The 41432-nt window shown below is 49.3% G+C and carries 34 protein-coding genes (1 of these 34 only partly in view); 17 read left to right on the top strand and 17 right to left on the bottom strand.

The annotated features are described in order from the left end of the window. Window positions 1-1103: 1103 nt before the first annotated feature. From LZU85_RS17410 to LZU85_RS17390, 5 genes are all read left to right on the top strand, one after another. Window positions 1104-2819 carry a dipeptide ABC transporter ATP-binding protein gene (locus tag LZU85_RS17410; protein ID WP_013570899.1) on the top strand — a complete coding sequence of 572 codons (1716 nt, stop codon included), beginning with the start codon at window positions 1104-1106 and terminating at the stop codon, window positions 2817-2819. A gap of 75 nt (window positions 2820-2894) precedes the next feature. Continuing rightward, the gene (locus tag LZU85_RS17405; RefSeq protein WP_237287945.1) at window positions 2895-4451 is read left to right on the top strand and encodes an ABC transporter substrate-binding protein; all 1557 of its coding nucleotides are present in this window, start codon (window positions 2895-2897) and stop codon (window positions 4449-4451) included. A gap of 151 nt (window positions 4452-4602) precedes the next feature. Next, window positions 4603-5580 (top strand): ABC transporter permease, encoded by a 978-nt coding sequence (locus LZU85_RS17400; protein ID WP_011079105.1) that lies wholly within the window; start codon window positions 4603-4605, stop codon window positions 5578-5580. A 2-nt stretch (window positions 5581-5582) separates the two neighbouring features. Beyond that, the gene (locus tag LZU85_RS17395; RefSeq protein WP_118893128.1) at window positions 5583-6521 is read left to right on the top strand and encodes an ABC transporter permease; all 939 of its coding nucleotides are present in this window, start codon (window positions 5583-5585) and stop codon (window positions 6519-6521) included. Between the two features lie 186 nt (window positions 6522-6707). Beyond that, window positions 6708-7652: an SPOR domain-containing protein gene (locus LZU85_RS17390; protein ID WP_237287936.1), complete on the top strand. Its 945-nt coding sequence runs from the start codon at window positions 6708-6710 to the stop codon at window positions 7650-7652. Between the two features lie 64 nt (window positions 7653-7716). On the opposite strand, the gene LZU85_RS17385 is transcribed toward LZU85_RS17390, so the two are convergent. Next, on the bottom strand, window positions 7717-10494 hold the full coding sequence (locus tag LZU85_RS17385; RefSeq protein WP_237287934.1) for a hypothetical protein: 2778 nt from the start codon (window positions 10492-10494) through the stop codon (window positions 7717-7719). Window positions 10495-10746: 252 nt separating this feature from the next. Between LZU85_RS17385 and LZU85_RS17380 the strand changes: the two genes are divergently transcribed. Continuing rightward, entirely contained in the window at window positions 10747-11610 is an 864-nt protein-coding gene (locus LZU85_RS17380) for a hypothetical protein (RefSeq protein WP_176299308.1), read from the top strand. A 21-nt stretch (window positions 11611-11631) separates the two neighbouring features. On the opposite strand, the gene LZU85_RS17375 is transcribed toward LZU85_RS17380, so the two are convergent. From LZU85_RS17375 to LZU85_RS17355, 5 genes are all read right to left on the bottom strand, one after another. Beyond that, on the bottom strand, window positions 11632-13200 hold the full coding sequence (locus tag LZU85_RS17375) for a hypothetical protein (RefSeq protein WP_237287933.1): 1569 nt from the start codon (window positions 13198-13200) through the stop codon (window positions 11632-11634). Window positions 13201-13208: 8 nt separating this feature from the next. Continuing rightward, window positions 13209-13781 (bottom strand): sigma-70 family RNA polymerase sigma factor, encoded by a 573-nt coding sequence (locus LZU85_RS17370; RefSeq protein ID WP_017789646.1) that lies wholly within the window; start codon window positions 13779-13781, stop codon window positions 13209-13211. Further along, window positions 13778-15217, bottom strand: coding sequence for a chromosome partitioning protein ParA (locus LZU85_RS17365; RefSeq protein WP_237287931.1), 1440 nt, complete (start codon window positions 15215-15217; stop codon window positions 13778-13780). Before LZU85_RS17365 ends, LZU85_RS17370 begins: the two co-directional genes overlap by 4 nt. Before the next feature lie 17 nt (window positions 15218-15234). Next, complete coding sequence (locus LZU85_RS17360) at window positions 15235-16572, bottom strand: serine/threonine protein kinase (RefSeq protein ID WP_176299305.1); 1338 nt, start codon at window positions 16570-16572, stop codon at window positions 15235-15237. A 149-nt stretch (window positions 16573-16721) separates the two neighbouring features. Further along, a complete protein-coding gene (locus LZU85_RS17355) occupies window positions 16722-17519 on the bottom strand; it encodes a chromosome partitioning protein ParA (RefSeq protein ID WP_237287929.1) in 798 nt (265 codons plus the stop codon). A gap of 100 nt (window positions 17520-17619) precedes the next feature. On the opposite strand from LZU85_RS17355, the gene LZU85_RS17350 reads away from it, so the two are divergent. Both LZU85_RS17350 and LZU85_RS17345 read left to right on the top strand, forming a co-directional pair. Continuing rightward, a complete protein-coding gene (locus LZU85_RS17350; RefSeq protein WP_011079115.1) occupies window positions 17620-18516 on the top strand; it encodes a response regulator in 897 nt (298 codons plus the stop codon). A 75-nt stretch (window positions 18517-18591) separates the two neighbouring features. After that, window positions 18592-19599, top strand: coding sequence for a substrate-binding domain-containing protein (locus LZU85_RS17345; protein WP_237287927.1), 1008 nt, complete (start codon window positions 18592-18594; stop codon window positions 19597-19599). Between the two features lie 50 nt (window positions 19600-19649). Here the strand turns inward: LZU85_RS17345 and edd are convergent, their stop codons facing one another. Then, window positions 19650-21446 (bottom strand): phosphogluconate dehydratase, encoded by a 1797-nt coding sequence (gene edd / locus LZU85_RS17340; protein WP_237287925.1) that lies wholly within the window; start codon window positions 21444-21446, stop codon window positions 19650-19652. After that, window positions 21443-21964, bottom strand: coding sequence for a gluconokinase (locus LZU85_RS17335; RefSeq protein ID WP_017420425.1), 522 nt, complete (start codon window positions 21962-21964; stop codon window positions 21443-21445). The genes edd and LZU85_RS17335 overlap by 4 nt, the downstream gene beginning before the upstream one ends. Window positions 21965-22116: 152 nt before the next feature. On the opposite strand from LZU85_RS17335, the gene LZU85_RS17330 reads away from it, so the two are divergent. Together LZU85_RS17330 and LZU85_RS17325 are read left to right on the top strand one after the other, a co-directional pair. Next, window positions 22117-23493 (top strand): GntP family permease, encoded by a 1377-nt coding sequence (locus tag LZU85_RS17330; protein ID WP_011079119.1) that lies wholly within the window; start codon window positions 22117-22119, stop codon window positions 23491-23493. Between the two features lie 9 nt (window positions 23494-23502). After that, a complete protein-coding gene (locus LZU85_RS17325) occupies window positions 23503-24114 on the top strand; it encodes a bifunctional 4-hydroxy-2-oxoglutarate aldolase/2-dehydro-3-deoxy-phosphogluconate aldolase (protein ID WP_011079120.1) in 612 nt (203 codons plus the stop codon). Window positions 24115-24190: 76 nt separating this feature from the next. On the opposite strand, the gene gorA is transcribed toward LZU85_RS17325, so the two are convergent. Beyond that, a complete protein-coding gene (gene gorA, locus LZU85_RS17320) occupies window positions 24191-25546 on the bottom strand; it encodes a glutathione-disulfide reductase (RefSeq protein WP_039552081.1) in 1356 nt (451 codons plus the stop codon). A gap of 136 nt (window positions 25547-25682) precedes the next feature. Beyond that, a complete protein-coding gene (locus LZU85_RS17315) occupies window positions 25683-26522 on the bottom strand; it encodes a 23S rRNA (adenine(2030)-N(6))-methyltransferase RlmJ (protein ID WP_176299302.1) in 840 nt (279 codons plus the stop codon). A gap of 270 nt (window positions 26523-26792) precedes the next feature. Between LZU85_RS17315 and prlC the strand changes: the two genes are divergently transcribed. Then, window positions 26793-28835: an oligopeptidase A gene (gene prlC, locus LZU85_RS17310; RefSeq protein WP_237287923.1), complete on the top strand. Its 2043-nt coding sequence runs from the start codon at window positions 26793-26795 to the stop codon at window positions 28833-28835. Between the two features lie 81 nt (window positions 28836-28916). On the opposite strand, the gene asnC is transcribed toward prlC, so the two are convergent. Next, window positions 28917-29381: a transcriptional regulator AsnC gene (asnC, locus tag LZU85_RS17305; protein WP_176299300.1), complete on the bottom strand. Its 465-nt coding sequence runs from the start codon at window positions 29379-29381 to the stop codon at window positions 28917-28919. 126 nt (window positions 29382-29507) lie between these two features. Here asnC and LZU85_RS17300 point away from each other — a divergent pair, with 126 nt between their 5' ends. The 3 genes from LZU85_RS17300 (at window position 29508) to LZU85_RS17290 (ending at window position 34182) form a co-directional block, all read left to right on the top strand. Continuing rightward, the gene (locus tag LZU85_RS17300; protein WP_176299299.1) at window positions 29508-32636 is read left to right on the top strand and encodes a bifunctional diguanylate cyclase/phosphodiesterase; all 3129 of its coding nucleotides are present in this window, start codon (window positions 29508-29510) and stop codon (window positions 32634-32636) included. A 109-nt stretch (window positions 32637-32745) separates the two neighbouring features. Next, window positions 32746-33525, top strand: coding sequence for a class I SAM-dependent methyltransferase (locus LZU85_RS17295; RefSeq protein ID WP_225491089.1), 780 nt, complete (start codon window positions 32746-32748; stop codon window positions 33523-33525). A gap of 159 nt (window positions 33526-33684) precedes the next feature. Further along, window positions 33685-34182 carry a hypothetical protein gene (locus LZU85_RS17290; protein WP_072599876.1) on the top strand — a complete coding sequence of 166 codons (498 nt, stop codon included), beginning with the start codon at window positions 33685-33687 and terminating at the stop codon, window positions 34180-34182. 91 nt (window positions 34183-34273) lie between these two features. Here the strand turns inward: LZU85_RS17290 and LZU85_RS17285 are convergent, their stop codons facing one another. Both LZU85_RS17285 and uspA read right to left on the bottom strand, forming a co-directional pair. After that, on the bottom strand, window positions 34274-35164 hold the full coding sequence (locus tag LZU85_RS17285) for a carboxylate/amino acid/amine transporter (RefSeq protein WP_013570918.1): 891 nt from the start codon (window positions 35162-35164) through the stop codon (window positions 34274-34276). Between the two features lie 65 nt (window positions 35165-35229). Next, on the bottom strand, window positions 35230-35655 hold the full coding sequence (gene uspA, locus LZU85_RS17280) for a universal stress protein UspA (RefSeq protein ID WP_026050289.1): 426 nt from the start codon (window positions 35653-35655) through the stop codon (window positions 35230-35232). Between the two features lie 167 nt (window positions 35656-35822). On the opposite strand from uspA, the gene ftnA reads away from it, so the two are divergent. From ftnA to LZU85_RS17265, 3 genes are all read left to right on the top strand, one after another. Further along, complete coding sequence (ftnA, locus tag LZU85_RS17275) at window positions 35823-36350, top strand: non-heme ferritin (protein WP_011079132.1); 528 nt, start codon at window positions 35823-35825, stop codon at window positions 36348-36350. An 86-nt stretch (window positions 36351-36436) separates the two neighbouring features. Next, window positions 36437-36760 (top strand): universal stress protein UspB, encoded by a 324-nt coding sequence (gene uspB / locus LZU85_RS17270; protein ID WP_011079133.1) that lies wholly within the window; start codon window positions 36437-36439, stop codon window positions 36758-36760. Window positions 36761-36862: 102 nt separating this feature from the next. After that, a complete protein-coding gene (locus tag LZU85_RS17265) occupies window positions 36863-38050 on the top strand; it encodes a BaiN/RdsA family NAD(P)/FAD-dependent oxidoreductase (protein WP_237287922.1) in 1188 nt (395 codons plus the stop codon). Between the two features lie 80 nt (window positions 38051-38130). On the opposite strand, the gene LZU85_RS17260 is transcribed toward LZU85_RS17265, so the two are convergent. The 4 genes in view from LZU85_RS17260 to hemC are tightly spaced (at most 14 nt apart) and all read right to left on the bottom strand, a layout consistent with a single transcriptional unit that may run on beyond the window. Further along, a complete protein-coding gene (locus tag LZU85_RS17260; protein WP_237287920.1) occupies window positions 38131-39312 on the bottom strand; it encodes a heme biosynthesis protein HemY in 1182 nt (393 codons plus the stop codon). Further along, entirely contained in the window at window positions 39309-40520 is a 1212-nt protein-coding gene (locus LZU85_RS17255; protein ID WP_225491092.1) for a uroporphyrinogen-III C-methyltransferase, read from the bottom strand. The genes LZU85_RS17260 and LZU85_RS17255 overlap by 4 nt, the downstream gene beginning before the upstream one ends. Window positions 40521-40534: 14 nt before the next feature. Continuing rightward, window positions 40535-41266, bottom strand: coding sequence for a uroporphyrinogen-III synthase (locus tag LZU85_RS17250; protein WP_108694245.1), 732 nt, complete (start codon window positions 41264-41266; stop codon window positions 40535-40537). A gap of 1 nt (window position 41267) precedes the next feature. Then, window positions 41268-41432 carry the end of a hydroxymethylbilane synthase gene (hemC, locus tag LZU85_RS17245; RefSeq protein WP_108694244.1) on the bottom strand. The gene runs 774 nt beyond the window's last position, so the window shows 165 of its 939 coding nt (coding positions 775-939); the start codon falls outside the window, past its right edge; its stop codon occupies window positions 41268-41270.

Below are 41432 nucleotides of genomic sequence, written 5' to 3'. Positions count from 1 at the left end.
GGTGAATAGCGCAGCTTGGTAGCGCATCTGGTTTGGGACCAGAGGGTCGGGGGTTCGAATCCCTCTTCACCGACCACATTCTAAAGCCTCACTAGCAATAGTGGGGCTTTTTTACATCTTGTATTAAATGCTGATGATTTTGTGTGCATACAGGGTCGGGGTCTGGAAGCCCAGCCGCGTCGAATTCCTCTTCACCGACCACATTTTTAAGCCTCACTAGCAATAGTGGGACTTTTTTACATCTTGTATTAAATGCGGATGATTTTGTGTGCATACAGGGTCGGGGTCTGGAAGCCCAGCCGCGTCGAATTCCTCTTCACGCCCACCGTAGAAAGCCTGCTTTTATAGTAGGTTGGCGTCGTGGACTACAGCGTCTGTGCGATCTTCTTCTCTCTACCTTCTCTAAGGTTCTCATTTTCTTGCCTCAACTCACGAGCCTTACTGGGTATGCTGATGCGCTCGCTTTTGTCTCTGATGAGAGATTTTTAACGCTTTCTAAGCGGAGTTGCTGATGAACCTCTCAATCTGAGAGGAAATCTCCCCTTTCTCATAACGTGTGGTTTTTTTGTGTCTATATTTTAGTTTCTTGGCATTTAACACTCTGATTTTCAAACACCAGTGAGTTGCTGATGCTGTGAAGGAAAAACACAGCGGATGGCCAGTGTCTATAATTCCATATTTAGCATTTTATGCTTAATGATTAGTTACACACTAAGCGTATTAACTGGTTTTTCTAAATGGAATAAAGTGTTGTTTTGCATTTGTTAATATTCACATGAAAAAATCTCACGGACGATTATGATGAATGATTGGTCATTTTTGGCGACATTTTCTAGCAAAAATGCCAACTGGCACACAAAAAGTGTTGCGCTGATTTTTGTTAAATATCTATTAACGAATATTTATTCGATATTTTTGCCTTGAAATTAACCGATTGCTGGCCGTTAAACTTTAATTGTTGCTTTTTTGTGTGTTTTTTGCCAAATTGTGTTCCGACCTGATTTTTAGAGTAATATTCTGCAATCAGAAGGGATTCATTGGTTTGTTGAATGATGATCGTGTTTGATTATTCAGCACCACAGACAAGGCAGTAGAGGTCTGAAATGTCACTATTAGAAGTGAAAAATCTTCGTATCGAGTATCCATCGCGCCATGGGGTTCATGCGGCGGTGAAATCGTTGTCGTTTAATATTGAACGAGGCGAAATTGTTGGTGTCGTCGGTGAGTCGGGTGCGGGCAAGTCAACCGTAGGTAATGCGGTGAGCGATTTGTTGAGCCCTCCTGGTCGTATTGCCAGCGGTGATGTGTTCCTTGATGGTGAAAAAATTTCAGGCCTTTCTCCAGAAGCAATGCGTAAAGTGCGTGGCTCTAGAATTGGTTTTATCTTCCAAGATCCCATGACCTCGCTCAATCCTCTCTTTACTGTTGAACAGCAGTTAAAAGAAACCATTCACGCCAATATGAATGTCTCTGACGAAGAGGCTTACACGCGCGCTTTATCATTAATGAAGCAGGTGGGCATCCCTCAACCTGAAAACCGCTTAAAGCAGTATCCTCACCAGTTTTCTGGCGGTATGCGTCAGCGCGTGGTGATTGCGATTGCCCTAGCAGGCGAGCCGGATTTGATCATTGCAGATGAACCCACCACGGCACTCGATGTGTCGATTCAAGACCAAATCCTCAACCTGATCCGCGAGCTATGCATTAAGCACAACGTGGGGTGTATGTTGGTCACGCACGACATGGGCGTGGTATCGAACGTGACTGACCGTGTTGCCGTTATGTACCGAGGTGACTTGGTTGAATTTGGCCCAACGGCCAAAGTGTTGGGTAACCCAGATCATCCTTATACGCGCAGCTTGATTTCTGCGGTACCGCGTTCGGATAGGAAGCTTGATCGCTTCCCTCTGGTCAGCTACATCGAAGAAGCGAGCGAATTGCAGCCTCTTGATATTAAAAATCACTGGCTGGGTCAAAGTGAAGATCAGAGAAAATACACCGGGCCACTGCTTAATGTTGAAAACGTTAACTTGCGTTTCGTCACTAAAGACTCGCTGTTTGAGAGCCGTCGTGAGTACGTGCAGGCATCGAACAATGTCAGCTTCCAAGTGCATGAAGGGGAAACTTTTGGTTTGGTGGGGGAATCGGGTTCGGGTAAATCCACTATCGCACGAGTGATCGCGGGGCTGTATGCGCCTAACTCAGGTAAGGTGACGTTTGAAGGTATTGATCTTACTGCGTTGACGTCAGAAAAAGCGCGCCGTCCTTTACGTCGCCAAATGCAGATGGTCTTCCAAAATCCATACACTTCGATGAACCCGCGTATGAAGATTTTCGACATCATCGCGGAGCCCATTCGTTTCCATAAACTGACCAACAGTGAAGCGGAAACGCGCCAAATCGTGAACGATCTCTTGGAGCACGTTGGCTTAGGGCGAATGGCCGGGGTGAAATATCCACATGAATTTTCGGGTGGCCAGCGTCAGCGTATTTCGATTGCGCGCGCATTGGCGACTCGTCCACGTCTTTTAATTTGTGATGAGCCAACCTCGGCACTGGATGTCTCGGTTCAAGCACAGATTCTGAATTTGCTCAAAGATCTACAAAGCGAACTGAACTTAACCATGCTGTTTATCAGTCATGACCTTCCGGTTATCCGCCAAATGTGTGACCGAGTGGGTGTGATGCAGATGGGGACCTTGCTCGAAGTCGCACCGACTGAGCAACTGTTCCGCTCTCCACAGCATGAGTACAGTAAGCACCTGATTTCCTTGATGCCAGAGTTCACTGGTTTGAGGGAAGAGGTGAAAACGGCATAACCAAGCTTGCTTGGCACAATAACAGACGCAAATACAACAACTAGGGATTCGGATTCCCGCATAAGGAGTTATGCAATGAAAACCATGAAAAGCAAACTGACCGTGGCTTTAATGGCAGCAGGCCTAAGCCTGAGTGCTGCTGCGGCAGACATCAAAGTTGCTTATGATGCAGATCCAGTGTCACTTGACCCGCATGAGCAGTTGTCTGGTGGTACGCTACAAATGTCACACATGGTGTTTGATCCACTAGTTCGTTATACCCAGAAATTGGATTTTGAACCTCGCTTGGCTGAAAAATGGGAACGTGTTAACGACACCACTTACCGCTTCCAGCTACGTAAAGGGGTGAAGTTCCATTCCGGTAACGAACTGACGGCTGATGATGTCGTGTGGACGTTCGCTCGTCTAAAAGATTCTCCAGACTTCAAAGCGATCTTTGAACCGTATGAAAAAATGGTCAAAGTGGACGATTACACGGTTGAGTTGGTGTCCAAAGGGGCTTACCCATTGGTACTACAAACTGCCACTTACATCTTCCCGATGGACAGCAAGTTCTACTCTGGCACGACAGCCGATGGCAAAGACAAAGCGGAAGTGGTGAAGCACGGTAACTCATTTGCTTCGACCAACGTTTCTGGTACCGGCCCGTTCATCGTTACTTCTCGTGAGCAAGGTGTGAAGGTCGAGTTTGAGCGCTTCAAGGATTACTGGGACAAAGAGTCAAAAGGTAACGTTGATAAGCTGACGCTTGTGCCAATCAAAGAAGACGCGACACGTGTGGCTGCGCTCCTTTCTGGTGGTGTTGACATGATTGCGCCGGTTGCGCCTAACGATCACCAACGTGTGAAAGATGCGAAAGGCATCGAGCTTGTGACGCTGCCTGGTACGCGCATCATCACTTTCCAAATGAACCAAAACAGCCATGAAGCGCTGAAAGATGTGCGCGTGCGTCAAGCGATCGTTCATGCCATCAACAATGAAGGCATTGTTGATAAAATCATGAAAGGTTTTGCGACAGCGGCTGGTCAGCAAGGTCCTGAAGGTTATGCGGGCTACAACGCGGAACTGGTTCCTCGTTTCGATCTGAAAAAAGCTAAAGAGCTGATGAAAGAAGCGGGTTATGAGAAAGGCTTTACGCTGACGATGATCGCGCCGAACAACCGTTACGTTAACGATGCGAAAGTGGCTCAAGCGGCATCTGCAATGCTATCGAAAATCGGTATCAAGGTAGACCTAAAGACCATGCCTAAAGCGCAATATTGGCCTGAGTTTGATAAGTGTGCAGCAGACATGTTGATGATCGGCTGGCACTCAGACACAGAAGATTCGGCGAACTTCTCTGAGTTCCTCACCATGACGCGTAACGAAGAAACGGGCCGTGGTCAGTACAACTGTGGTCACTACTCAAACCCAGAAGTGGACAAGTTGGTGGAAGCGGCGAACGTAGAAACCGATCCTACCAAACGTGCAGCGATGCTACAGAAAGTAGAAGCCACGTTGTACAACGAAGCGGCATTCGTTCCTCTACACTGGCAAAACCTCGCGTGGGGCGCGAAATCTACGCTGGATATCAAACCAATCGTCAACGCGATGGACTTCCCATACTTTGGTGACTTGGTCGTAAAAGAGTAACACTGGCTTTCTCCCACTCAAGCGTTGGGTGGGATGAGTGATTTTAGGCGCTCAACTTTGTTTCAGTCGGGTTGAGCGCCGTTTTCAGACTGAAGTTTATATGGCCGTGATAGCGAACGGGCATAGTCATGGATAGCAAAAGGGGCAAGGAATGTTTTCGTTTCTGGTCAAGCGCCTGTTTCAGGCACTGATAGTGATGTTTGTGATCAGTTTAGTGGCGTTTGCCATTCAGGATAACCTAGGCGACCCGTTGCGTGAGCTAGTGGGCCAGTCAGTTTCAGAAGCAGAGCGCCAAGCACTGCGAGATGAACTTGGTCTAAACGATCCCTTTATCACCAAATACACACGCTTTATCGGCGCTGCATTGCAGGGCGATTTAGGCACTTCATACTTTTTTAAACGTCCTGCGGTGGATGTGATTCTTGATAAACTCGTTGCCACCCTAGAGTTGGTGTTTGGCGCGACCGTATTAATCATCGTCTTTTCGATCCCGCTTGGGGTTTATTCCGCGATTCATCCGAAGAGTTTCTTTACCAAAGTGGTCATGGCAGGCAGCAGCATCGGTATTTCGATCCCCGTCTTCTTAACCGCGATCATGCTGATGTACGTCTTCTCGATTGAGCTGCAATGGCTGCCATCCTATGGGCGAGGGGAAACGTATAACCTACTCGGTTGGGAATCGGGCTTTTTTACTATTGATGGCTTAAAGCACTTAGTGCTGCCTTGTATCGCGTTGGCGTCGATCATGCTGCCACTGTTTATTCGTCTGGTGCGTTCAGAAATGCTGGAAGTGCTGAGTTCGGAATACATCAAATTTGCCAAGGCGAAAGGTCTCGCGCTGAACAAAATTTATTACCAACATGCGCTCAAAAATACCATGCTGCCAGTGTTAACCGTCGGTGGCGTGCAGATTGGTACCATGGTGGCGTACACCATTTTGACTGAAACCGTGTTCCAATGGCCGGGAACAGGCTTCCTTTTCCTTGAGGCGATCAACCGCGTGGATACCCCACTGATCACCGCTTACGTCATTTTTGTCGGACTGATTTTCGTGGTGACCAACACCATCGTTGACCTGCTGTATGGTTTAATCAACCCGACCGTGAACTTAACAGGCAAAGGAGCATAATCATGGAACACGTTAATAAAGCTCCTTCTGTATGGGAACGCTTTAAAGAATCGGATTTTCTTTACTATTTTAAACGCGACAAAGTGGCGATGAGCAGCTTCGCGGTGTTCATGCTGTTTTTGCTGTTAGCGATTGCCGCGCCGTTAATCGCGCCGAGCAACCCCTATGATCTCTCATCGATTGACATTATGGACGCGGAGCTACCGCCATCTTGGATGGAAGGCGGTGATGAAAACTTCGTGCTGGGCACCGATGAGCAAGGTCGCGATATCCTTTCCACCATCTTATATGGCTCGCGTTTGTCGCTCACCATTGGCTTTATGGCGGTGGCGCTGCAGCTGTTTTTGGGCATCGTGATTGGCTTGTCGGCGGGTTACTTTGGTGGCCGTATTGACAACTTTTTAATGCGTTTTGCCGATGTTCAGCTCTCCTTCTCGACCATGATGGTAGCGATTATTGTCTCGGCGATTTTTAAAGCCAGTTTCGGCAGTGATTTCTACAGCCAATATGCGGTGGTGATGCTGGTGGTGATCATCGGTGTGGCGGAATGGCCACAATACGCACGTACGATTCGCGCCTCGGTATTGGCGGAGAAGAAGAAAGAGTACGTTGAAGCGGCACGTGTGATGGGCTTTAAAGCACCGCGCATCATGTTCCGTCATATTCTGCCGAACTGTTTATCACCGATTTTGGTTATCTCAACCGTGCAAGTCGCCAACGCGATCATGTCGGAAGCGGCGCTCTCGTTCTTAGGGCTGGGTTTGCCCGTTGACCAACCGTCACTGGGTGCGTTGATCAGCATTGGTTTTAACTACATCTTCTCCGGCGCTTGGTGGATCACCGCCTTCCCAGGCATTGTGCTGGTGACGCTGGTGTTAGTGATCAACCTATTGGGTGACTGGTTACGTGACGTATTTAACCCAAAAATCTACAAAGGGTGATCTGAGCTGATTGATTTATAATCGGAAAACTACCTAAACTAAGAGTCGTAAGCCAATTACGGCTCTTTTTTTGCTTGTCATTTTTTATTCACCAGGACGCGGCAAATTTTTGGCCTTGCAACGTGTTGTAGGCAGCAGTCTGAGCGTCACTGAGCAATTCATTGATGAAACGGGTAGAGTGAAGTTATGGAACTAAGCAAATCGGCACGCTTGCCGATCTTCAAACCTCAACGATTGTGGTTGATGGCGGCACTGTGTTTCTTTGGCGTTGCTACTCCAGCAGCGGCGGAAGGCTTTCTATGTGAAGCCACACAGGCAAGCACCAACGAATTACCCATGTTAGATAAAGCCTGCCCGATTGGTGATGGTGTTTGGGGTAAAAAAGCGCCCAAAAGCGGCAAAGAGGATTTCTTTTGGATTCAATGTGGCATCTTAAATCAGCCAATGCCACTGGCCGACGCCAAACCGCTTTACAAGCAGATCACCACCGATGTGTGGATGAAACCTGAAAACAAAACCTATCGTTGTTTGATTGGCCCGTATCAATCTTTTGCTCAAGCCAGCAAAGATCTTAAACAGGTCAAAAAACTGGGCGATTACCGAGAAGCCTTTATTCGAGTCGTTAAGCCACATTCTGCGGTAAAACCGGTCACAGCAAGCAAAGAACAGAAAGCGATAACCAAGCCCACCGCCCCAAAAACGCAACCGAAAGTACCAGTTGCTGCTAACAAGCCAATGCCGGCCCCTGCGCAGGCGACCTTGGCCACAACGCCAGCTAAGCGCAGTAACGACGACTCTTCATCCATCGACATTCGTAAAAGTGCCGAGTTAAAAGGCCGTACTTATGTGGTGCCTTACTTAATGGATGATAAACACCAATTTTACATGGAGCATAATCAAGCGTGGAATCGTTTGGATTACAGCAGTGCGGAAGTGGTGTGCAGCGATCTGCACATGCGTTTATTAACTGAAGAGGAGTTCCTCACCTTATTGGATTCAAAAGTGATGGAAAACCAGCTGTGGCCAATGCAGTTGCCTTATTGGGGGCGAGGGAACAAAGGCTTTTTTACTGATGGTCGTGTGACGCAAGTAAAAGGCTCTTCATTGCTCAATGTGCTGTGTGTGAAGTAGTTGGATGACACCCAAAACAAATAAGCCCCGCGATGCGGGGCTTGGTGTATTTCAATGGTAACAATTATTCGTTGTTGCCAGTACCTGTCCATTTGATGTTGAACTTCACCGCTTCTGCGTAAGCGCCTTCAGCGTCTTTTGTTCGGCCAATAATGCTGTAAACATTACCAACAGTTAGAGCTGGGAGATCCAAATCAACCGTAGCGTATTTCAAACCATTTTCTTCCTTGGTGTAACACTCAAAATTCCATGAAGAGTTATTGCTTTGCGAGTAAACAGTGCCAATTTCAGGACCAGTGAAAGAGAAGCTTTCATAGAAATCAGCTAGGTCATCACAGGTGAAGCTTGTGTTTGGCATATCAAACCAAATACCGGCATCCATTGGTTGCATTGAGTCGCCGCTCTCAGTTAATTGAACGCTTACCAAACTTGGTACCCAAGTATTTGCTTGTGCAGCTGGCAAGTTCATCTTGAAGGCTCGACCTAGGTAATCGGCGTCTGATTTTACGTTGATACGTGCTTGCGCATCTAGTGCGTTGGCATAATAGGTGTAGCTCTCAGCTTCACCAGTTTCGATGCCATTTTCCAAGTAGCGCACAATGACGTTTTCTGCACCGGATGCGATATCACTACCACTTGGTGTAACCGTAGTTTCAAGCGTCATTTGCTCAGTAATAGTTTTACCATTTTCTTCAAACGTGAAGCTTGCAATAATTTTGTTATCGACTACTTCGTAGCTCGCCCCTTCCATAATAGAGTTTGGCTCTTGGCAGCTAGTCAAGCTGTCTGGTGTACGCGCGTATTCATACACTAAGCCATTTTCATAGCGAACCGAATCACACCAAACACTGCTGTAGTTTTGGTTCTGCTCACCGTTAGAAGAACCGTGCTCAAGCATGTACCAAGTTTTTCCCTCAATTGAGCCGCCTACTGGTGGTGTGTCACCCTCGGCCACTTTTGGTAGCGCGATACGCTTCATTTCAGAGAGCAAACCATCGTTCGCATCTGGGTTGATACCCGCTTGGATGAAGAACTCACCACCTTGGCTTGCTGCTGTAGGGGTGCCTGAAATGGTTAGAACACCCTGTTCAGCAGAGGCGCGAACGCCAGGAATGCTGGTCATATACTCTTGGTCTTTACCAGCAAGGCCAACGTAATATTCCACAACGCCGCTGGTATTTTCTGCGGTGAAGATATCGGCCAATGTGACGGTCAGTTGTAGCTGAGGAAGTGATTGACCTACTTTCATATCAGTAAGTTGGGCGTGGATCTCGCTTTGCAGGTTTGCAAGCTCTGCGTTGTTTACGCTAAAGCTTGGTACTGGCGCTTCTTCCACAGCGGCGAGTTTAAAAGCGATTGCTGTGCGCTCTTTACCATCAAAGGCTTCAACGGTAATGGTTTCGCCTGCCGCATAAACTTGCTCAGGCTTACCTTCGATACGTAAACGGTTTTGGCCTTGATTGTTAATGATAAGCGCGTTGAGACCTTTAACTGATGTTTTTGCCGTGTATGTCAAGTTGTCATCGTCGGCATCGGTAAATAGGCCATCAATTGACATCTCTTCTTGCTCGGTTAAATCAGTCCCAGCAAATAGCTCAATACTGCCAATCCACTCTTGCATGGTCGCCGCGATGCTTTGGTCGACCACTGGCGCACTGTTTGGGATCGCGACTTTTAGGTTGAAGATGGCCGCAGCATTACCGACCACTTTCTTATCGCTATTAATGTCATTGGCACTGACTTTCACCATGTAAGATAGACGTTCTTGTAGCGTACCACCTTTGGTTAGATCACCATCAACATGGATAACAGCGCCATTCTCGCCAACAGATGACAGAATGACTTGGTTGGTATCGTAGTCAATCACTTCCACGGTAACCGTGATTTCATTAGCATCTTTATCGGAGAATAGGTTCACCGTTTTGCCATTGATTGCCGCGCTGGTGTTGATGTCTAGAGCAATGGTGTGTGACTCTTGCGCTGTGCTTAGCGAGGTGCGAACTTGCGCTTCCACATTGCTGTTTACGCTCAGTTTGTTGTTGATGGTTACGGTTGCTTGGCCATTTTCTACTTCAACGGTAGGCTTAAAGCTTGGATCATCAAGTTTGTCCGCGTTATTTGCATCATTAACAATTGTGGTGGCTTCTTGCGCGATGATAAGAGCGGTTTCTGCATCATAAGTGCCGGAGTTCTTCTCTGCTTTCACTTTTGATTCAGTTAGAATCTGTGCGGTTTTGTGCAGCGTATGGTTCTGTGCGGCAATCACATCGCTAAAGGCAGTGTCGCCGCTAATACCGAGCGTTTCGTTCACTTTCTTTTTTGCTTGCGCAATTATTTCTTCGGTTGGGTTAGCACCCGCTTGAACCACAACAAGGTCAGTCAGTGGTGAAATTACTTTTTCGCCAGGTAGAGTGAATAGGGCGACCTCGTGTGCCATGGCTTGAGTCGGGTGGTCCATGTCGATAGTGTATTTACCTGCGTAAAGCGATGGGTCTTTCGCAATTAGCGCGGTTTGCACATTGCCACCAGGAACTAGCGTTTGTAGGCCTAGGCGTGTTTGTTTTTCTTTGATAGCGTTGAATTCTGCTGTTTTGATTTCAAGCTGACCATCTTTGCCTTTTAAAGGCGCAGTCAGACCTAGAATTTGGTCTGTGTTAACATCAAATGCACCGTTATTGTTGGTGTCAGCAAACACCACGGCATTGTTAAAGTAACCGTCAAAGCCTGTCACGATAACACCGCCAGGTGCAACGTTGCCATTTGAACCTGAACCACTGTCTGAACCGCCACAACCGGTGAGGGCGATCGCCACTGACGCTGCTAGTAAACTAACCTTTTTCATCTAAGAGTCCTTTGCTTCTTTATTCTGACTAAATTGAATAACGCACATCGTTAGAGTCTTCTTTCCTCTTTTTATAAATCATGCGAAAGAAGGGAGAATTTCGGGGCTTTTTTATCCGGTTAGAGCGGGAGTTTCAAGGCACGAAAAACAGCGAAAAAACCGTAAAATTTATTTTAATTTTTTTATCAATAGCGGGGTTGGCAAATGGTTCGACAGGGTTAACATCGGAGCCCAAAAAAGAAGGAGATAACAATGAAACAGTGGGTTAGGTTAATCATGATTGGTGCGTGTTTGGGCTCTTCAGCGGCTGAGGCGCAAGTGACCCTTGATAAGAGCAAATATGGTTACTCTTACTTTACCCTTGGCTTTGAGAATGTGGTGTATGAAGAGTTGTTTCCCGGCTTAGATTCCGATGCCAGCGTGGTGAGCCCGGTGCTAAACACGGGAGGGCTTTACCACATCAATGCGCGTTACGATTTTTCCATCGATGCGTTAGCGACCTTTTCGCCGATGAGCGCCACTGAAGAGTGGCAGAAAGACGGTACGCGAATTCAAACCAATCAGTTTGAATACTTGAAAGCGGCAACCAACATTTTGCTGCACTACAAACTGCAAGATAACTGGCGTGTGTTGGCTGGGACGTCATTGAGCTATCAAACCTACAAACGCTATGGCCTGAAAAACCACAATGGTTACGTCAATGATGTGTTTCGCGAAGGCAATACGTGGGAAGAGAAATCGACGGATATTTTCCTCGATGCTGGCTTAGCTTACGATTCTGGCCACCTGTATGGGGAGAGCGATTGGCGTGTTAGTGGCCGTTGGATATTCGGTGTGCCGATTTGGAGTGTCACTGAAAACTCACGTTTTGAAGACATTCAATTTAACGACTTCGGTTTTAGAACCAATGCGGAAGCAACCCTTAGCTATCAGATCATGCCAGGTTTGCATTTGGGGTGGTTTGTGATGCTCGGTTACGAGAAACGTTTCGAGTCTGATCCGCAACGAGTGATGTATACCACAGCAAGTGGTGTGGAGAAGCAAGGTCAAGCTTGGTTGCCAGAAGCACAAACTTGGACACTCAATACGGGATTACAAGCGTTGTGGAACTTCTAATCCCGTTTGTTGGGCTCAACTTCACAATTGCGGGTGGTGGTAAATCAGATTGATTTTTAACTCCTCCAACAGGTGTGCGAACTGCGGTTTCGGCCGTAGGATGTAGCTGTAAATCTCGCCTTGTTGCAGGTCATTGTCATCTCGATAGTCGTGGTTGATGGCCAAAGAGCGTTTGTTTGGTCCGGATGGAAAGACAAAACAGGCGACCAAGGAGACGCCATCTTCGCTTTGGCTGTAGGAGACAACATCTTCGTAGTCGCCCCGACCCGCAATGACGGAGAGCTCAAAGTAAGGCTGCAGGGTGGAGCAATCAAAACTGCCACTGATACGATGAATGTTGAGGTCGGAGTCAAAGCGCTGATAAACCGTGGGGTCCGCGGCTTGACGCTCGTAGATGTAGTTACCGACTTCTGCGGGAAGGTAATTTTGCTCAGCGTCGATAAAGAGGTAGTCAAAAAAGGTCATCTCATAAAGCTTTCGACCCGTTTCTACGTTGAGCCTTGCTTCCATCGCGGCTTTGTCGGTGACCATAGTGTAGGTTTCGTACTGGTTGCCGTCATGCACCGTGGTGAGATGGTTTACCAATCCTTCCGTGAGGTTGGATGGGTAGCTTTGGCGAGTAATCCAGGTTTGTTTGGCATCAAAGGCGGACTGACTACTGGTGAGAATCAGCTTATCGTCTTGCTGCTCAAACTCGCCAATCAATTTAAGTTCTTCATCGCTCGGACATTGGCGACGATTGCGCGCTGAGGCGAAATAGACCTGATGATTGATCAGCTTCCACGCTTGGCAGTAAATCACCTCATAAGGGTAGCGAATGCCCGCAAAGGTTTGGGTGGTTTCTAAGCGATAGAAGGTTTGACCAATCAGTGGGTGAGTAAACTGTGTACCCGTTTCTCCAATCGCGGGCAGGTCAAAATAAGCTTTTACCCACGCTTGGTCATCACTACCGTGGTGATCATCGCGCGCGGCGATCATCAACTGGGGTTGCGCTGCGGCTTTGGTTACGGTGCCTAAGATCTGCACGGTATCCAGATTGCGAACTTTGAGCCCCGGTACGTTTATACGCACTGTGAGGGTGAGAAAGTCGTCATCGGCATCCACAAACAGTTGATCAATGTTGAGGGAATAGCGAATGGGCGCGCCTTGATCGAGCTCCCAGCCGAAAACCTGACTCTGGATTTGTTTGGCTACTTCCGCATTGAGCCTAGGTTTGCTGTTTGCGCCAACGCCTTTGGCAAGTTCTTTGTCGGAGACAATCACTGTGGTATTCGACGCGCTGCTTGGCAGAGCGATTTCGAGTTCTTCCTCTGGTATTGGTGTTTGCCCAGTTTCCTCGGATGGTGGCGAAGGCAAAATGGCTGCCGCCTGAGTGAAGAGAGGCGGAACGTGAAGGTTCGCGTTTTGGGTTGGCGTTGCTGCGTTTGGTGCCTTGTTTTCAACCGAAATGGCTTTGGCATGTGGCGCTGCTACGTGGGTTTCTGCCTCAGACAGCACACTCGAGGTCGCTTGGCTTGAAGAGAGCCAAAACCACATTCCAGTGACAAATGTGATGGCGAAGACGACGAATAGGGGCTTACGGTGAGTCATGATCCGGATTATGCCATTCGTGATTGCAGCCAACTGCGTGAGAATTTGAGGTCTTTTTCAATCAAACTGGCACTGCATTCGAGTAACTCGCTGATCTCTTGGTTTTTCATCCCCATCAAGTACTTCAGTTTGAGCGCATTAGACTGACGAGGGTAGCGAACACTGAAGTTATCCAGTGCTTTGTCCATGATGATCAACTGCTCAAATTTTTCCTGATGTTCACTCGGTAGCTGTGTCACTTGCTGGCGCTTTTGCGCTTGCAGCGAACGTGCATTGTCGATCAAAATTTGGCGCATCACTTTGGCCGCCATGAGGAAAAAGTCGCGCTTGCCGCTGATTTCACTCATGTCGCTGGTGGAAAGCTTAAGGTACGCATCGTGGATCAAAGCGGTGGTGCTGTTCACGCTGTCTGCCAACACTTCGTTTTCAAGACCATACTTCTCGGCGTTGCGCTCCCGCTCTTGTTGGGCGATTTTGCGCAGTTGCAGGTAGGCAAATTGATACAGCTGGCTTTCGGCGGCTTTGTCACCCGCTTGCCACTGTTGAATGATATGGGTAAGAGAAGTCGATTGCGCACTCATGACGGCTCTCCTTGCTGTTTTACGAATTCGGAAATGGTGTAAGTATCAATGCGATCAGAGCCATCGCGTTGAGGAGACACTTGCTGTTGATAGCGATACAAGATGCCCTGATCCCAATTTTGTCCGGCAGGGAGGTATTCCCATGTGGTGTATTGCGCTGGGTAAGGTTGTGGAAACCAGCGCACCATTACGTTCATCTGCTCTAATTGTGCGTGGCCAGAGGCATTACGTAGCCACCACATATCTTGATACTCTTGTGTCACATCTTGGCGATAGGCTGATGCCGCCAGCGGGCATGACGACATATTGCTAGGGCCAAGCCACACTCGGCCATCGGCAATGTTTAAGCAGCGTTCTGTGAGGGTTTGCTCTTGGTATTGGGTCTCTTTCCAGATCCCTTCAAAGGCGATGTGTTGCCCCTTGTTTTCTGGGTAGATAAACCAAATCGATTCCGATTTGTTGCTGTGGGTGACTTCAGCCTTCTTGCCCAAACCTTGCATTTTGCCCATTACGAGTTGGGTGTGAGGGTCAAAATTCATCGCGACTGAACGATATTTCCAATCGCCTTCGTCGTCGAAATCTTCTAATGAAAAGCCATTGAGATCGTGACGTGTGCAACCTTGGCTAGCACAGCCAACAACCCCTTCCCACTGTGCAAAATGGCTCAATGGCTCCACGGTTTTTTCTCGATAGGCGTGCTGTCGATTGAGGTAACAGCCGTTGAAGTAATCGCCGACGCTGGGGTATTGGATTAAGTGCTCTTGGGTTACTTCGAAACTCATCTCGCCGATGGGGGTGCGGTAGTTGGGCTTATCGAGCATGCGTAAGTCAAGCGCACAAGCACGCCCCTGCCAATCGGCTTTTTTGATGATGATGTTGCGCAGGCGCACATTCAGCGGTGAGAAAATCGCTTCGTTCGAGGTAAAGTGCTGCTCAATGTAACGCTGGCTCTGATTGAGATGCTCAGCGGCTTCCTTGATGGAAACCAACTCTATATCCAGTTGGTTGGCGGTGTTATCGAGAAAATTGAGATCAATGCCTTGCAGTTGTTGTTGGAATTGAGGATCCGAGACAATGCGATTGAGCAGAATGATTTCATCACGATTTTCTGGCGTGCTGTCGAGCGAGAGCAACAAACGCGTCATATTGATACTGCGGCTTGGTTTGGTTGTGGCGAGTGTTGGGGTAATCACCTCTTGGCCAGAAAGCGTTGTGAGCAAATAGCCACTGTCGTCACTGCCGAGGAAAAAACTCACCACATCCCCTGGGTGGTATTGAAAAGCGCCTTTGTGAGTGGTGCCTGAGAGATTTGAACTGGTTTTGTAATACAAGCCCGTAACGGGAGAGTCAATAAAGTAACCCGTTTTGGGCGTGGCCGATTGCGCGCTCAAGGAGAGGCAACTTAGCAAGGCAGTGGCATAGAATCGTGGCTTCATGATCTCTTACGGTTTGATTAAGGTTGGCAATTTTCTTGGCAGTTTGCCTCGACAGCGTGTTTCTCTGGTGTTGGCGTTATCATCGCCAACAACATTTTCTGCTTAATGTGCTTAGGGATCTCTGGATTGGAGAGAATTCGTCGGCGTGTGATTTCTAGCATTGAGTTCACTGACAGATGTGCGGTTTCATTGCCTTTGGTGTGGAACATCAAACTGGTTACTTCATACATCATATTCTCAGCAACCAACTTTTCTTGCTGGAGTTGGCGATTTTTGCTGATCAAGGTGCTGGTGAACAGCATACCGCTCATCACTAATAAGGTGAGCAGCACAGTCGGGATCGGCCTTCGTTGTATTAGCCGTTTGGTGCTGTAGAGCGGAATGTGCTGTTTGAGTGAAATTGGTCGGCACGCCAGCATGTTCTCGATGTCCGCTCGTAATTCGCTGACGCTTTGGTAGCGTTGTTCCGCTTTTTCTTGGGTGGCTTTGTCGATGATGAAGCGCAGATCGGAATGTTTGCCAACTTGAGCAAAGAGCAACTGCAAGATTTTTCCTAGCGAGTAGAGATCACTCTGCTGCGTTAAATAGCCCCCCGATTTTTGCTCTGGGCTGGCATAACGCTCGCTAAAGGCCACCAATCCCACTTGCCCTGATTGATTGGCCTGAGTGCTGACTTTTTGCGTTAGGTTAAAATCGAGCAGCTTGGGCCTACAATCTTGATCAATGAGGATGTTTTCCGGCTTGATGTCAGCATGCAGCACCTGATTGTGATGCGCGTGTTCAATCGCTTGGCAAAGGTAACGAAACAGCGTGAGCCTGGTGCGTTGATCCAGCTGATGTTGTTGCAAAAAAGCATCCAGCGTGAGGCCTTCCACCTTTTCCATCACAATGTACACCGAATCTTGATGCACCCCGCCATCAAACACTTTGGCAATACAAGGGTGGTTAAGTCTAGCGAGTAACTGCGCTTCATCAAACAGCGCTTTTTTTCCCAGTACTTGAGTCAAAGAGGGTTGGATAAATTTGATGGCCAGTTGTTGTTCAAACGTCTCGTCAGCGCGATAAGCGGCGTACACCACACCCATGCCGCCTCTTCCCAGCTCATGAGTGAGCTGATATTTGTCGATTAGCTGGTTGGTAAGGTCGAGTGGGATCTCGGTAGCATGATTGGCGTGAAAGCCAAGCAAGGCGGTGAAAGGCTCATGTTCATGAGACTGGATTAACGGTGCCAACGCTCGAAAGACATCAGGGGCGTCTTGTTCGAGTTGTTGGAGCGCTTGTTGTTTCTCTTCTTCATTGAGATCCAGCAAGTGATAAAACACTTGCGTGGCACTGGAGCCTAGCGGTACAGACATTAATGCATATAGTTAGGTTTTTTGTTCGCGCTCAGTTTATAAGAATTCTGTATCGTATGTGAGAGTTTTCTTACTATTGAGAAATTAAAAAGATAAAATCTTTGATTTCAGTCGAAATTAAGAGCGACTAAACAAATAAAAATCACATATTATTCCGCTCTGTTTTCGATTTTTTGTGTCAGTTCCAGATATTTCTGCTCGATAAATGCCTTTTCTTTGTTGACGTGCATCAGCTGTTTTTGCATCGCAAGTAGCTTCTGTTTGAGCTCATCACTGGCAGCGCTACTCGTGCTGGCAGGCGCTTGATTGGCCAACTGCTGTTTGTAGTTCTCAATGGTGGCGAGCAGTTGATCCTTCTCTTTTTGAAAGCCTTGCTCGACATCTTGAAAGCCACCGCTTTCGCTGATCATGATGTACTCCCGCTCCAGTTGCTCAAACTGTTTCTCAATATCCTCTTTCTGTTTGCGCAATCCATCAACGGTATCATTTTGTTCTAGTAGCTTGGCTTTGGCTTTGCGCAGGCCACGCACGCTTTTGTCGAGATCGCCCCTGAGCTTACGAATCAACTGTTGGGATTTACTCAGTTTTTGGTTGAGAGCCTCAATGGAGGCGAGATCGTGTTCACTGGGGTTTGGGCTTGTGGCGCGAATCTCGGCTACTTGCTTTTCAAGTGCTTGTTGAATTTGAATGAGTGCATTGAGCGTTTCGCGGTTCTCATTGCTGTAGTCGATGGCGTGATTGACCGATTCTTCACACATCGCCACTGTCGTTGGGGAGGCGGCAAGGCTCTTGGCGTTTGCCTCTTTGGGGTGAATAGCTTTGCGAAACTCTCGCAGCATCAGCCACAGCAACACAAACCAAGCCAACAAAATCATCAAGCCAAGGTTGATGCCTAACATCAGCAACAACTCTTTATCCCAAGATTGGTCGAAGAACTCGAACGACATCGCGTGCTTACCTCGTTTAATCGCGTATTGATAAGTTTAGAAGCTGCGACGAATTGTGCCTATAATTTAAACACTTCTCGCAACTGGAAGCGCATCAACGGTGAAAATACTGATTGTCGATGACAGCAAAGCGACGCTGGAAATTGTTCGCAAAGCCTTGCTTGGGTTTGGCTATCGTCGCTTGTCGATTGAAAAGACCAACTGTGCTCGTGAGGCACTGGAAAAAATGGCGCATTGGCGTCCGGATATCGTGCTGACGGATTGGCACATGCCAGACATGAGTGGCTTGGAACTGGTGCAAACCGTTGCCTCCCGTTTTCCTGAGGTGAAAATTGCGATGATCACCACCGTCGATGATGACGAGCAAATTGCCCAAGCAAAAGCGGCGGGGGCGAGCTTTGTGTTGAGTAAACCGTTTGATGACGATGCATTGCATCGCAAGCTGTTGCCACTGGTGCAAGGGGCGGAAGAGAGTGAAAAAGCGTTTGATGAGCTGGTGGAAATCCAAAAAGAGCTCGCCTTGCCCAAGTTAAGTCAGTTGGAGAAGCTACTGCGAAAAGTGGTGCATGATGAGATTGCCCTCACCAATATCCGCTTACAACAGTTTGATGAAAGCAAAGTGCCCTGCATGATTGCCATCTATGAAGATGGCGAAACGCAAAAACCACGCGCGGTGGCGGTGCTGGATATTTACGCGGTGTGCGTGCTGGCGAGTGCCAATACGCACATTACAGCTGAACAACTGAGCCAAGCTATCCATAAAAAAATGGTCAGCAAAGCGATTTTAGACACATGCCAGATGGTGTTGGATAAATCCTCTTTGGCATTTTTGGACAGCTTAACGCGCAAAAGCCTACGGCTCAAAAGCGTCAGTTTTGTGCCAGAAGCGTTTGATAAGTTGAAGGTGCTGTTTAGCAAACCCGCCGATAAACGCCTCGATTTCTCCTGCCAGTTAGGGGAGATGGCGCAGGGGAAGATCACATTGGTGGGTTTTTAGCACTGCACCTTGGTTGTGTGTGAGGATCGGATTGGTCATAATGTTACAAGTAACATTAATGACAAAAATCTTTTTATGGCTCAACACAATAAGAAACCGCGCACCACTTTGCAGGATGTGGCGGATCAAGTCGGCGTGACCAAGATGACGGTATCGCGCTACCTGCGTAATCCCGATTCGGTGGCGGAAAAGACCCGCGAGAAAATCGCCACTGCGATTGAACAGATGGGGTACATCGAGAACCGTGCCCCAGCGATGTTGTCGAAATCCTCTAGCCGAGCAATTGGGATCCTGCTGCCTTCTTTGTCCAACCAAATTTTTGCTTCCTTTGTTCAGGGCATTGAAACCGTCACCAAAGCGCATGGTTATGAAACCCTCTTGGCGCACTTTAGCTACGATGAGCTGGAAGAGGAGCGCAAAATCGCGTCGCTGCTCTCTTATCAGGTCGATGGCCTGATCTTAACTGAAAGCCATCACACCGAACGCACCTTACAGATGATCAAAAACGCAGGCATTCCCGTAGTGGAAACCATGGAACTGCCAGCGCAGCCAATTGATATGGCAGTGGGGTTAGACCACGAAGATGCCTCTTACAGCGTGGTTAAACGCATGTTGGCTTCGGGTAAGCGCACCATTGTGTATTTTGGTGCACGCTTGGATACGCGTACCAAACTGCGTATGCAAGGCTATGATCGCGCCATGCGTGAAGCTGGCTTAGAGCCGAAACACGTGCTGACGGGCGAACACTCCAGTTTCTCGTTGGCGGATGAGCTGTTAGAGCGCGCCTTGGCGACGTATCCAGAGATGGACGGGGTCTTTTGTACCAATGATGACATCGCCATCGGTACCTTGCTGTGCGCGCAGCAGCGTGGCGTTGAAGTGCCGAAGCAACTGGCCATTGTGGGCTACAACGCCTTGGATATCGGCCAGACGATTCGTCCGAAATTGACCAGTGTCGATACGCCACGTTTTCAAATTGGTGAGAAAAGTGCCGAGTTGTTGCTGGCCCGTTTGCGCGGTGAAACGTTGGAACAAAATGTGGTGGATATGGGCTACCGCATTACCGCTGGCGAGAGTGTGTAACTCGGTCGATGTGATTAAAAGCAAGGGCGCGATAAACGCGCCCTTGTTGATCAGACGATAAAGCTGGCACCGTGTTCGGCACTGGAAACCGAGTGGCGAAGGGTGCTGAACAGATTGCGTCCCCAAGTTTGCTGGCTTGCCTCAGTATCGATTTCAAGCACGCAGCGACCAGTGGTGTCGCTGAGGTTGTTTAACTCGCCTGTCTGGCAATCGACACGAATCACATCACCATTACGCACTAAGCCAATCGCGCCGCCACGAATCGCTTCTGGAGAGACGTGAATGGCCGATGGGATTTTGCCTGATGCGCCAGACAAACGGCCATCGGTCACCAGCGCCACTTTAAAGCCCGCCTTTTGCACATTGCCGAGAATCGGCATCAACTTGTGTAGCTCTGGCATGCCATTGGCGGCTGGGCCATTGTGCGTCACCACCACAATGCAATCTCGGTTGAGCTCACCACGTTGGTACGCCGCTTCCACCTCATGTTGGCACTGGAACACCAGCGCTGGCGCTTCAATCACGCGCTGATCTTCTTTCACCGCAGAGACTTTCACCACCGCTTTGCCTAAATTGCCAGTCAGCACTTTTGTGCCGCCTGTGGACTGGAAAACGCAGCATTTGTCGGCGATCACATGGCTATCGAACGTACCCTCACATGGTGTCCAAACAAGCTTGCCGTCGACAAGGCTTGGTAGGCTCATTTGGTCGTCGAACTCGCCAAACACTGGCTTGACGTCACGATGCAGCAGAGCCGATTCGTTGAGGCGATGCAGCAGCGCAGGCACGCCGCCAGCTTGTTGGAAGGCGTTCATGTCCGCAGGGCCGTTCGGGTATACGCGTGCTAGCAGCGGCACCACGTCAGAAAGATCACTAATGTCTTGCCAAGTGAGCTCAATACCCGCAGCGCGCGCCACGGCCAACATGTGAATGGTGTGGTTGGTGCTGCCACCGGAAGCAAGTAGGGCAATGATGCCGTTGATAAGGCTCTTTTCAGTGACCACTTCAGCCAGTGAGCGGAAGTGAGCAGAGCCGGCGGTCATGGCCGCAATTTTGATCGCTGCGTGTTCAGTGAGCGCGTGTCGGAGCTCGGAGTTTGGATGGATAAACGCCGAGCCAGGTAACATCAATCCCATCGCTTCAAACACCAGTTGGTTGGTGTTGGCGGTGCCGTAGAAGGTGCACGTGCCGACGGAGTGGTACGCGCGACACTCCATATCAAGCAACGCGTCTTTGCCCACTTCGCCCGCTGCGTATTTTTGGCGAACATCGACTTTTTCTTCATTGCTGATGCCAGTTGCCATGAGACCCGCTGGCACAAATGCGGTAGGCAGGTGTGCGTAGGCGAGTGCGCCCATCAGTTGCCCTGGGGCGATTTTGTCGCAAATGCCGAGCAGCAAGGTGGCATCAAACACATTGTGGCTCAAAGAGAGGGCTGTGGACTGTGCAATCAGATCACGAGAAAACAGCGACATATCCATGCCCGCTTGGCCTTGAGTGACACCATCGCACATCGCAGGGACACAGCCAGCGACCTGAGCAGTATGGCCATACTCTGCCAGTGCGCGCTTAATTTGCTCTGGGTAGTGCTGGTAAGGCTGGTGGGCGCTGAGCATGTCGTTGTAGGCGCTGATCAGCGCCACATTGGCATGAGTAAAATCGAGGATGTTTTTCTTTTCTGCCGCACAAGATGCCGCCACCGCGTGCGCTAAGTTGCCGCACGATAAACCAACACGCCCTTTGCCTGCTTTGGCTTGCTCTTCGGTGCGTGCAACAAACGCCGCACGTGTTGCCTGGCTGCGTTCCACCAAGCGTTGAGTGACCTCTAAAATGACGGGATGGGTCATGCTTGTGCCTCATCTTGTTCTAGGATTAACTCGGCCGCGTTGGCGACAACGTCTTCGATAGTGGTATCAATGCTGACCAATAGAGTGCGAGGTTCACCATCGGGGCGCTCAAGTGTTTCAAACTGGCTATTGACCATGTTCTCTTTCATGAAGTGGCCTTGACGCTGGCGCATACGCTCAAGAATGAGTGACTTGTCGCCATCAAGGAACAAGAAGGTGACATTGTTGTTGCCGTCGCGGATTTGATCGCGGTAGCTCTTTTTCAGCGCTGAGCAGACGATAATGCCGTGCTCATTTTTGCTTTCAAGGCTATACGCCGCATCACGAATACGCTCCAGCCACGGCTTGCGGTCGTCATCGTTCAGTGGCTGGCCAGAGGCCATTTTCTGAATGTTGGCGCGTGGATGGAGATCGTCACCATCAATGAATTTACGCCCCAGCTTTTCTGCCAACAGCTCACCAATTGTGGTCTTTCCGCTTGCGCAGACACCCATCACAATGACACTACTACCCGCCATAACTTGTCCTCATAACTAAACTTGCGCGTGATCTCAAATTTGAAATTCACTTTGAAATATGGGTTTATCTTATTCATGTTATCGGTAACATGTTACCGGTAACGTAAATAAATGTGAACCACAACACAAACAATAATTCGAAAGGTGAACTTATGGAGCAATTAGCCCACACCCCTGATCCTACATATCTTTTAACCATAGCTGCGCTGGCGATTGCGGCGTTGCTAGTGCTGATCATCAAACTCAAAGTGCATGCGTTTGCCTCACTGACCATTGTCAGTTTAGGTACCGCCATTGCCACAGGCGTGACCTCGGACAAAGTAGTGCCCACCATGATGGGTGGCTTTGGCGGCACGCTCGCCTCTGTTGCACTGTTGGTCGGCCTTGGCGCCATGATTGGTAAAATTTTGGAAGTGACAGGCGGGGCCAAAGTGCTGGCCGACACGCTGATTGGTCGCTTTGGCAAAGATCGTGCCCCGTTTGCGCTGGGTATTGCGTCGCTGCTGTTTGGTTTCCCAATTTTCTTTGATGCCGGCCTTGTGGTGATGATGCCTATCATCTTTAGCGTGGCGAAACGCTTTGGTGGCTCGCCAATCAAATACGCCTTACCGTCTGCGGGTGCGTTTGCGGTGATGCACGCCTTTGTTCCTCCCCATCCGGGCCCAGTGGCGGCAGCGGAATTTTTAGGTGCCAACATCGGTTTGCTGCTGGTTGTGGGTATCCTGGTTGCGATTCCAACTTGGTATCTTGGCGCGTACCTATTTGGTTTGTACGCGGGTAAGAAATTCGACATCCCACTTTCTAAAGCATTTTTTAACAGCGATGCGATTGTCGATGAAAGCAAATTGCCAAAATTTGCCACGGTAATGACCATCTTAGTGCTGCCCGTATTACTGATCTGCTTGGATACCGGCCTAAACACGCTGGCAGTGGCGGGGGTGATTGATGGTAAAACACCGTTGGTGGAATTCCTTCGCATGCTAGGTAAAACGCCCGTCGCACTGCTTATTACCTTGATCGTGTGCTTGGTGGTGTTTGCCAAAGATTACGGCATGGCTAAGCTTGAAAAATTGTGTGGCGACTCACTGGCTCCGATCTGTGGCGTTATCCTCGTTACTGGTGCGGGCGGCATGTTTGGTGGCGTATTGCGCGCCAGCGGCATTGGTAATGCCTTGGCCGATGTATTGACCGACACAGGCATGCCAGTGATTGTGGCTGCGTTTGTGATTTCAACCTGTTTGCGTGTGGCGCAAGGTTCTGCCACCGTGGCACTGACGACCACCGCTGCGCTGATTGCCCCGGTTGTCGCGGCAACCACAGGTTTGAGTGAGTTAGACCTCTGTTTTATCGTGATTGCTATCGCAGGCGGTGCAACGGTACTTTCTCACTTTAACGATTCTGGTTTCTGGCTGGTCTCTCGTCTGCTTGAGATGGATGAGAAAACCACGCTGAAAACTTGGACGGTAATGGAAACCTTGCTTGGTGGTATTGCTTTCCTTATCGTCGCTGTATTGAGCTTTATTCTTTAGAGGTTATCTATGACAACACTTGAACAACGATTAAGAGAGATCAAAATCGTCCCAGTTATCGCTATCAACGATGTAGCACACGCCTTGCCATTGGCAAAAGTGTTGGTAGAAAACGGTTTACCCTGTGCGGAAGTGACATTCCGCACGGAAGCGGCGGCGGAATCCATTCGCATCATGCGCGAAGCCTACCCTGATTTGTTGATTGGTGCGGGCACGGTATTAACCACAGAACAAGTGGACATCGCCATCGAAGCTGGCGTGGATTTCATTGTCAGCCCAGGCTTTAACCCAACCACAGTGAAATACTGTCAACAACGCGGCGTGACCATTGTACCGGGCGTCAACAACCCAAGCCTTGTGGAACAAGCGATGGAAATGGGTTTGCGCACCCTGAAGTTCTTCCCTGCTGAGCCATCAGGCGGCGTCAACATGCTTAAAGCGCTGACGGCGGTTTACCCAGTGGAATTCATGCCAACAGGTGGTGTGAGCCCATCTAACGTGGAAGATTATCTCGCGCTGAAATCGGTTGTCGCGTGTGGTGGCACTTGGATGGTACCAACCGCCATGATGGACAGCGGCGATTGGGAAGGCATTGCCGAACTGGTTCGCGCGGTGAAGTAAACACCATTGCTCCATAACAAAAAGGGTCATCGATTGATGACCCTTTTGTTATTTCTCGCTTTATTCGATGATGCGATCAACGCATCGTGACGAATTCTTCTGAGCCCGTTGGGTGGATAGCCACAACCGAGTCGAAATCGGCTTTGGTTGCGCCCATCTTCATCGCGACGCCGAAACCTTGAATCATTTCGTCCACCGCGAAACCGATGCCGTGCAGGCCAACCACTTTCTCATCTTCACCCGCACATACGAGCTTCATTTTGCATGGCTGACGGTGTTGAGTCACGGCGGTGTACATTGCGGTAAAGCCAGATTTGTACACTTTCACGTTCTCTTCACCATATTGAGCGATCGCTTCTGGCTCAGAAAGACCAATGGTGCCGATAGGTGGGTGGCTGAACACAACAGTTGGGACCAAGTCATAGTCCATCTTCGCGTTGGGTTTGTTGTTGAACAGACGCTCAGAAAGCTGACGACCCGCTTTCACTGCAACGGGTGTGAGTTCGATACCGCCTTCCATAATGTCGCCCACACAGTAGATGCCAGCAACGTTGGTTGCTTGGAACTCATCGACTTTGATGTAGCCGCGCTCGTTGGTTGCTACACCGGTTGCGCTCAGGTTGATGGCGTCAGTCGCTGGGTGACGACCGATTGCCCAGATAAGCTGATCAACGTTTTGGCTTTCACCGTTTTCTAGATGAAGCGTTAGGCTGCCATCGGCTTCTTTGACCACTTCTTTTGGTACCGAGTGGGTGTGCAGTGTTGGGCCTTCTGCCGCCATCACTTCCACTAAGGTGTCGATGATCATTGGATCAAAGCTGCGTAGTGGCGACTCTTTACGGCAGAACAGATGGGTTTCTGTACCAAGGGCGTTGAGCACGCCAGCGATTTCCACCGCAATGTAACCCGCGCCAACGACAGCAACACGTTTTGGTTGCTCAGCAAGGTCGAAGAAGCCGTTTGAATCGATGCCGTATTCCGCGCCAGGGATGTTTGGAATAGTCGGGCGGCCACCCACAGCGATCAGAATGTGATCGGCGGTGTAGTGCTCACCGTTTACTTCCACGGTTTTCTCATCGACAAACTTAGCGAAGCCTTTAATCACGTTGACTTTGTTGTTGCCTAGCACGCGATCGTAAGATTGGTGGATGCGGCCAATGTACGCTTGGCGGCTCTCAACCAATTTGCTCCAGTCGAAGCCTTTCACTTCCACATCAAAGCCGTAGTCAGGAGCGTATAGGCTCATCGCTTCTGCGATCTGCGCGCCATGCCACATCACTTTTTTCGGTACACAACCAACGTTCACACACGTGCCGCCGAGATCTTTTGCTTCGATCAGCGCCACTTTCGCGCCATACATCGCCGCACGGTTTGCTGAAGCGATGCCGCCACTGCCGCCGCCGATACAGATATAGTCAAAATGCGTTGCCATTACTTTCTCCTGTCTGGCAGGGGCGATTTACTCGCGTACTCCCTGCGTTTTTCAATTTATTTCATTTTTATATGGAGGACAGATTGGTTGAACTCAATCTGTCGTACGGAAATTCTTTGGGGGCTGCGTCTCTCTTTTACTCAGGAACGATCCACTCTACCTTCCAATGACCGGTTGCCGGCGCAATAGCTTCCTTAAGGAAAGGCAAAATTTGTTGCATCTGGCTTTCCAGCGTCCAAGGTGGATTAATCACAATCATGCCTGAAGCGGTCATGCCGCGCTCATTGGTATCCGGTGACACGCCCAACTCAATTTGCAGAATCTTGCGAATGCCCAGACCTTCCAGCCCTTCTAACATGTCGTCGATGTCGCAGCGATTGACCACGGGGTACCAAATCGCGTAGATGCCGGTTGCCCAGCGTTTGTGGCTTTGGTAAATCGCTTGCACCACATCACGGTACTCTTTGGCCAACTCGTAAGGAGGGTCAATCAATACGAGACCGCGGCGCTCTTGCGGTGGCAAGCTGGCTTTGAGGCGTTGAAAGCCGTCTTCTTTGTAAATGCTGACTTGGCGATCGCGGTGAAACTCTTGTTCCAATAGCGGGTAATCGCTTGGATGGAGCTCCGTCAGAACCATGCGGTCTTGATCGCGCAATTGAGCACGTGCGACGCGTGGTGAGCCAGGGTAGTAACGTAGCTTATCGCCATTGTTGAGGGCTTTGATCGAAGCGATATAGCTGGCGATGTCGGCAGGCAGATCGCTGCGATCCCAAATACGCGCCACGCCTTGTTTGTATTCGCCCGTTTTCTCTGACCATTCGTGGGTCAAATCGTAGCGGCCAACGCCCGAATGGGTGTCGTGGTAGACGAAGGGTTTGTCTTTTTGTTTTAGCGAGTCCAGAATCAAGCTCTGAACAATGTGTTTTACCACGTCGGCATGGTTGCCGGCATGAAAGCTATGACGATAACTTAGCAAAATTCACTCTCGTAACACTCTTGGTAGAGTGTGGTCAGGGATTAATAGGGCGATTATATACCCAACTGACGCTGATGTTCAGGATTCTCTCTGAGTCACAAAAAAGTTAATCGTCTATTCGTATTGAAATGTGAACCTTTAACCCTCATTTAGTATCAAAATGTAAGACCAATTGGCGGTGGTCGGTGTAAATCGCGTATTATTATTGATAAGCGTGTCACCGATGGACAGTTGGCCACGATACTGAAGAGTCAAACAAAAGGAATTTATATGTCTAATCCACTCCTTACTTTTACGGATCTGCCTCCGTTTTCTCAAATCAAGCCAGAGCATGTGTTTCCTGCAGTGGAACAGGCGATTGCCGATTGTCGTGCCAAGATTGAACAGGTGCTTGAAGGCAACAATACCCCTAGCTGGGAAACGGTGATTGCGCCGATCGAAGAAGTGGATGATCGTCTCAGCCGTATTTGGTCACCCGTGAGTCACATGAACTCTGTTGTCAACAGCGACGAGCTGCGCGACGCGTATGAAAGCTGCCTGCCAATGTTGTCGGAATACGGCACTTGGGTCGGCCAGCACAAAGGTCTGTTTGAAGCGTACAAAGCGATTAAAGCCAGCGAAGCGTTTGCCAAGTTGACCACTGCACAACAGAAAACCATTACCGATGCTTTGCGTGATTTTGAGCTATCGGGCATTGGTCTGCCTGCGGATGAGCAAAAGCGCTATGGCGAAATCAGCAAGCGTATGTCAGAGCTGAGCTCTAAGTTTTCCAACAACACGCTAGACGCCACCATGGGCTGGACCAAGCACATCACCGATGAGAAAGAGTTAGCAGGCATGCCGGAATCGGCGTTGGCGGCCGCGAAAGCCGCTGCTGAAGCCAAAGAGCTCGACGGTTATTTGCTCACGCTGGATGTGCCTTCTTACTTGCCAGTGATGACTTACTGTGACAACCAAGCGCTGCGCCGTGAAGTGTACGAAGCGTACGTGACGCGCGCGTCGGATCGCGGTCCAAATGCCGGTAAATGGGACAACACCGAGATCATCAACGAGCAGTTGAAACTGCGTCATGAAATTGCTCGCATGCTTGGCTTTAATACCTACAGTGAAAAGTCTCTGGCGACCAAAATGGCAGAAAACCCAGCGCAAGTGTTGGGCTTCCTCAATGACTTAGCCACCAAAGCCAAACCACAAGGTGAGCGTGAAGTGGCAGAGTTGCGTCAGTTTGCTGAGCAAGAGTTTGGTGTGTCTGAACTGAATGTGTGGGATATCGCTTACTACAGCGAAAAACAAAAGCAGCACCTGTTCCAAATTTCGGATGAAGAACTGCGTCCGTATTTCCCTGAGTCGAAAGCCGTCAGCGGTTTGTTTGAAGTGCTCAAACGTGTGTTTGGCATGAGCGTGACAGAGCGCGAAGGGATTGACGTTTGGCACAACTCCGTGCGTTTCTTCGATATTTTCGATGCGCAGGGCGCGCTGCGTGGCAGCTTCTACCTTGATCTCTATGCGCGTGAACACAAACGTGGCGGTGCTTGGATGGATGAATGCCGCGTGCGTCGTATTAATGCACAAGGCGAGCTGCAAACCCCAGTGGCGTACCTGACGTGTAACTTCAACCGCCCAATCGGCGACAAACCAGCACTGTTTACGCACGATGAAGTGGTCACCTTGTTCCACGAATTTGGCCACGGTATTCATCATATGCTGACTCAAGTCACCACGGGTGCGGTGTCTGGTATTAATGGTGTGCCTTGGGATGCGGTGGAGCTGCCAAGTCAGTTCCTAGAAAACTGGTGTTGGGAAGAGGAAGCGCTGGCGTTTATCTCTGGCCACTATGAAACGGGTGAGCCATTGCCAAAAGCGATGCTAGAGAAAATGTTGGCGGCGAAGAATTTCCAATCGGCAATGGGCATTTTGCGCCAGCTTGAGTTCGGTCTGTTTGACTTCACGCTGCACACCGAATTTGACCCTGAAGTTGGCCCACGCGTGCTCGAAACCTTGGCGCAAGTGAAGCAGAAAGTCGCGGTACTGCCTGCGGTTGAATGGGCGCGTTTCTCACACAGCTTTGGCCATATTTTTGCGGGCGGTTACTGTGCGGGTTACTACAGCTACCTATGGGCAGAAGTGCTCTCTTCTGACGCATTCTCGCGTTTTGAGGAAGAAGGCATTTTCAACGCTGAGACGGGTCAGAGCTTCCTCAACCATATTCTTGAGATGGGTGGCAGCGAAGAGCCGATGGAGCTATTCAAACGCTTCCGTGGCCGTGAACCACAAATCGATGCTTTGCTGCGCCATTCCGGTATTGCGGCTTAATTCGATGAAGTAAACTCAATATCACAAGGTCAGCCCAACGGCTGGCCTTGTTTTTTTGCGGTGCGCTAAGTTTGTTGCGAGCTAAGGATTGACGTTGCGATTGATCGGGTTTTGCAGCGAAATCAGCGTTTCGGTCGATTGCACTTCGTCGATCGCTTGCAGTTTGTCGATCAGCACAAATTGCAGCTCTTCAATCGACTTACACATCAGTTTGACGAAGATGTTGTACGCGCCCGTGGTGTAATACGCTTCCACCACTTCATCCAATGCGTTGAGTTTTTCCAGCGCGGAATGATAGTCGCGCGCCGCATTGAGGTTGATGCCGATAAAACAGCACACGTCGTAGCCGAGTTTTTTGGTGTTGACCACCACTTCGGTACCTTCAATGATCTCCGCCGCTTTCATCTTTTCGATGCGCACGTGAATGGTGGCAGGGCTGACGTTGAACTGCTTAGCCATCTCTGCATAAGGCGTTTTCGCGTCCGCCATCAGCGTTTTCAATATAGCGCGATCCAAATCATCAATCTTGGTATTGGCTGAATGCATTGTCTGTCCCTTTTCTAATCAGCATATGGGTATAATACTAACAAGGGCAGCTTATCTTTCACAATCAAGGTTTTTTGCTCATAGGCTGAATGAGAGGACGGTGAGCCAGTGCGATTTTATTTTTCCATGTTGATAATGCTATGCAGCTTTTGGGCAAGTGCCCATGAGAAAAATATTTTAGTGGTGCACTCTTACCACCAAGGTTTCTTTTGGACAGACTCCTTCCAACTTGGCCTCGCACAAACACTCGGTGAGCGCGACATGACTCTGCGTGTGCTTTATCTCGACACCAAACGCAATCAAAGCGCCAGCTTTCTCAATCAGCTTTACTTTCTCTACAAAACCAAAGTGGCACAAGAACGTTTTGATGCGATTGTGGTGAGCGATAACGTTGCACTGCAGTTGATGCAGCGTTTGGCGGAGCCACTGGCGGGCACGCCGGTGATTTTTGGTGGCATTAATAATTACACGCCAGAATTGCACACGGGTTTGAATGCCACTGGCGTGATTGAAGATATTGATCTGCTGTCGAACGTGTCGCTGATTGAGCGTTTACAGCCCCAAGCACAGCAAATTTTTGTGGTGACGGACCATTCGATCACGGGTGTCGCGCTGCGCGCGCAGGTGGACAAGTTTTTGTCCCGCTATCCTGAGTATCAGCAAAAAGTACAACATTTAGTGCCGAATACGGTGGCTGAGCTGATTGAGCGGGTGCAAACGCTCGATTTAGACAGCGCAGTGCTGTTTTGGGCTTATTACCGTGATGCCGATGGTACGTTGAGTGATGATGACGATTGGCAGGAGCTCAATCGCGTCAGCAGAGCACCGATCTACATGGTGCACGATCTCGGTCTTGGTCATGGTGCGGTCGGTGGCGTGATTCAAAGTGGTTACAAGCAAGGCTTTGCCACGGGTGAAGTGTTGAACCAAGTGCTGGACTCACCCGCCTCACCTTTACCGAAAGTGAAGGTGGTGGAGCCTGACATCAAACTGGATTATCAAGCCGTGGCGCGCTGGAAGTTAGGGGTGGAAGGCGAGCCAGCCTCGGTGTTGGTCAATAAACCCGAGCCATTTTCGGTGCGTTACGCGCAAGAGATCCGTCTCTACAGCTCGGTATTTGTGATGTTGCTGCTGGTGATTGTGCTGTTGGTCTATTACTTGCGCCGCATTCAACAGAGCGAAACGTTGGCGCGTGAGAGTCAGTCGATGCTCGAGTCTATTTTCGACCAGAGTTTGCAATACATTGGGATTCTAGACAGCAATGGTTGTGTGATTTCGAGTAATGCTCAATTACAAGAGCTGTTGTTTGACCACGGCGCATCTGTTGATCGTCCATTGTGGCAACATCAACATTGGGAAGATGAATCAGCCAAGCGTTTGGCGGACTATTTCAGTGATTCGAACGCGCAGCTTTCAACGTTTGAGGTTGAGATTTGGAGTCGAAATCTGGGCTCCATCATGCTGGAAATCTCGTTAAAGCCCCTTTATTCAGACAGTAGTCAAGAGGCGCAATTTCTCTTTGAAGCTCGAGATATCACCTCGCGTAAGTTGATGGAAGATAGGCTCTATAAACGAGAGTCCAACTTACGCAATTATTATGAGCAACAGCCGGTGATGATGGTGACGCTGGATAAAAACAACCGCATTCAGCAAGTAAACCGTTTTGCTCAGCAGCTTTTAGGCTATGAGCAACTCGAGATGATGGGACATCTACTACAAGACTTCTATATTGATCAGCAAGCAATGACGCCAAGACAAATGTTGCTGCAACCTACGCCAATTTTACAAGGGGTATGGCGACGCGAAATCGAATATCGTCATCAAGATGGCAGTGCCGTTTGGCTGAGAGAAAACATTCGCCCATTGACCGAGTCTGGGCAAATTTTGATCGTTGGTGAAGACATCTCCCACAACAAACAGTTGGCACGCCAGTTGGAATATCAAGCCAAATACGATTTGTTGACCGATACCTTTAATCGCAACCAATTTGATATTGAACTCAAACGCGCGCTGCGCGAGGTGGAAAGTCATCGCCGTGTGCATGCGATGCTCTACATCGATTTGGATCAGCTTAAAGTGCTCAATGATACCGCAGGGCATGATGCGGGAGATGGGGCAATTCAATTTTGTGCCAGTATGTTGGAAGAAGTGTTGCCACATACCGCGATTTTGGCGCGCTTAGGTGGCGATGAATTTGCTGTCTTACTCAAAGACAGCAATGAACACACCGCCATCGGTGTGGCGAAAACCATCATTGCCACATTAAGCAGCCAGCCTTTCATCTGGGAAAAAGTGCAAATAAACCTAACCTGCTCAATTGGCATTCGTATGATTGACCATACGGCCGAATCGCCACAAATGGTGCATGCGCAGGCAGACACGGCCTGTCACGCCGCTAAAGAGCAGGGGCGCAATCGCTTTAAACTGTTTAGCTTGGACAGCGAAGAACTGCAGCGACGCCAGCAAGAAATGGAAAGTGTCAACCTAGTCCATGAAGCCCTGGCCAATAACCGTTTAGAACTGTTTGCTCAGCGTATTATTCCACTCAGTCAAGAACGCTCTACCATGCACTTTGAGATTTTGAGCCGAATACGTGATGAGCAAGGGCAGTATCTTTCTCCCGCGATTTTTATGCCAGCTTCAGAGCGCTACAACATCGCGCATTTGATTGATGAACAGGTCGTGACCCAAACCTTTAACTGGCTTGAAGCTCATCCTGAGGTCGTGGCGCAGCTTGATCGTTGTTCAATTAACCTTTCTGGACACTCGATGGGTAACCCAGAATTCATGATGTTCCTGCTCGATCGATTGGAAAACACCGTCTTACCGTGCGATAAAATTTGTTGGGAAATCACCGAAACGGCCGCGATGAAAAACATCAGCTTGGCGATGGAGTTTTTCGCTCAAGTGAAAGCGCTGGGCTGCTTGATTGCATTGGATGACTTTGGTTCTGGGCTGTCATCGTTTGGCTATCTCAAGCAATTGCCCGTCGATGTGGTGAAAATCGACGGCATTTTTGTGCAGGACATGCATCGCAATGAGAGCGATCACATCATGGTGCGAGCCATCAATGAACTGGCGCAGCAAATGGGTAAGCAAACGGTAGCTGAGTTCGTTGAAAACAGTGAAATTGTCGCGTTACTGACAGAACTTGGGGTGGATTACGCCCAAGGCTACGTGATGGGTTACCCAACGCCATTGGCAGAGCTGGTGGCACAATGGCAGGCCGAACTAACACAGCGAGGTAGCGCTTGAGTGAATGCATCGCCCTGTTTAGGGCCGATGGAATCGCTACAGTTCCAGCCTTGCTTGCGGTAAACTCGCCAGCCAGTTCCTCATCCATGACGATTTTTCGGAGCACCCTGTGCAACTACAACTGATTTGTGAAGATGCGGCTTTACAGCCTTATCTCGACGCCATTGCCAGCAAATGGCAACTGACCCACGATGCACACAGCCATTTCGCTCTTGTGCTGACGTTCGAGCGTTTGGAGTTGCGTAAGCTTGATGAACCTAAGCTGGGAGCGATTTATGTCGATTTGGCCGGTGGTGCGGTTGCGCATCGACGCAAGTTTGGTGGCGGCAAAGGGCAAGCCATTGCCAAAGCCGCGGGACTCAACAAAGGGGTAACACCGACGGTTTTGGATGGCACGGCAGGGCTTGGGCGTGATGCGTTTGTCTTGGCTTCGCTTGGGTGCAAGGTGCAGATGGTGGAGCGCAACCCCGTTGTGGCCGCTTTGCTCGACGATGGCTTAACCAGAGCGAAAAAAGATGATGAAATTGGTGCTTGGGTGAGTGAGCGTATGTCACTGCTGCACGCGTCAAGCCACGACGCGCTCGCCGCGTTAGCCAGCGATGCCGAGTTTGTTCGTCCCGATGTGGTCTATCTGGACCCCATGTACCCGCATCCTGAAAACAAAAAGAAAACCGCCTTAGTGAAAAAAGAGATGCGCGTGTTTCAATCTTTGGTTGGGGCAGATACCGATGCCGATGCGCTGCTCACACCGGCGTTAGCATTGGCGACCAAGCGTGTGGTGGTGAAGCGCCCAGACTATGCAGAGTGGCTCGATGGCGTTAAACCCAGCATGGCGATTGAGACCAAAAAGAACCGTTTTGACGTCTATGTCAACGCGTCGATGAGTTAAGCGCTTTTCCCCTCAATCTCTCCTTTTCTTTTCTGTCGCGCAGAAAGTCTCACATTTCTGCGCTTGCCAATTTGCCGCACTCGCTGTATATCTAACTAAGAATTATTATTATTCAAACTATCGGTAATGTGCAGACATGGTTTGTGTTGGAGTAGTCGCATGACAAAACGCTTTTGTAAGATGGATAGAAGAGAGATCGCCAGTCAATTGGGTGAGATTCATCAGTTGGTTGCAGCGCCCAAATACCTTTGCCGTTCTTGTGCGCGTGCGTCTTCATCGAAAAGTTCGCTGTGCAAGCCACAAGCCATTCCGAGTCTAAAATCGAAAGCCAAACCCTTGGCGGTAAAGGCTGCCACGTTACCCTCGCCAACGTCGATAGCCGAGAATCAACGTCCGCAAACATTACTGACGGCGGAGTCGGTGAGTGCGTTTGACATTAATTTGCCATCACTGGGTAAAAAACAACTTAAGCAAGCCAAAAAGGCGCTGAAAAAACAGCGCAAATACCATAAGAAACTGGCGAAGTTAGCCAAGAAGAAAGTCAAACAACTGCAAAAGCGTGAAAAGTTGGAAGGAAAACTCAACAAATACAACGGCATTTTACGAGTGTTAAGCCACAAACAAGTATTGCAAGGCAGTGCCGATCAAGTGCACTAAGCGTGCTTAAGCAAGTATAACGACTCAGCCCACCGAATGGTGGGCTGAGTGCATGTGGGTCATTGAAGCAGGGCGCTAGGCGAGATAAGGGCTAGGCTTGTGACGCTTTGCGAGCAAAGTCGCGCTCCACTTTGGCTTTGACCCAGGTTTCATTCAGCCACAGCGAAAACAGAATGACCCCGCCGCCCAATGTTAGGCGCAGCAAATCGACATCGCGATTCCAAATCACGATGTTGACGATAAGCCCAGCAGGCACCAAAGCGTTGTTCATTACCGCCAAGGCTCCAGCATTAACCAACGTTGCCCCTTTGTTCCAGGCAAAATAGCCCAAGCCAGATGCAATCAGGCCTAAGTAAATCAAAATGCCCCATTGCAGTTCGGTGGTGGGCAGCTTGCTCGGATTACCCATCAAAGCAAACGCCACCAAGGCCACACACAGTGCGCCAAGGTAGAAGTAACCAAATACCGTGTGTTGTGGCAACTCGAGTTGCTCTTTCTCCATAATGTATTTGTAGCCCACTTGGCCAATGGCAAAACAGAGGTTGGCCCCTTGCACCACCAAAAAGCCCAACAAGAAGTTCGGGTTAATGGTGGCAAATTTGATAAAGACGGCACCCAATACGGCGATGATGGCCGTCACCAAATACCAAGGAGAGAAACGCCCATGCAGCAAATCGTAGATCAGCGTGACGTAGATCGGCGTAAAGACGGTGAACAACAACACTTCAGGAACAGACAGCAGCAGAAACGATTGGTAATAGAAGCAGTACATCAAGCCGAGCTGGAAGCCGCCGACCACCATTAATTTACCGATCAGACGCTTGCTGACCCCTTTGAATTTGAGGAAAGGAACAAACACGACGCTGGCGAGTGCTACGCGCATCAGTACCGAAAACCAAGAATCCACCTGACCGGCGAGGTAAACGCCAATCAAGCTAAATGAAAATGCCCATAACAGGGTGACTGCGGAGAGATAAAACATAGTGATAACGAGTAAATAACAAATGTCCGCAGTCTACCGATTTGCCGAGAAGGGCAAAAGCAAAATCACTCTTTAAGTGGTACAACCAACATATCAACCGGAGAGCAGTTGATCAGTTGACGAGTAGAAGAGAGCAGTTTACTCCAAAAATCTTGGTGATGGCCGCACACGAGCAAATCCACTTGGTACTCACCAATGGTGTCACACAGTTCATTGCTTAAATCGCCGCTGCCGACCAAGGTATGAGTGATCGGGTAGTTGGCGTAATCCGCGAGATTGCCTAATTGAGTGCGAGACGCCTCCATCGCCTGATGCTGTGCTTCGGCCATGTTGATGTCGATAAGGCCGGTGTACAGCTCGGCATAATTCACATCGATATGGATAAAGGATACTTTCGCTTCTAAAGCTTTTGCTAAAGAAACGGCTTTATCGATCAATAGCTTGCTGTCGTCAGAAAGATCAACAGCGACTAATATGTGTTGATAACTCATGGTGTGCTCTCCTTTATCATTTTCCCTCGTGGGTATAGTTAAAACATAGCACTTAGGTGAATAGTTTTTTGCCAAAGGGATCTCAGATCCAATTCCATGTAACAAAGAGTTATCGAAATTTTCGTGGTATAGTAGCTCAAAACGGATACAAACAATCAGGAGTCCTCATGCTGTCTCAGACTATGGTCGAACAATTGAATGCGCAAATTAATCTGGAATTTTTCTCATCCAATCTATACTTACAAATGAGTGCTTGGTGTGAAGATAAAGGATTTGATGGCGCAGCACAGTTTTTAAGAGTGCACGCTGTGGAAGAGATGCAACACATGCAACGCCTGTTCACTTACGTCAGCGAGACGGGTGCATTACCGATTCTAGGCGCGATTGCAGCACCAAAACATGATTTTGCAAGCTTGGGTGAAGTGTTCCGCGAAACGTATGAACATGAACAAATGATCACTCAGCAGATTAATAAGCTCGCTCATGTTGCGTTTACCAGTCAGGATTATTCAACCTTTAACTTCCTGCAGTGGTATGTCGCAGAGCAGCACGAAGAAGAAAAATTGTTCAAAGGGATTTTGGATAAAATTGAACTTGTTGGTGAAGATGGCAAAGCGCTGTTCTTCATCGATAAAGATCTGGCACAAATGGCGAAAGAAGGTTCATCTTCAATCATGGATGCTCCAGCAGCTTAACGGAACAGCCAGTTTCCGTTAGCGGGTTAGAAAGACATTGATTGTCTTTTTCTCTTGAGCATTGATGAAGATGTAGGGAGGAAAAGATGATCAATGGAGATATTATCCTGTTTGCGCTTATGGTGGTAACGGGGGTTAACCTCGCTCGTTATCTTACCGCTCTTCGTTCACTGATTTATATCATGCGTGAAGCGCATCCACTGTTATATCAACAAGTGGATGGTAACGGATTTTTTACCACTCACGGCAATGTCACCAAACAGGTGCGACTCTACCACTATCTGAAAAGCAAAGAGTACCACCATCATCACGATGAAGTTTTTACTGGGAAATGCGATCGGGTAAGAGAGTTATTCGTCCTGAGTGTAAGCTTGACCGGTGTGACTTTGTTGGCTGCATTTCTTCTGTAGCCAGTGCTTGGAAAATAACCCACTTTGCCGTTAGAATAGCGGCGAAAAAGTAAGGATGTGCCAACTGCACATCCTTTTTTATTGTCAGAGAGATTTTCCAGCATGAGTAACAAGTTTGATGTGGTGGTGATTGGCGCCGGTGCGGCGGGATTGATGTGTGCTGCCGAGGCAGGCCGTCGTGGCCGCAAAGTGTTGGTGCTTGACCACGCGAAAAAGCCAGGACGCAAAATTCTCATCTCCGGTGGTGGTCGTTGTAATTTCACCAACAATGAGGTCTCGGCGAAAAACTACTTGTGCCGGAATCCCCATTTCGTCAAATCCGCCCTGTCGCAGTACAGCAACTGGGACTTCATTTCGATGATCTACAAATATGGTATTGAGTTTGAAGAGCGCGACCATGGTCAGCTGTTCTGCCTCGACTCTGCCAAAGAGATCGTCAACATGCTGCTGAGTGAGTGTGACCAGCCGAACATTGCCCAGTGCTACCAGGTACAACTCACCGAAATCGAGAAAACCGAGCAAGGTTTTGTGCTGCGTGCTGGCGCAGAGGCATTTGAATGCCAATCTCTGGTGGTGGCGACGGGTGGCTTATCGATGCCAAAACTGGGCGCGACCCCTTTCGGCTATAAAATCGCTGAGCAGTTTGGTATTCCAGTGGTGCCGACCACCGCAGGCTTAGTGCCATTTACGCTGCACAAGCAAGATAAAGAAGACTTTGCAGAGCTCTCGGGAATTGCCATTCCGGCGGAGATCACCGCAGAAGACGGTACGTTGTTTAAAGAAGCACTGCTGTTTACCCATCGTGGTTTATCTGGCCCTTCAGTACTGCAAATTTCGTCTTACTGGAAGGCAGGTCAAGCGGTGAGCATTAATCTGGTGCCTGAGGTGGATGTGCTGGAGCTGCTGCAACGCAATTTGGAAAAACACCCAAATCAGACTTTGAAAAATACCCTAGCGAAAGTGCTGCCTAAGCGCCTCATCGAAGTACTGATCGATCGTAACGAGCTGACGGACAAACCTCTTAAGCAATACAATGGAAAAGAGCTGCAAGAGATTGTTGAGTATTTGGAGCATTGGAAAATTGCGCCTAATGGCACTGAAGGCTACCGCACGGCGGAAGTCACGTTGGGCGGTGTAGACACCGATTACCTTTCCTCAAAAACCATGGAGTGCAAAACCGTCCCAGGGCTGTACTTTATTGGCGAAGTGATGGATGTGACAGGTTGGCTTGGCGGTTACAATTTCCAGTGGTGTTGGTCGAGTGGCTTTGTCGCGGGACAGTGGGTGTAAGCTCAAGTAAAGACAAATAAAAAACAGAGGGACGGTTCAACCGTCCCTTTGCTTTTACAGGTTATCTCTTTCACCAAGAATCAGTGATTTTGTGCCAGCGTCAGCGCTTTACGTGACACTTCATGCGCGGCTTTGTTGAGGTTTTGCTTCTCAAGCGCATCGGCTAGGAAAGCGTAGTCGGAAACACTCGAACGTACTTTCAGTGCCGTTTCAAAGTGCGACTGTGCTTGTGGCCATTTTCCTTCACGGAAATACAACTGCGCCAGTGCGCTGTGCGCTTCGGCGTTGTGGTTGTCGTTTTTCACATTCTGTTCGAGCATCACAATCACAGGATGCACATCGCTAAGGTTGAGTTGTGGCAGGAGTGCATACAGCTCTGGCGATGGTGATTTTTTCAGTGCTTCTTTGATCACGGTGAGTGCTTCGTGGTCGGCTTTACGGGCAATCAACTGTTTGGCAAAGCAGGCCACCAAATGTGGGTCTTGTTTGACTTTGCGTGGCAGTGTATTCCAGTGTTTGATTAATCCTTCACTGCCTTGTTGCCCAGCAACGTCGGCCAGTAAACCGCACTGAGCTCGTTGGTGCATCTGTTCGGCGTCCTCTGGGGAGATCAACGCTTGCTTGTTGAGTGTTGGCAAGAGGTCAATCAGAGGCTGCCATAACTTGAGCTCTAGGTAAGTGGTTTTGAGCAAGTTCAGCGCAATCGGATTATTGGGGTAGCGACCTTTGAGAGACTGCAAGCTATCAAACGCCAGCGCAAATTCGCCCTCTCGTACCAACTGCTTTGATCGGGTTAGCTCTACCGCCAAGTAGGCGTTTTCTTGCTCGGCGGCCAATGCTAAGTAGTGATCGCGCTTGGCTTTGTCACCTTGGCCATCCGCTGCTTCTGAGGCCACTAAGTAACAAAGCAGTGGCATGTCATGATGGCTTGCCCAGCGTGTCACTTTCTTCTCTGCGCCTTTCCAGTCGCCTTCCAGCAACTTGATGATGCCTTCGTTAGTGTAACGACGAGAGCGGCGCATTTTGCGTACGCTAAACCAGTTCCACGTGGTGAAACCGGTATAGAGTACTTTTTTAACTAGGTATTCTAAGCCAAACAAACCGGCCAAAGCCGCGACAATGAAAATCACCAACGTGGTGACGCTCATTTCAATGGTGGTGTTGGCGATCGAGATCAGCACATAGCCCTGCTGGCCAGAAAACTGGGTACCGACAAACAGCCCGGCACCAAGCACGACAAAGAGGAAGATCAAACGAATCATTGCTGCGCCTCCGTGCTGGTCATGCTAGTGACTTCACGGCGTAGACGTTCACGAATCACATCCGCCAATTGATTTTGCGTTTGCAGCTTCACAGGGTATTGCACCTGAATTTTTTGCTCGCTGAGCTGTTTCAACGACTGAGTAAACTCTTTCACCGTGTTGTTATCTTGGTTAAAGAACGCTTGCGACCACGCTTCTGCGGTGGTGAGTGAGCTGGTGTAAACCTCACCTTGTTCTTGATAGACCGCTTTGATGGCGGTTTCGATTTTCGCTTTGATGTTCTCTTTCAGATAGAAGTGCTGCTCTGGCGACAGCAGTGGAATGACGTTGCCATCACGAGTACGGAAGGTAATGAAGTTCTCTGAGAAGGCTTTGAGCGACGCCATTAAGTTGTTTTGCCAGTTGTTGATGTCGTCAGAGACTTGTTGTTTCTCGACGGTTTTCGCTTCTGGCAGAATGGCATTTGCCAATGGCAATTGGTCGACTTGTTGTTGCAGTGCGGTCAAACGCAGCACTAAACCATCGCGGTCAATCAGCGGAATGGTTTTCAGATCGGTAATGTCTTTGGCCATCGCTTTGCGCAGAGGCACGAGGCTTGGATCGTTGAGTGCCGCGATGCGTTGGTCGGCACTTTCCATCAAGCTGGTGGCGCTCACGACGTCATGCTCAAGGAACAGTTTTCGCCCCGCCAGTTTGACGAGGTAGTCGGCTTCCGCCAATAACCAATCGTTCGGGCGACGGCCTTTTACGTCCGCCATTGCAAGTTGCAAGCTTTCGATGCTTTTCTGCTGCTGAGCCAGCACCACTTCTGCTTTGTGAGTGACTTCGGTCGCTTTGGCGACGGTCTCTTGCTTCACTTGGTTAAGCTCAGTGCTCATCGCGCTTTGCGTTTGTTGCAACTGATTTTGCAGCGCAGCGATTTGTGCCTGATATTGGCTGTTTTGCTGTTGAAGCTGGAACGCCACGCCGCCAGTGCCCAACAACGCAATGATGATGGCAAGGATACTGAGTTTTTGGCTCGGTTTTTTATCTTCTTTCTTTGCAGCGGCTGCTGGTGGCGGTGTTGTTGGTGTCACCGTTGGTTCATCGGCTGAAACGGACGCAGTCGATTCGGTGTTCGATGTTTCTGGCGTGGAGGCGTCAGAGGTTATTGGTTGAGAAGTTGTTTCTTCAGGCTTATTTGGCTCGTTATTTTTTTTACTTGTCATGAGTTTGTCCTGTGTTACTTAGGCTGGAGAGCAGCCAGTAAATCTTTGTTCGAGGCACTTCCTACATTGCAAACCTGAGTAAAGCCAAGTTGGGTCGCAATGGCAGCAATACGTTCGCTGGGAACCAGCAAGCGTTGTTGATATAACCAAAATTTACCCTCATCACTCATTTGAGCGTGGAGGTAGTCGAGTTGTTCTGCACTGGTGACAATCAGAGTGTCGACGCCCTGATCGCGCCATAAGGTGAGAGAGCTTACCGCATCAAAGGGGATCAATTCTCTCTGGTAGGTCTCACAATACCGGACGTCAGCCCCTCGTTGGCTCAATGCCTGATGTATCAGTTCTCGTCCGCCGTTACCGCGTAGAATCAGTACGCGTTTTCCAGCTATCCGATTGAACTCTGGGAGTTGTAGGAGGTGCTCGCTATCACTGACCGTCGGGTAGTTTACGTCTTGGTGGGTAACTTTGCTCAAATAGTGTGCGGTTTTTTGACCAACGGCAAGGTAAAGCGCGTTTTGCGGCCAGTTTTGTTGCTGTGCTTTGAGGATGTGTTCGGCGCAATGCACCGCATGTTGACTCACCGCGATGATCACATCGCTTTGCTTCAGGTCGTTGGCGAGGGTGTTGAGTGAGCTATTCGCAACGATATCAATAAGAGGGTGCTGGAGTGCAGGGACTCCAGCTTGTTGAAGCAGTTGGCAAAGCGCTTGGCCTTGCTCGGCTGGCCTTGTTACCAGTACCGCCATGTTATTCGTGGTCTTGGTACAACTTAGTGAGGATCTCTCTGGCGCCCTCATCCAGCAGTCGATTGGCCAATTGCACGCCTAATTGTTCCGCCTGTGCGCGAGGGCCACGAATTTCACCACGGACGATTTCGCTGCCGTCTGGCTCGCCCACTAAAGCACGTAGCCA

This window comes from Vibrio floridensis (assembly GCF_021852965.1).
Taxonomy (GTDB): domain Bacteria; phylum Pseudomonadota; class Gammaproteobacteria; order Enterobacterales; family Vibrionaceae; genus Vibrio; species Vibrio floridensis.
This window is presented reverse-complemented; position numbering and strand designations above follow the sequence as displayed.

Coding starts and splice junctions, on each gene's coding strand:
- LZU85_RS17355 (WP_237287929.1), bottom strand. CDS start 17,519: ATGTCGTTCGAGTTCTTCGACCAATCTTGGGATAAAGAGTTGTTGCTG.
- LZU85_RS17285 (WP_013570918.1), bottom strand. CDS start 35,164: ATGTTTTATCTCTCCGCAGTCACCCTGTTATGGGCATTTTCATTTAGC.
- gorA (WP_039552081.1), bottom strand. CDS start 25,546: ATGGCAACGCATTTTGACTATATCTGTATCGGCGGCGGCAGTGGCGGC.
- LZU85_RS17290 (WP_072599876.1), top strand. CDS start 33,685: ATGACAAAACGCTTTTGTAAGATGGATAGAAGAGAGATCGCCAGTCAA.
- LZU85_RS17380 (WP_176299308.1), top strand. CDS start 10,747: ATGAAACAGTGGGTTAGGTTAATCATGATTGGTGCGTGTTTGGGCTCT.
- LZU85_RS17325 (WP_011079120.1), top strand. CDS start 23,503: ATGACAACACTTGAACAACGATTAAGAGAGATCAAAATCGTCCCAGTT.
- LZU85_RS17365 (WP_237287931.1), bottom strand. CDS start 15,217: ATGAAGCCACGATTCTATGCCACTGCCTTGCTAAGTTGCCTCTCCTTG.
- prlC (WP_237287923.1), top strand. CDS start 26,793: ATGTCTAATCCACTCCTTACTTTTACGGATCTGCCTCCGTTTTCTCAA.
- LZU85_RS17345 (WP_237287927.1), top strand. CDS start 18,592: ATGGCTCAACACAATAAGAAACCGCGCACCACTTTGCAGGATGTGGCG.
- LZU85_RS17330 (WP_011079119.1), top strand. CDS start 22,117: ATGGAGCAATTAGCCCACACCCCTGATCCTACATATCTTTTAACCATA.
- LZU85_RS17385 (WP_237287934.1), bottom strand. CDS start 10,494: ATGAAAAAGGTTAGTTTACTAGCAGCGTCAGTGGCGATCGCCCTCACC.
- edd (WP_237287925.1), bottom strand. CDS start 21,446: ATGACCCATCCCGTCATTTTAGAGGTCACTCAACGCTTGGTGGAACGC.
- LZU85_RS17265 (WP_237287922.1), top strand. CDS start 36,863: ATGAGTAACAAGTTTGATGTGGTGGTGATTGGCGCCGGTGCGGCGGGA.
- ftnA (WP_011079132.1), top strand. CDS start 35,823: ATGCTGTCTCAGACTATGGTCGAACAATTGAATGCGCAAATTAATCTG.
- LZU85_RS17300 (WP_176299299.1), top strand. CDS start 29,508: ATGTTGATAATGCTATGCAGCTTTTGGGCAAGTGCCCATGAGAAAAAT.
- LZU85_RS17250 (WP_108694245.1), bottom strand. CDS start 41,266: ATGGCGGTACTGGTAACAAGGCCAGCCGAGCAAGGCCAAGCGCTTTGC.
- LZU85_RS17255 (WP_225491092.1), bottom strand. CDS start 40,520: ATGACAAGTAAAAAAAATAACGAGCCAAATAAGCCTGAAGAAACAACT.
- LZU85_RS17400 (WP_011079105.1), top strand. CDS start 4,603: ATGTTTTCGTTTCTGGTCAAGCGCCTGTTTCAGGCACTGATAGTGATG.
- LZU85_RS17375 (WP_237287933.1), bottom strand. CDS start 13,200: ATGACTCACCGTAAGCCCCTATTCGTCGTCTTCGCCATCACATTTGTC.
- uspA (WP_026050289.1), bottom strand. CDS start 35,655: ATGAGTTATCAACACATATTAGTCGCTGTTGATCTTTCTGACGACAGC.
- LZU85_RS17260 (WP_237287920.1), bottom strand. CDS start 39,312: ATGATTCGTTTGATCTTCCTCTTTGTCGTGCTTGGTGCCGGGCTGTTT.
- uspB (WP_011079133.1), top strand. CDS start 36,437: ATGATCAATGGAGATATTATCCTGTTTGCGCTTATGGTGGTAACGGGG.
- LZU85_RS17335 (WP_017420425.1), bottom strand. CDS start 21,964: ATGGCGGGTAGTAGTGTCATTGTGATGGGTGTCTGCGCAAGCGGAAAG.
- LZU85_RS17410 (WP_013570899.1), top strand. CDS start 1,104: ATGTCACTATTAGAAGTGAAAAATCTTCGTATCGAGTATCCATCGCGC.
- LZU85_RS17395 (WP_118893128.1), top strand. CDS start 5,583: ATGGAACACGTTAATAAAGCTCCTTCTGTATGGGAACGCTTTAAAGAA.
- LZU85_RS17390 (WP_237287936.1), top strand. CDS start 6,708: ATGGAACTAAGCAAATCGGCACGCTTGCCGATCTTCAAACCTCAACGA.
- LZU85_RS17360 (WP_176299305.1), bottom strand. CDS start 16,572: ATGTCTGTACCGCTAGGCTCCAGTGCCACGCAAGTGTTTTATCACTTG.
- LZU85_RS17405 (WP_237287945.1), top strand. CDS start 2,895: ATGAAAACCATGAAAAGCAAACTGACCGTGGCTTTAATGGCAGCAGGC.
- LZU85_RS17370 (WP_017789646.1), bottom strand. CDS start 13,781: ATGAGTGCGCAATCGACTTCTCTTACCCATATCATTCAACAGTGGCAA.
- asnC (WP_176299300.1), bottom strand. CDS start 29,381: ATGCATTCAGCCAATACCAAGATTGATGATTTGGATCGCGCTATATTG.